Below are 57,671 nucleotides of genomic sequence, written 5' to 3' on the forward strand. Positions count from 1 at the left end.
GACAAGGCCCCCTTTTTTACATACTTCATCTATGATTTTCAGCGCAGGAGATTCCCGGGCATCATCGATGTTGGGTTTGTATGCTACGCCTAAAAACAGGATTTTACTACCGTTGATCGCCTTTTTATGGCGGTTGAGTGCTGAGGTAATCTTAATGGTCATACGGTGAGCCATCATGTTGTTGATGTGTCCTGCGGTATGAATCATGCTCAGGTCGAACCCGAATTTTTTAGCAATGTGTTCCAGGTAAAATGGATCCAGTGGAATACAGTGTCCCCCGATTCCCGGACCCGGATAAAAAGCCTGAAAACCATAGGGCTTAGTGCTTGCGGCTTCAATAACTTCCCAAATGTTGATGTCCATTTTTCCGCATAGAAGTGCCAGTTCGTTCACCAGGCTAATGTTCACCAGGCGATAAGTGTTTTCCAGAATTTTAACCATCTCGGCTACACGAGGAGAGCTTACCGTGTGGATGGAGTCGATGGCCTTTTTATAAATTGCTTTGCCTACTTCGAGTCCGTCGTCGGAAAGTGCTCCTAATACTTTTGGCGTATTTCTGGTTACAAATTGTTTATTTCCAGGATCGACTCGTTCTGGTGAGAAGGCTAGCCAAAAGTCCTTGCCATGTTCTAGTTTCGAGTGTTTTTCGAGAATTGGAAGAATGAAGCTTTCAGTTGTTGTAGGATAGGTCGTGCTTTCCAGGCAAATGAATGTTCCGGGACGCATATGACGCGCAATCTCAAGGCTTGATTCTTCAATATAACTCATGTCCGGCTTTTTGAAAATATCCAAGGGCGTTGGGACGCAAATTAAAATTGCATCACAATCAGCTAGCTGGGAGAAGTCCGTTGAAGCGGTTAGCGTGCCATTAGTCACGACTGTTTTTAAATCGTCGTCTTTGACATCGCCAATGTAATTGATGGCAGCGTTAACCTTTTTAGCTTTTTCCTCCGACTTTTCAAAGCCAATGACTTTGGTGTTTTCCAGTGCAAAACTAACGGCAAGAGGAAGTCCGACATAGCCAAGGCCAATGATGCCAATCTGAATTGTATTGTTTTTTATTTTTACCAGAGCGGATTCCTTTATCATGTTTTTTTGTTTTATATAACAATGATTCTAATGATAAGAAAATGGTGTTTAAATCTTGTTTAGGTTAAACGTATTTTCTCAATAAACATTTTATTCGAATATAGATGGTGAATTAATTCGGAGATGATTAAATTTTTCCATCATTTTTAATTCGAGTGCGTGTGGCATTCTTCTGTGTGCCTCTTTTTCTGGGTTTTGTAGTTTTTTGAGTGGCGGATTTTTCTTTAAGAGATTAATTGCATCTGTTAGCATGTCGATTTCTTTTTCATAAAGGCGTGATGCTAGATGGTAAAATGAATCTTCGAAATAGACAGGGATGATTTGTCTGTCAATGAGCCAGCCTTCATCAGCCTTGTCCGAGATAATATGGGTGCTTACTCCAATAGGTTGTTTTTCGAGAATTGCCCATTTTAGAGCATCAAGCCCTTTTACGGCTGGAAGATATCCTGGATGGGCATTTATGATTTGGAATTTTAGGGCCAAATCGGCAGGCAAAAGACCTGCCCCTCCAATTAGAATGTAATCAAAACTATTTTGTTGAAAGAAGAGTTCCAGATCATTAGTCCCAACTCGCGTTAATGATAATTCAAAGTTTTTAGCGAGTTGATCAACTGGGACGTTGATTGGAATGCTTGGTCTGTGTTTTATTATTGGTTTGAAGCTCTTACGTTCAACCCATGGAAGAACAACGAGGTGGATATCTTTATAACCTTTTGCTATTAGAGAGAATATAACATCTTGTGTTTTTTTATGTGGGGTGTCGTAAGTAATTAGTGCAATCATATTTTTAGTTGATTATTTTAGGGGATGATGGTTTTTATTGCGTTTGCAACTTTATCTATTTCATAATCAGTAATAAAAGCGTGCATGGGTAAAGATAGTACGGTATCTGCTAAGAGAGAGGCAACTTCAAATTTCTCATGAAAAACGATGTCAGCTTGAAACGCTTCTTGCTTAGGGAGAATGACCGGATAATGGACGGTCGTTGGTATGCCTTGTTGTGTTAATTGAGCTTTTACTTCATCTCGGTTTTCGAGAATGACGGTGTATTGGGCCCATACGCTTTGTTTGTCGGGCGTAATTTCCGGAAGAAGGACATGCCCTTTTAATTTCTCCGAATAGCGTTCAGCTGCTCGTTGGCGTTTTTGTATCTCGTCTTCAAAATGTTTCAGCTTTACCCGTAGGATGGCTGCTTGAAGCGTGTCGATTCGTCCGTTTATACCTATTTCCTGATGAACATAGCGAGCTTTTTGTCCATGGGAACGGAGCATTTTTATTCGCGAAGCCAGTTTGGGATCATTGGTAAATATCGCACCGCCATCGCCGTAGCATCCAAGGGGTTTCGCTGGGAAAAAACTGGTGGTTGCCAGATGTGTCAATGAGCAGGAGCGCTTTCCTTTGTAGGTTGCTCCAAAAGATTGAGCACCATCCTCAATGACCCATAGCCCGTGTTTGTGAGCAATGGCATTTATTTCGTCAAAATTGGCACACTGTCCAAAAAGTGAAACCGCAATAATTCCTTTTGTTTTGGGGCCAATTCGTTCTTCTATTTGTGTTATGTCCAAGTTGAAGTCAACCGGAGAAACATCAACGAATACCGGTTTGGCACGGTAGAAGCTAATCATACTTGCAGAAGCTATAAAGCTAAAGGCCGGGCAGATGATTTCGTCGTCAGGTTGAACATCTAAGGCCATTAGCGACAGGAGTAAGGCATCGGTGCCAGAGCTACAGCTAATCGCGTGCTTGACTCCTGTAAAAGTTGCCAGTTCTTCTTCCAGTTTACCAATTTCGGGGCCATTGATGAATGCGCTGTTGTCAATTGTTTGTTGGATCGCAGCGTCAATCTCACTTTGATAAGCTCGGTATTGTTTGTGAAGATCGTTGAAGTTCATGCTGGTTTCAATCATTCTACAAAAATAATGGAATTCCTATAAGATTATTACATTTGCTTAACAATGTCCGCAATGAAGAAAGTCCTCATTATTACTTATTATTGGCCACCAAGTGGAGGAGCAGGTGTGCAGCGTTGGCTCAAGTTTTCCAAATATCTTCCAGAGAATGGGTGGGAGCCATTGGTGTTGACGGTAGATCCGCAGAAGGCGAGTTATGCACAATGGGATAAGACCCTGGAAAAGGAGGTTGCTGAGCATGTTAAAGTATATACAACAACTACGTTTGAGTTGTATAACTTATATCGGTTGCTGATTGGGAAAGGTGAAATTCCGTATGGAGGTTTTTCCAATCAGCAGAACGACTCAATTATGCAGAAATTGGCCAAGTTTGTTCGAGGAAATCTCTTTATTCCTGATCCTCGGCGGGGGTGGAATCGGTATGCTTACAAAAAGGCCAAGCAACTGATTGAAAAATATAACATTCAAACGGTAATAACGACGAGTCCTCCGCATTCAACACAGTTGATAGGCTTGAAACTACACCGAAAACTAGGGATTCAATGGATCGCTGATTTACGAGATCCGTGGACTGATATTTACTATTATCGGGAGTTGGGACATACGCCAATCGCGAAGCATATTGATCGAAATTTGGAGCGAAAAGTATTGAACGAAGCAGACCAGGTTGTAACAGTTAGTGAAGATATGAAGAGGTTGTTCTCAGAAAAACTGAAGCAAGCAGATTGTTCGAAGATTTTGGTTATTCCGAATGGGTTTGATGAAGAAGATTTTAAGCTTGATGAAATTACAGCTGATGAAAAGTTCGTGATTACTTATACCGGGACGATCTCTGAAGCTTATGATATTGACGGTTTCTTAAAGGCAATCTCAGGGTTGGATTCTCGGTTGCAGTCAAGAATACGCTTACGTTTTGTTGGAAATATTCCAGAGTCCACGGTGCTGAAAATACAAGAACAGCTTCCTTTGGTGGATCTTGATTTGGTGGGGTATGTTGATCATCAGAAATCGGTTCGTTACCTGTTGATGTCTTCCATGCAGCTGCTGGTTATTCCTAAAATTGAGAATAATAAGGGGATTATTACTGGCAAGTTTTATGAGTACCTGGCTTCAGGAAAACCGGTTTTGGCTATCGGTCCAAAAGGAGGTGATTTGGAGTCATTGATTCACGAGACTCAGTGTGGTGAGTTGTTTGACTATGGTGACACGGACAACATTAAGCTAATGATTGAAGAGGAATTGAGTGGTCCCCGTAAAGCGAATAGAAGCTTGGGGGTGAAGTATTCAAGGAGAGAGTTGGCTAAAAAACTAGTTCAGGAGGTGGTTGTGTAAAGCTTTTATGTTTGACCAAAATCATGAACCCTTTTTCTACTATCATTAAAAATAAAATTTTTACGAATGAAGATATTGATGTTGTTGGAAAGTAATTTTCCTCCAGATACGCGGGTTGAAAACGAAATTAATGTACTACTTGAAAGAGGACACGAGGTGCACATGGCGTGCGTGAAAACAAAACGGGATAGCCAAGAAAAAAAGTTTGGAAAGACGATTATTCATCGAATGGGCTTGAATGAGCTTGCGCGTAAATCAAGTGTGGCTGCTTTGTCTTTTCCGCTCTATTTTCAAGTTTGGAGAAAGTTTGTTCAACAGCTAATGGATAGCCATCATTTCGATGCTATTCATGTTCATGATTTGCAGTTGGCAAGAATTGGCTACGAAATGAAGAAAAGATATGGCGTTCAGTTTGTTCTCGATTTGCATGAAAACTGGCCTGCTCTGTTAAAAATATCGGAGCATACGAAATCTTTTCTGGGGAGTTTTTTGTTTTCTGAGAAGCAATGGAAGAACTACGAGCGCAAGTATGTAAGACTCGCCGATAAGGTCATTGTGGTTGTGGAAGAAGCAAAGGAACGAATTCAATCGCTAGGTGTTGCTCCCGATAAGATCTATGTTGTTTCCAATACGCAAAATTTGGAGGAGTTTAATTTTGAAATTCCGGCTAAAGAACACGATAAAGTTGTATTCACCTATGCCGGGGGGATTACTTTTCACCGTGGACTGCAGTATGTATTGAAAGCGGCAGCGCAGTTAGATGCTCTCGATTTTGAGATTCGGATTGTTGGTGCTGGACGATTTTTGGACAAGTTGCAGGAGTTGGCTAAGGCGTTGAGTATCGAGCAAAAAGTGCATTTCTTGGGATGGCAAAACAGGGATGCGCTGCTGAAAATTGTTTTTGAGTCCGATGTTGCTTTAATCCCACATATAAAAAGTGCGCATACGGATTCTACAATTCCTCACAAGTTGTTTCAGTATTTGTATGCAGAGAAACCAATTTTGGCCTCGAACTGTTGTCCGATTGAACGAATTCTCAAGGAGACCGGAGGAGGCTGGACGTATTCGTTTGATGATGTCAATGAGTTGGCGATGATTATGCAACAAATAATTCAGAAAGAGTATCAGCTGAAGGACTTTGCAAATGGTAAAGAGGCTGTTTTGACAAAATATAATTGGAATGTAGATAAAGCTAACCTACTAGAAGTATATCAATGAATAAAGTAGATCGTTTTCGATTTGAGAACACCCATAAGTTTCTTTCTAAATACATAACAAACGAGGAGCAGATTTTGGATTTGGGAACTCCCAATCAATTGTCCGATTTTCTGATTAATAAAGGATTCAAACTACAAAATGCAGCTGGCTTTGATTTTGATTTGAATCCGGAGCAAGTCAATCAATATGGCTATGATGTGTTGACTGCTTTTGAGGTGCTGGAACATTTGGTTGCTCCTTTTGGTATTTTACAGCAAACGAAAGCCAGGAAGTTGGTGGTAACAGTTCCGTTAAGGCTGTGGTTTGCTCCGGCTTATCGGAATGTGAATGACCCTTATGATCAGCATTATCATGAGTTTGAAAGTTGGCAGTTGGATATGTTACTCGAAAAGGCGGGATGGACGGTTAAGGACAGCGAGCAATGGACGCCACCTTTTCAGTTTAATGGTGTGCGGTCAGTTTTGCGCGCGGTTACGCCAAGGTTTTATGCTGTTTATGCTGAGCGAAAAGCTTAGTTCTTCGATGGCTTGAGTACGGATTCAATCCTCTTCCATAGTTCTTTCTTTACGGTTTGAACCTCTTCAGATATTGGAATAAGACTAAAGAAGATTACACTGAGCGTGGTGATTACTGTTCCTCTGATGAAAATATCGAGTATCAGATTTTGCTGGGGGATAAAACGTTGAAGGAAGTAAACAGCGATAAAGAAACCAATAGCAAGTAAAAAGCGGTAGTTGAAGGGCTGCAGCTTGTATTTTCGGTACAGGAAAATGAAGCGCATTAAATTGTTTAAAAAGAGTGCCGAAGCAATTGCGATAGCTGCTCCTGTGATTCCCCATATCGGGATTAGTGCTAGCAAAAGCGCCAGAACAATTACAACCAACGACAGCATGAAATAAAGAGAAACCCGGTAATGGCGGGAAAAGGCAATAACTTGTGCATTGGCTCCTGTTAGCATATCAAACAGGTAGCCAATTCCAATAAAGAAAATAACCCATTTGGATTGCAGGTAATCGTCGCCTAAAATGCTTAAAATGTTGTCAATATTAGCCCAAATTCCTAAAAACAGGAAGCTTCCAATAATGAACTGGTTAATACAGCTTTTGTAATAGATTGACTTTATCTTATCGAGATCATCATCTTTCCATGCATCAGCAATTAAGGTTCCGGCGATTTTTAATAAGGGACGTGAGGGGATGACAACCAGTGTTCCAAAATAAAAAGCAATGGTGTAAACTCCAGTCTCGCTGAGGTCTAATAGTTGGTTGATAATGATTTTATCAATGTTGAAAACGAGCATGGAGCCGAGCCCGCCAAGTACAGAGAAAATGGCAACACTTACAATCTCTTTTTTTAAAGGCTTGGTTAAGAATTGAAAATCAGGTTTAAAAGTAAGTTCTTTTTTGTTGTACAGGTGAATCAGCATGATGATTCCTTTAGCGCTAACAACCAAGGCATAGCCAAGGACTAATTGATGAAGGGAGATCAGCTGAAAAGCAAACAATAGGGTGATTAGAAATAGGCCTACCCGTTGGGCAAATTCCTGCATAAACGTCCCAAAAACTGCATCGTACAGAAGCTTGTTGTAAGTATCTAGAAAGATAAACAACATGGTGAAGAAGGTTAACGGAACAAGCAGGTAGATGTAGTCTGCAAATAGCTTGGATTGCTCTTGATTGCTGGCTATTAAAGCTGGGGAGAAGATCAAGTAAGCAAGAAGGAACAAGGCAAAGCCAACGACAATAAAGATTGACGCAATGAACAGGAATCCGTGGTGACCTGTTTCTTTACTCCGGAAATGGGGAAAAAGACGCGATGCAACCCCATGAATTCCAAGCAGCGATAGCTGTCCGAACAGGGTGGAGTAGGCAATCAGCAAACCAAATAAACCAACCGTGTCTGTATCAAGGTAGTTGGGATAAAGGTAAGAGGTGGTTACAAATGCCACAAGTACCCCAATATAGGACCAGATACTACCTCGGATGGATTGTTTTATGATGATTCCCATTTGTGCCGGATTCAGTAATTATTTCCTTACTTTTGTTTCAGTTTAAAAAAACGGAGTAACTTTTAATTCATTATGACAAAGATAAAAGGCAATCGCAATATATGGATTGGTTTTGGAATTATCCTGTTCTTTATTTTAATCTCATTCATTTATTTTTCGCCCCAATTAGAAGGTAAACAGTTGGATACCCACGATATTAGCATGTATAAAGGTGGGGCCAAAGAATTGAATGATTTTCGGGATGAAACTGGAGAAGAGGCACTATGGACCAACAGCATGTTTGGTGGTATGCCGGGCTACCTGCTGTCAACAAAATATCCAGGGAACCTGGTTGCTAAGGTGCAGGCTTTTATCAATGTGATTCCGCGTCCGGCACGCTACCTAATCCTGATGTTGAGCTTGTTCTTTGCAATGTTGTGGGTGTTGAGGGTAAATCCGTGGGTAAGTGCGGTAGGAGCCTTGTCTTACGGAATGTTCACTTTTTTCTTTGTGATTATTGGAGCAGGGCATATGTCGAAAGCCCACACCTTAACTTATATGGCGCTTGTTGTTGGAGGCGTTTTGCTTGCGTATAAGCGGAACCGATGGCTTGGGAGCTTGTTGGCTTCGATTGGACTGGCTTTGATGTTGACTGCCGGTCATCCTCAAATGACCTACTACGCAGGAATAATGGTGGCCATTTTGGGTGTTGCCTATTTGGTTGACGCCGTTCGTGAGAAAGCAATTCCAGCCTTTTTAAAGACTTCATCACTCTTGGTGGTTGCAGCTTTGCTGGCTGTTGGAACTAACTTTGGCAATTTATATACCGTTTATGAATACGGAAAATATTCGATTCGTGGCGAGTCGGAGTTAACACCGGATGAAGACCAGACTTCAGGCTTGGATAAGAGTTATATTTTGGATTACAGCTACGACTTGGGTGAAGCAATGACAGCCTTCATCCCTCGGTTTAAAGGGGGCGGTATGGCAGAGCCTTTGGGCGAGGAGTCGCATGTCTACCAATTTTTTGAAGCCAACCAAGGAAAGGCACAAGCCAAGCGAATTAGTGAGAGTTTGCCTTTGTACTGGGGGAGCCAGCCTATTTCTTCTGCCCCTTTTTATTACGGAGCAGTACTTTGTTTTTTGTTTGTTCTGGGCTTGTTTGTGGTGAAAGGGAAAGACAAATGGTGGCTTGCAGGAGTTGTTGTCGCTGCGTTTTTGTTATCACTCGGGAAAAACTTTCCGGGCTTAAGTCATTTTATGATCGATTATTTTCCGGGTTATAACAAGTTCCGGGATGTGAAAAATATTATTGTCATTCAACAGTTTGCCATGGCATTTTTGGGCGTGTTGGCTGTTCGTGAGTTGTATTTAAAAAATTTGACGCCCAAAGAGCTGGAAAAAAGGCTGAAATATGCATGGATTGTTGTGGGTGGTTTGGCGTTGGTTTTCGCTCTATTGCCCGGCTTGGCAGGGAATTTTACTGCGCCTTCGGATGCCCGTTTGATGCAGGCTGGATGGCCAGAGCAATTGATGGATGCATTGCGTGCCGATCGTAAAATGGTTTTGCGGACGGATGCTTTTAAGGCCTTCCTTTTTGTGACCTTGGCAGCCGGAGTTATTTGGCTATACCTCAAGCAGAAAATAAAGGCAACTTATGCTTTGCTTGCCTGGGCTGTTCTTATTTTAGTTGATGTTTGGCCAGTCAATAAGCGCTATCTGAACAATGATGATTTTGTTTCTTCCCGTAAAGTTGAAACGCCGTTTGTGGCGAGTACTGCTGATCAAGAAATTTTGAAAGATACTGATCCGGATTATCGGGTGTTAAATATGGCTGTAAACCCATTTGCTGATGCAGCAACCTCATACTTTCATAAGTCCATTGGCGGTTATCACGGAGCAAAAATGCAACGTTACCAAGAGGTTATTGAGCACCATATTTCTCCAGAAATGCAACAACTCGGAACGCGCCTTCAAAGTGTGAAGACACAAGCCGATGTTGAGCAGGTTTTTGAAGGGCTGGGGGCGATCAATATGCTGAATACGCGATATGTCATTTACAATCCAGAAGCTGGGCCTCTGTATAATGAGCATGCTTTGGGAAATGCTTGGTTTGTTGAGGAAGTTGACTTTGTAGGTAGTGCCGATGAAGAGATTGCTGCTCTTGGTGAAATTGATCCGTCTGCTACAGCCGTTGTCGATGAGCGCTTTTCAGAAGCGCTAACAGCGGTGAGTTTTAATTCAGGAGAGCAACCGGTCATTAAGTTGGAAGAATATCAACCAAACTATTTGAAATACGAGGCGAATGTGTCCAGTGGAACGCCATTAGCTGTTTTTTCAGAGATCTATTATCCAAAGGGCTGGAATGCATACATTGATGGGAAGTTGGCTGAACATGTTCGCGTTGACTATATTTTGAGAGGGCTGCCAATTCCTTCGGGCAAACATACAGTTGAATTTAAGTTTGAACCAAAATCATATGCCATTGGGAATAAGGTGTCATTAGCCAGTTCATTGATCCTTATTTTGTCCGCTTTGGCGCTAGTGTTTTTCGAATTCAAAAAAAAGGCAAAACATGAAGAAGAAACGTCCGGCGAGGCTTAAACGCCGTTTGGTCCGATCTTACTTAACTTCCACCATTAGCATTGCGTTAGTTCTGTTTTTGGTGGGAATGCTTTCACTACTCTTGTTAAATGCTGATCGTCTGTCGGATTATGTCCGCGAGCATGTTGGTTTTACGCTAGTGCTGAATGAAAATGTTCGGGAAGCTGAAGTGTTGCGCTTGCAGAAAATACTGAGTGCGACCGACTATGTAAAAGCGACAAAATACGTGGATAAAGAAGAAGCTGCAGAGCAGTTAACCAAAGAGTTAGGGGAAGATTTTGTTGGCTTTTTGGGTTTTAATCCCCTGTTTTCATCGGTCGATGTAAAGCTGAATGCAGCCTATATGCAAGCTGATAGTCTCATCATTTTAGAGAATAATTTTTTAGCGCATTCCCAAGTGAAAGAGGTTTATTATCAGCGGGATTTAGTTCGTATTATCAATGAAAATGTGAAGCGAATCAGTTTATTTTTGCTTGTGTTTTCAGTGCTTTTGTTGGTTATCTTTTCAACCTTAATCAACAATACAATTCGGATTGCAATTTATTCGCAGCGGTTTATCATTCATACCATGAAACTGGTTGGAGCCACCCGCTCGTTTATCCGGCGCCCCTTTATCCTGAAAAATATTGGGTATGGAATTCTGGGGGCTTTCCTGGCTAACTTGGGCATTTTGGCTTTGGTATTTTCGTACCGGCAGGACTTTGAGGGTATTTTGGATATTCAGCAACTTCATACGGTCGGAATTGTTTTTGTGGTGGTGCTGGGTTTTGGTATTTTTATTTCTTGGGTTTCGACCTACTTGTCGGTTAATAAATATTTGCGGATCAGGTACGACGAGTTGTTTTACAGCTAATATTTCAATCATTGCCTTTCGGTGGAAAACTTAAGCTGTATGCAAATTGTTACATTTTGGCAATATTCAAAGGCAAGAAACAGTTATTAGAAATAGATTTTTTACTTTCGTAGAAGTTTAAAGAAAAGGTTATGTCAAAAAATAGTCAGGAAACACAGAAAGAAACGTTTGCCTTAGGCAAAGAAAACTATAAACTCCTGTTAATTGGCTTCGCAATTATTGTTATCGGTTTTATTTTGATGGTAGGTGGAAAAAGTGAAGATCCTACAGTTTTCAACCCGGAAATTTTCAGTTTCCGAAGAATTACCTTGGCTCCTTTGGTGGTTCTGTTTGGTTTTCTGTTTGAAATATATGCCATCATGAAACGTCCTAAAGATAACGTCTAGTCAATGACTGCATTACAAGCTTTTTTATTGGGAATTATTCAGGGGTTGACTGAATTTTTGCCCGTGAGTTCCAGTGGCCACCTCGAAATTGGTCACGAATTATTGGGTGTAGAAGGACACAATAACCTGTTGTTTGCAGTTGTGGTGCACGGAGCTACAGTCCTAAGTACGCTGGTTGTTTTCCGAAAAGATATTTTATCCTTGCTGAAAGGCCTGTTCGCTTTTCAATGGAATGAAGAAACCCGCTATGTATCTTACCTATTATTGTCGGCAATTCCTGTTGGCGTGCTGGGAGTTCTTTTTAAAGACCAGGTTGAAGCACTCTTTACTGGTAATCTTGTTTTTGTTGGAGCCATGTTATTGGTGACTGCCCTTTTGTTGTCTTTTACCTACTTTGCTAAATCGCGGGAGAAAAAGATTGGTTGGCTCGACGCTTTGATTATTGGTGTTGCTCAGGCCATGGCTGTTATGCCTGGTATTTCACGAAGTGGATCAACCATTGCAACCGGCCTGTTGCTCGGTAAAAAGCGTGAAGACATGGCCCGATTTTCATTCTTGATGGTGCTAATCCCTATTTTGGGTGCAAACTTTTTGGATATCGTAGGTGGCGAAATAAGTGCTGAAAGTTCAATTGGAGTCTTGCCCCTAGCAGTTGGCTTTGTCGCTGCTTTTGTGTCTGGCTTGCTGGCTTGTAGCTGGATGATTAAGATTGTGAAGAAGGGGAAACTTATTTATTTCGCAGCTTATTGTCTTCTTATCGGCTTAATTGCTATCTTTGCAGGCTGAAAAATAGACTTCCAGATTTCTGGTAAAACATTAATTTAAAAAGAGTTTAAATGGGCGAAGAACCCAAAACGTTTGACTTTGTCAAGGGAGAAGTGCTGCTTTTTGATAAAGAGTTGGATTGGACTTCCTTTGATTTGGTTCAAAAAGTACGCAATAAACTTTGTCGCGCACTTGGCATCAAAAAGCTGAAAGTTGGTCATGCCGGAACCTTGGATCCAAAGGCTACCGGGCTGATGATTCTGTGTACAGGGAAAGCAACAAAGCAGATTGAAACGTTTCAGGCAGGAGAGAAAGAGTACGTAGCGACGCTGAAACTGGGAGCGACAACGCCATCTTTTGATTTGGAGACCGAAGAAGATGGACAATATGAAACTGCCCATATTACTCAGGAAAAGGTGAATGAGGTACTGGAGCAGTTTTCCGGAGAAATTGAACAAGTTCCTCCGGTTTTTAGTGCTGTTAAAGTTGATGGGAAAAGAGCCTACACCCATGCCCGAAAAGGAGAAGATGTGAAGTTGAAGTCGCGCACGATTACAATTCGCGAATTGGAGTTGATTGCCTTCTCTCCCGAAGAGATCCAACTACGGGTGGTTTGCAGCAAGGGAACATACATTCGCTCGTTGGCTCGTGATATTGGGAAAGCACTGAATAGTGGCGCCTATCTTGTAGGCTTGAGACGAACTAAAATCGGCAGTTTTTGTGTTGAAGACGCATTCTCTGTCAATTATTTTTTAGAAAATATGGAGCAATTTGTAACAAATTGAAAAATACTCCGTAAAAGGTGACTTTGAATTATCAAAAAAAAATTCATATATGAAGCTATCCAAGTTCAAATACAAACTGCCAGAAAATCAGATTGCTCTGCATCCTGCCGACAATCGTGATGAGTCGAGAATGATGGTTTTGCATCGGGAGAGTCGAGAAATTGAACACAAACTATTTAAGGATATTACCGATTATTTTGATGACAAAGATGTCATGGTGTTTAACGATACCAAGGTATTTCCTGCACGTTTGTATGGGAACAAAGAAAAAACCGGAGCAGAGATTGAGGTTTTCCTACTTCGTGAATTGAACCGGGAACAACGTCTTTGGGATGTTTTGGTTGATCCAGCTCGGAAAATCAGGATTGGAAACAAACTTTATTTTGGCGAAGATGATATGTTGGTTGCTGAGGTAATCGATAACACAACCTCGCGCGGACGTACGCTGCGTTTCTTGTTTGACGGGCCTTACGATGAATTTAAGAAAACTCTTTATGGTTTGGGCGAAACTCCGCTACCCAAATTCATTCAACGCCCTGTTCAGCCAGAAGATAAAGATCGCTACCAAACCATCTTTGCAAAGCACGAAGGAGCAGTTGCTGCACCTACTGCTGGATTACACTTTAGTCGTGAGCTGTTGAAACGCTTGGAGATTATCGGTGTTGATTTTAGCTATGTTACCTTGCATGTTGGTTTAGGAAACTTCCGAAGTGTTGATGTTGAAGATTTGACAAAACACAAGATGGACTCAGAGCAAATCTGGATTAAGGAAGATGCTTGCAATGTTGTAAATGACGCCAAGACAAACAAGAAAAATGTTTGTGCGGTAGGAACAACGGTGATGCGGACTTTAGAAAGTTCAGTATCTACTCAGGGACACCTGAAGCCATTTGAAGGATGGACAAACAAATTTATTTTCCCTCCTTATGAGTTTAGTGTGGCCAACAGTATGGTGACCAACTTCCATTTGCCGATGTCGACTTTATTGATGATGGTTGCTGCTTTTGGAGGCTATGACTTTGTGATGGAAGCTTATCAAGAGGCAATTAAAGAAGGTTATCGCTTTGGAACGTATGGCGATGCGATGTTGATTTTATAAGAATCACTGATTAAGATATAGAAGAAGGCTGCCTGAATGGTAGCCTTTTTTATTGATCAATGACGACGAACGGTGTTATTTTTGTAACTTGAAAGGCGTGTTTCTTCCATTCAATTTTTTCTTGAATAGGAATTAGCCAGTTTATTTGATGTGAAATCGTTTAAAAATAAATGCATGAAAAAGCGGATTTTTCTAGTCGTACTAATTGCCGCATTGCTAGGCGGTGGCTATTATTTGAATTTGTTAATGCCAATTATTACCGGTTATGCGGCAAAGAACTTGGCATCCGGAGTTTTTGTTGCCGGAAGAAGCCAGGAAGCGATGGAGCAGGAGGATTTGAATTTTTCATTTATTGCCTTAACCAATAATACCGTTGCTTGGGAGAAGAAAGAAGTGGTTAGCCGTTTTTTATGGGGAAAGTCAGAGGCGATTTTTCTAGATGATTTTGGTTGTTCCTTGGTCAAAGAGTTTGCTCCCGAGACGATCCGAAATTACCCGTTTCAAGCAGTTGAGCCAGAGCCAAGCAAGCCGGATGAATTAGATTGGCCTATGGGGAACCGTTTGGCTGACACCATTCCGGAGGGTGTTAATTTGCCTAAGCTAAATCAGGCCGTAGCCATGGCTATGTCCGATAGTATTCCTTATAAGGGAACGTTTGCTTTGATGGTGGTTTACAAAGGCCAGCCTGTTGCGGAAGCTTATCGGGACGATTTTAACGCAGATAGCCGATTTTTGAGTTGGTCTATGGCAAAGAGTTTTACCAATACGCTTATCGGACTTCGTGTAAAAGAAGGTAAAATAGTAATCAATGAGGCATTGGGAATTCAGGAGTGGCAGCAGGATGAGCGTAAAAATATTACCTTGAATCACTTAATGCAGATGAACAGTGGCTTGGAGTGGAACGAGGGCTATGGAAATTTGTCTGATGTGACAGTCATGCTCCATAAGGAAGGCGACATGGGACTTTATACCCAGCAAAAGGAATTGGCTTATCCTGCCGGAACGCATTGGCTCTATTCCAGTGGATCAACAAACGTGGTTTGCCGCGAATTAAGAAAGTCCTTTTCTGACGAAGAGGCTTATTTTGCCTACCCTCGGAAAGCACTTTTCAACCCGATTGGAATGACCAGTGCTATTTTTGAGGTAGATGCTTCAGGGACTTTTGTCGGCTCTTCGTATTTGTACGCAACCATGCGTGACTATGCCCGTTATGGCCTGCTTTATTTAAATGATGGCCGTTGGATGGGAGAACAGCTGTTGCCCGAAGGTTGGGTGGACTATACCCGACAAGAGGCTCAAGGTTCTGATGGACGCTATGGATCGTGCTTTTGGTTGAACCTGTCGGGAGACTTTCCGGATGCCCCCAAGGACATGTACCTGTGTAAAGGACATGACGGACAGTTTATCTGTATCATTCCCTCACGTGATTTAGTGGTTGTTCGAACAGGCTATTCCAAGAAAGGGGAGTTTGACCTGAATGGCGTACTAAAAGCAATCTTGGAGAGCTTGGAATAGACCTTAGATCAAAGACATAAATAGTAAAAGTCAACCAGGGAGTCGCTCACTGATTGACCACTGAAATCTTCAAAATTGTCTGAAAATCTATTGTCTGATATCTATTAGTTGAAAATTACTCAACTTGGTAGTTGTAGAAGCTGTTGTCTTCATTTCCAACAACCAGGTTGAAATAAGGATTGCTGCGGTTAAAGTATCCAATCGAGAAATCAGTGTTTCCATGCAATGGGAAGCCATTGTAGAGATTGCCATCTGAGTTTAGCAAATACACCCTATTCTCGCTGCGGCAAACCACTCCTATTTTTTTGTCATTATTGCCAAATGTATAGCAATTGGGTTTATTCGAAATAGGGTAGTCAAACTCGCGGTCAAAGATTTTTTTGCCTTTGTCGGTGTATGCATATAACTGTTTTTCATCCGCAATAATAAAATCGGTTTTTCCATCACTATTCAGATCAGCTACTTCAAAATAGTGGTTTTTGCCAGCACCTTTTGTTTTTACAGTTTCGTGCTGTCCGTTAAAGTATTGCAGGTAGATGGTGCCATTAATGTCAGTTGTGGCAATGGCTTGCTGCTTCGCTTGCACCAGGTATAATTCATTGTTTGAATGCTCAAATCCAGCACTGGTTTTTACACGAATACTTCCTCTGCGGTCAAGGATGTAGGTTTTGTAGTGGTCAGCACAAACGATATAATCTTTTGAGCCCACCCGGAAATGCTTAACAGGAGTGGTGACGGTTCCGTCAGTACCTTTAAAATCCCATCCGTTGACAAGTTTCCCATCTTTGGTGTAAGCATACACTTTTTTGTTTTCGCAGGCAATGAAAAAGCGATAATTGCGGCTGTTGTCGTAATCAAAAACCGCAACTCCATTGGTTGCCGGAGACCGGAAGTTAATGGGGTATCGGGCTACATTATTCCCTTCTCGATCAATTAAATGCAATTGATTTTTAGTGTTGAACAGGTATTGTAACTTCCCATTGCGGTAATAATCGACCTGGTAAATCTCACTTATGATTTTTCCTGGAAGTTTTACTTTCCAAAGGGTAACCCCTTCCTTGTTAATTAGGTAGAGGTTGTTTTTATTATCCTGAATGATGACCTCTTTATTGGCTTTGTCGTTGTGATTGATAACCAGCTGCGGTTTTACAGCTACGGTAGAGTCTAATTTACTTTGCCATACCGTTTGAGGTTCTTCTTTCAGTACCGGATCATATTTGAGGTAAACGCTATTTAAGAAGTTGCCAGAGTTGCTCGAGAATTGCCAACCCAATGCGTGAAATTTCCGCATAGCCTGCTCATTTTCTTCCAGGCCTTTAGCAATGTTTTCATTTAAATAGTATGGCGCTAAGTAAAAGGCTTTTGAAAAGTTCAGGTAGAAGTAAAAGCTCGACCGGTTAACCTGCTGCTCGTTGAATCGCTGAAACTGAATGTCATTTTCCAGGGTTTCGGATAGCACCAAGTCATGAATGTAACTCTTTAAAGCAGCACTGTTATCGGCAAAAATCAAATAATTGTCGTAAAAGCACAAGAAGTGACTTTCAATGCCTGAAAAAGCTTGGCCAAAAAGTAACTCGGGTAAATCGATAAATGGAAATTGGTAAATGGTAAACGAACGATCATTTAAAATCTGATAATTGCTTTGCCTTTCCTGAAGCGTGGTTTTCTTGGCTTTAGCGTACCTTTCCAAAATGGGGATTAACTTCTCCTTAGCCAAGGATTGTCCTTTCACTTCTGCAATAAAAAAGCGATTGGCAGTGGGCGTATTTTGTGTTACCGTTCCAAATGCAATGGCAAACTCATTTTGAGCAATTTCTGCAAAAAGTTTGGTAAACGGAACCTTGCTGTAGCGCTCAATGTTTTTAAGTTTGGTTTCACGATTATAATAAAGTCCTTGCTTTTTAAGGTAGTCTTCGTAATCAGTATTGAAAAGCTCTAAATTTTCCAGAGCCAGATTGATAAACAGACTGGTGTTAGCCGATAAAACTTCCGTTAATTCAGTCCGTTCTGCTTTTTGACGGCGAAAGATATTCAAGTAGTTGTTGTTCGAGTCGTTAGAAAAGCTAAATCCATTCAGAAGCAATTCAGATTCCTTGATGGTTACATCCAGTTCAGACCAATCGGCAAAGCTGGCAAACAGTTGAACCTGTTTTCTGAAAGCACGAGGAACAGCTTTGTTGACAAAAGCAGGGAAACGCTCATGGTTGAGGTAAATGTTGAAATCTGAACTCGTACTCACGGTTTTATAAAGCTCCGTTAGTTGTTGGTCATCCATTAGATTTTCAGCACTGATCTGCCGAATGGCTTCTTCAACAAATAAGGCATAGCGGCTAAAAAGAAGAATGCCTTCTTTAAATGCAAAGTGAAAAGTAGCTTCTCCTGTTTTTAGCTGGTAGATTTTTTCATCATCGTAATTACGCTCAGACAGTTTCCCGCTTTGTCCAGCCAACTGGTTGAAGTAATTTAATAGGCTGGCTTTTTCTTTTTTATCATTCAGGCTTGATGCAAACAAGCACCCGATATTGTTTTTGCCTTCAGAGTTAAAGGCAATTAAGGCCGATTTGCCAGCAAGTGTTTTACGCAGAATGTCACTGGTCTCAAATTGTCCTTTCAAACTGCGAATATCAGTATAAAAAGACTTGAGATCTTCAACTTGTTTTAGCTCTGTCGTTAGCGGGCTGTCTGCATCCACCTGTTCCAAAAACGATTTTAATTTTGGAACCTCTACAATGAGCGGAGTACGGACAGGAATGGCCCGAAAAGCTGAATTCTCAGTATAACTTTGTGATTGCGTGCCTAAAAAGAAATAGGCAGCACCCAAAATCACAACTAAAACAAGAATGGCAGGTACTAGTAACTTGCGCATAATATGATTTTTTTTATCAAAAGTAACAAGAAAGTCAAGCAGCTGCTAAAAAAATGGAACCCTAATTTAAAATGATTTATTAACGTCCTATTCTTAATTTCTCCGGATCGGATCTTTTATTTTCGTTGATGAACCTCGTTGGAATTGACAATTTTATAAAGCTTGTCTGATCGCCGGATGGTTTGATCCAATTTGATTGAGAACCGTTCGCCCTTTTGAGTTTGGTCAACAGGCTTCAAATCAACGCGAATCTCTTCAACCTTGGCTTCTACCACTCCGGTTGTTGGTCCTGTAACCAAAATTTGGTCACCCACCTGGAGTTTACCGGTTTCCATTTTAAACTCAGCCACACCGAGCTTCGAGAAATAGTTCATTCCTTTTCCCAGGTAAAGCTTTCGCTTGGTAGCAACTGATCCGTAGTTCTTGCTCCACTCGCCCAAGCGCTGCCCTAAATAGTAACCATCCCAGAAACCTCGGTTGAAAACCGTGGTTAACCGTTCGTCCCAAGCGGCTATTTTTTCATCGGTAAAACTTTGGTCAAAATAAGCATCAGCGGCTTCGCGATAACATTCGACAACTGTTTTGACATATTCCGGAGACCGTGCCCGGCCTTCAATTTTAAGAACTGATACACCCGCATCCAGCACTTTGTTCAAAAAATGGATGGTTTTTAAATCTTTTGGCGACATGATGTACTCGTTGTCGATCTCAAGCTCTGCACCCGTTTCCTGGTCGGTTACGGTGTAAGCGCGGCGACAGGTTTGCATGCAGCTTCCGCGGTTGGCCGATGAGTTCATCTCGTGCAAACTCAGGTAGCATTTCCCGGATACAGCCATGCACAACGCACCATGAACAAACATTTCAAGTTGAATAAGTTTCCCGGCTGGGCCAGTAATCTGTTGTTCCTTGATTTGTTTGCTGATCTCCCAAACTCGTCCAAGATTCATCTCGCGGGCAAGAACGATCACATCTGCAAACTGAGCATAAAATTTAACGCCTTCGATGTTGGTGATATTCAATTGGGTTGAAATGTGTACTTCAACACCAATATTGCGGGCATAGGAAATTGCAGCAATATCGCTGGCAATAATGGCTGAAATACCTGCCTCTTTCGCCGCATCAATCACTTGGTGGAGTTTGTCCAGTTCATTATCAAAAATGATGGTGTTTACTGTCAAGTAAGTCTTAACGCCATGCTTCGATGCTTTTTCCGCGATCTTTCTCAAATCGTCCAGCGTAAAGTTGTTGGACGAGCGAGCTCGCATGTTAAGCTGCTCAACACCAAAGTAAACTGATCCGGCCCCACCTTGGATTGCTGCAGCCAGCGATTCATATGAACCAACTGGTGCCATAATTTCAACTGCTTGTCTTTCCATCCCGTTTTCTGTTTTGAGCAGGCAAAAGTACTAAAAATTACACCAATTTGAATGAGGACAGAAACTTAAGTCAGGGGATTGAAAAAACCATATGAAAACTGCCTATCCAATGAGCTAAACTTTGGTCTGTTCATCTTCGAAAGAGGTTCTTTTTCTTTCAATATTTGCTATTTTTGCTTGATCTACAAGTAAAAAGGTGTTAGATGGGAGTCAAGGTCGAAATAAACCGAGCATTGAAAAAGGGTTCCAGAGAGGTCTTTCAGCAAGTGTTTGATGAATACTACGAAATGCTTTTGCACATCAGTATGCAATACTTGTCAGAAGAAGATGCCAAAGAAGCTGTTCAGGAAGCCTTCCTGAAGCTGTGGGAGAATCGGAAACAAGTAAAAGAGGACGCCAATATCCGGAACTTTCTTTTTACCATCGTTAAAAACAACTGTTTGAATATGATCAAACGACAGCAGGTTGCGTTGAAAAACAAAGCCCCTTTGATGTGGATTGAGATGCATTATGAATACGAAGCAATCGCTAAACTTGATTATACGAATTTAGAGTTTGAGGAATTGAAGGAGCGGGTTGAAAATGCAGTGGAGCGTTTGCCGGGACAATGTAAAACGGTTTTTATGCTGAGTCGTTATCGTCACTTGAAAAATAGTGAGATTGCCTTGGAACTTGGTGTTACAGAGAAAACAGTTGAAGCACATATTACCAAAGCGCTAAAGATCTTGCGCCACGATTTGAAAGATTACTTGCCTATTTTAATTGCCCTCAACTTCTTGTCGTAGAGGAAGATTACTTTCAGTCTTTTTCGTAAGACCTAACTTTTCTAAAAAAAAACGATGATTTTCTTTTAGGGGTAGCCCTCCTTGTGTTGTATAGTAAATGTGAATCGGAATGAAGATGATAAGAAAGGGCAAAGAAATAACTATTCAAAAAGTACTGAGCAAAGAAGCTTCGCCTGAAGAGCGTATGCAGTTCTTTAAACAGCTGGAGCAAGATGAGGAACTCAAGAGGGAATATCTGGAGTTGCGAAACTTGTGGGCTAAAACGGCACCAGTTTATAAGCTGTCATCAAAAGAAAAAGAACGTGCTTTTGACCAAGTGTGGCGTCGAACGAAAGCGCAAAGCGGAAAATCAACGATTCTGTTGCGAATGAGTCGCTATGCAGCTTTGTTTATTTTGGCCTTTTTGCTGGGAGGCTTGGCTGTGTTTTTTGTTGGGCAGCAGTCGCCTGAAGTCAGTATCGAGGCCCGAAAACAGCAGTTTTCCGCTGGCCCCAATAGCTTGGCTGAGCTCGTTTTATCAGACGGAAGTCGGGTTGTGTTGAATGCTGGATCTGAATTGATTTTTCAAGAAGATATGGGGACTGGAGAGCGTCTGGCAGAACTAAAAGGGGAAGCTTACTTTGATGTTGTTCATAAAGAAGGACAACCTTTTATCGTTAATGTTGGCGGGCTTAAAATTAAGGATCTCGGAACTTCTTTCAACATTAATGCCTATCCGGATGCCCCTAAAATTGAAACGACTTTGGTGGATGGAGCACTTGAAATTGGCATTAAAAGGAAAACTTTAATTGAGCTAAAACCGGGCGAGAGCGCATCGTTTGATAAAGACAAGAAGACTTTGCAAGTACGAGAAGTAAATACGGGCTTAATAATCGCTTGGACAGAGAACAAATTTGTTTTTCGAAACATGACTTTAGAAGCAATAGCTAGCGAATTGGAGGCATGGTATGATGTTGAGATTGACTTGTCGAAGAGTAAGATGAAAGACAAATATTTTAACCTGTCAATGAAACGAACGGCGACGATTAATTCGGTATTGAAAATGCTTCGGATTAATACCGGAATTCATTACGAGATTGAAGAACAGGAGATTGGAAAAGATCAAATTACAATATGGTAGTAACTAACAACTGACTAAGCCTATGGGGAAAAATCGGCGAGAATAAAACAACGGGTGCAGGATTGCAGCCTAACACCCGTTTTAAAGCACATTTATAAGTACATGCTATAATCAATAAACACAAATTTATGAAGAAAATTTTTTTTTCCCCAGATTCTTATGAGTCTGGGATTAGGCAAATTATGCGTATTATGAAACTTACTACTCTTTGTTTACTACTGACTGTGTTAAGTTTGTCTGCTGCGAATAGCTATTCGCAGCAGCTCAAGCTTAATCTTAACTTGAGAGACGCATCAATTATTGAGGTGTTCAATGAAATCGAGGAACAGTCAGAACTGGGCTTTTTATTTAATAATGACCAGCTGGATTTAAAGCAAAAGCATACCATTAAGGTGAGTAATGCCAGTATTTCAGAAGTAATGGGAATGTTGCTTGGAGGCTCTCCGCTTTCTTACAAGATGATTGAGCGAAATATTATCATTACTCAGGATAATGGCGTTTTGAATCAGCAAGAAGGTCGAAATGTTACGGGTGTTGTTACTGATGAAGAAGGCTTTCCTTTACCGGGAGTATCAATTATTGTAAAAGGAACAACGACTGGTACAATTTCAGATGTGAATGGTAAATTTTCGTTGGATGTTCCTGCAAACTCAAAAGCCTTGGTCTTCTCGTTTATCGGGATGGAAACTCAGGAGGTTAAGTGGGACGGACGTGGAGTTATGAACATCGAGTTGCGAACTTCCACCATTGGGCTGGATGAGGTGGTAGCCATCGGTTACGGGGTGAAGAAGAAAGTAAACCTCACCGGATCGGTTGCAACAGTGGATACCAAAATCATTGAAGACCGGCCTACAGAAAACCTGTTGAAATCATTGCAAGGAACAATTCCGGGGGTAACCATTATTTCTCGTCCGGGAAGTACCTCAATTAACATTCGCGGACGTGGTAACCTGAAAGCTTCAGAGCCTCTGTACATTGTCGATGGAATTGAAGTTAGTTCAGACTTCTTTCAAAACATTGAGCCAGGAGCTATTAAGGATATCTCGTTCTTGAAAGATGCTTCATCTGCAGCTATTTATGGTTCAAAGGCCGCCTATGGTGTGGTGTTGGTGACAACGAAAGAAGGAGAAAAGGGACAGTTGAAAATTGATTACAACGGAACCTTTGGATTTCAGAAACCAACCTATATTCCCGATGTGTTAAACTCTTGGGAATATGCGGAGATGTATCGGACTTCGGAGTTGAACTCCGGAAGTACGGAAGATGGACTGCGGTTTAGCTCTGATGATGTGGAGCAATACCGCTTAGGCAGTAACCCAGACTTATACCCAAATACCAATTGGTTTGATGAGGTATTGGATGAGCAGGCTGCTTTTACGAAGCACAGCTTATACCTTTCCGGAGGTGGTGAAAAAGTAAACTACATTTTTGGGTTGGGATACATGAATGATGAGTCTTTGACTCCGGGAGAAAACAACGAACGTTTCAACTTTTCTTCAAAAACGAAAGCAGACTTAAAAGATTGGTTGGAGGTAACTTCCAATATTAATTTCATTTATAAAAAATACAAGCGGGAGCAGGGAGCTGCCGCGCTGGTTGAATTTTTGAGGGTACCTCCAACGCAAGTCGCCAGACACACGAATGGAGAATGGGGATCTGTTCGAAATGCACGTGAAGCAACAACTGCCGAAATCAATGCGAACCCATTACGTACACTGGAAGAAGATGGAAGAGCAAACACGGATACCAAGCACTTTTTGGGAACAATGAATGCGGTTATTAAGCCGTTCAAAAATGTTCGAATCAACAACCAGGTTGGTTATCGCTACTGGGATTATCGTCATTTTTCTTTCAAAAGTAAAAAGGATGGTGTGCCAAACCATTTGAATCCTTCAGCTGGAATCGTTTCGGGAACAGCTTCCGAGGTCAACCAAATGAATATGGATTGGCGCTATTCTGAAAAACTGATTTATGACGGATGGATCAATTACGACAATACTTTTGATGGCGTGCATGGTGTTGGTTTAATGGCTGGTATGCATGCTGATACCTACACCAGTAAACGGTTGAAGGTAGGACGTAAGAATTTTGGTAGCAACGATATGAATGCGATTTCAGGAGGTTCTACCGATCCGGATGATCAGATTACGACCAATAAGGTTGATGGTAACTTTGCATTGGGCGATGACTTCCTGGAAGAAAGCACTTTGTCGTACTTTGGTCGTGCTACCTACGATTACAAACAACGCTACCTGTTTGAGGTCAACTTTAGAGCTGATGCTTCTTCTCGTTTTGCAAAAGAAGGACGCTGGGGATTCTTCCCTTCTTCTTCAGTTGGATGGCGCGTTAATGAGGAGCAATTCCTGTCGCATGTTAATTGGATTGACAACTTGAAATTGCGGGCTTCTTGGGGACAAAACGGAAACATTAACAACATTGGCTTGTACGATACTTATTCAACTTTTGCATCAGGAGGCACCGGCTATATTGGTGGTGGGGTAGTTCCTGTTTTAGTTGAAGACCGCATTGCAAATGAGAACCTGACTTGGGAAACTACAAGCACTACAGATGTTGGTGTCGATTTCATGGTTTTAAATGGGATGTTCTCAGTAACGGCTGATTATTACAATCGATTAACTGAAGATATTTTGATTCGGGCCAATGATATTGCCGTTGAAACTGGAATTGGCAAGGAGAGTATTCCAGCTCGTAATGTTGGCGAGGTTCGCAATAGGGGTTTCGAGTTTGCCGTGAACCACAACAACCAGGTTGGCGAAGTAAGTTACTCTGTCGGATTTAACGCTTCGAAGAACAAGAATGAGATTGTTAATTTGGGAGACAACGTCAATCAGTTACCTCCTGACGGTTATTTTGTTCTTCGGAAAGGTGAATCAATTGGTAGCTTCTTTATGTATGAAGCTGATGGATTGTACTCAACTGATGATGTGGCTAATGGGAATGTTGTTCCTTACGGCAAGCAGGTGCCTGAAGCAGGAATGGTGAAGTTTGTTGACCAACTGACTGAAGATACAGATGGCGATGGCGTTCCTGATGCAGCTGATGGCGTGATCAATGAGAAAGACCGCACCATTGTGGCAAACGATGTTCCTGATTTCACTTATGGAGTGAACCTTGATGTATCTTATAAAAACTTTACCCTGTCGGCTATTGGTCAGGGAATTACCGGTGTTAAAGTATATATGGATAATGAAGCATCTCAGGCATTCTTTAACAGCTCTGTGCCACGTGAATGGCAGTTAAATAACTGGACTGAAGAGAATCAGGGCGCACACTATCCCAAGCTGTTTAAAGAAACCGATGATCGTTATAAATACAACAGTATTGCTTCATCTTACTGGTTGTTTAACGCTTCTTATTTTAGGGTGAAAAACATTACGCTGAGCTATAAAATCCCTCAGCAATTGGTTACAAGAGCTGGACTACAAAAAGCGAAAGTTTACATTTCAGGAGACAACCTGTTTACGATTCGTGGTGATCAACGAATGAAAGATTTTGATCCGGAGCGTAGCTCAGGACGTGGTGCTCAAATTGGAATGAAAACATTCACTGCAGGTGTTTCAATCACTTTCTAAACAACGAGAAATTGGTAAACTCAAATTAAAAGCAAGAACAATGATAAGACGTAATATTATATTTTCAATTATTGGCTGCTTCAGTTTGCTTATGATGGTAAGCTGTTCCGATGATTTTATGGATAAAACTCCGCAGGGATCTTTGGATCCTTCAAAGATTGATGCTTCGAAGGTTGAAGAACTTAGGAACTCAATTTATACAACAATATCAGGCTCTGATGTGGTCTTTTTTGCCGGTTATGCCGATAATGGCTACTCCCGAAACTATTGGGATAGCAACGGTGCTTTGGTTCAGTCCAACACCGTGTCTGGCTCTGAGAACTTTGGTTATGGCGAGTGGGGACATTATGGTGACCGTGGAAACGATTATTCATCCATTCGTTTTTGTAACCTGTTCATCGAGAAATTGAGATCTTTTGATGAGATGGATGCAACGCAAAAGAAGAAGTACATTGCTGAAGCGCGGGTGATGAGAGCCTGGACTTACATGGATTTGACCTTGTTTTATGGCGATGTTGCTTTGGTTGACTCTGTTTATAATAATTTCGAAGACGGACTTAAACGCGATCCAGCCAATGAAGTACGCTCTTGGATTTTGGATGAATATGATGCGGCCTTCCAGGATCTTCCGGAAGAAAATGACCCAGCACGTTTCAACAAGGCCATGGCTATGGCTTTGAAAGCTAGAGCTGCTTATTATTTTGGCAACTATGCCGAAGCAGAAGAAGCTGCTAAGTATGTGATTGACAATGGCGGTTATTCGCTGTTTGAAGTCGGTGAGCTATCTGATCAAATGCAGAAAGATGCTGACTTCTTCAAGCAACTGATTGATTTTGATGCTTACGGCATTGATGAAGAGGCTTTTTTGAAAGGAATTTTCAACTACCAGAATATTTGGAACGTTGACTACAACAGCGAAGCGATTATTTCAAAAGAGTACGATGCAACTGAAGAATACGGTGATTTCAACCGGGTAACTTCTTTCCTGTCGCCTAATCTTACTTCAAAACATGGCTGGGCAACGATTGCTCCAATTCAGGATTTGGTTGATTCCTATTGGGAAGTTAATGGGCAAGATGCTCCATCTTTGGGATCGGTTGATAGTCGAATTGAAGCTTACAAAGCTTTGCGCGAAGAGATTAGTGCACTTCAAGCTGGTCCGGACAATGACCCAGAGCAGGTTGAGGACAACATTTCGTTTAGTGATGCAGTGGCTCAAGTGATCGATCAACTTCCAGAGAAAGACTACATGCAGCAGTTTAAAAACCGCGATAGCCGGCTTTATGCCTCTATTGTCTTTCCTTATTCTGCTGTCAATACCTTGGTTGAGGATAAATACTTCGAGTACATTCATAGTATCAATAACTACGGACAAACAGGCTTTGTATTCCGGAAAATGAGCGGTGGCGATGATCTTGTCTCCGTTTGGGGTGACGCTTACTACATGAGTGGCTCGGACTTCCACGTGGTTCGTTTGGCTGAAATGCTATTGATTTATGCCGAAGCTCACACCCAAACAACAGGTTATGACGGCAGTGTGACTGCGGAATTGAATAAATTGAGAGCTCGTTGTGGAATGCCCAATGTTCCTGCTGGTTTAGCGAAAGATGAAGCCATCAACTTTATTCGTAGAGAGCGTCGCATTGAGTTGGCCGGTGAGGGCCTTCGTTATTTCGACATTCGTTTGTACGAAGATCCTTCACGAAATGGGGGCGTAAAAGGTACTGAAGCTGCCAGCGTTGTTATGCAGGGACAGAGCTATGACCCTGTAGGAAACAAGAGTGCTAACAAAGTTTGGGATGATCGGTTAATGTTAATGCCAATCCCAACAACCTCTAGAGATAAAAACCCACAACTGGATCAAAATCCAGGCTATTAAACAGCATTTAGTTCCGGGGAGAAATGAGCATTTCTCCCCGGTTTGTTTTACCTTCCTTCCGATCGAGAAAGCTATCGTCGTTGTCAGCCATTCATGTCATATAGCAGCATGTCTCATGCTATATTTCCTTCCCAAAAAATAGATCTTTGAAATTCGCTGTATTGGTTTTCGATATGCTCGAATCAAATTACGACTCTCCGCCAACGAATACTGGTTATAGCAAAACTTTTATTAATTTTTGTTGAATAAGAAAATGCTTAAAATGAAACTGGTTGAAAATATTTGCCTGACAGGAGCCTTGCTATTGCCAGGGATTGCTGTTGCTCAGCAGTCAATGACTGAAACTCCGAATATCTTGTGGGTAACAATCGAGGATACGTCTCCTCAATTTATTGGATGCTATGGAAATGCAGATGCAAAAACACCGGCCATTGATCAGTTGGCAAAGGATGGGGTGCGATTTACCAACGCCTTTTCAACTGGGACGGTTTGTTCTCCTAGTCGATCATGTATTATTACCGGGGTAAAAACATATAAAACAGGAACGGGAAACCATCGTAGCGAATACCCACTTCCGAATTCAATTAAAGGGTTTCCGTATTATTTGAAACAGGCTGGCTACTATACAAGCAATAATAGAAAGACGGATTACAATATTGCAAATGCTGGAGAATTCACAAAGGAAGCTTGGGATGAAAGCTCGGAAAATGCAGGCTGGTGGAATCGTGAGCCTGGCCAGCCATTTTTTGCTGTTTTCAATTTTGTGGATTCTCACCAATCAAGAACCATGACTTTTCCTTTTTCCTGGTATCAGGAAAAGGTGTTGGATCAACTTGACGAAGAGGACCAAATTGGCGATCGTGAGTTTGAGATGCCTCCGTTTTATCGGGATAGCCCAGCGATGCGTAAGCAAGTTGCCCGGGTTTATAATTCATTGAAACTAACCGATAATAAGATCGATCAACTGCTTGATCGGCTGGAGCAGGATCATCTGCGAGACAGTACAATAATCTTCTTTTATGCTGACCATGGAGAAGGGATACCTCGGGGGAAGACCAATGGAATTAATTTGGGCTACCGGGTTCCGTTTATCATTTGGTTTCCTGAAATGTATAAACATTTGTCTCCATGGGGGACAGGAGGTGTGGTTAGTAGCGAGTTGGTTGATTTTGAAGATCTGGCTCCAACGCTGATCAGTCTTGCCGGTGGCGAAATTCCCGATCATTTGGATGGCCGGATTTTGATGGGCGAGCGTCGATCGAAGCCTGCGGATCACTTGGTTTTATCAGCTGACCGCTCCGATAACGGAATTGACTTGGTGCGAACAGTAACGGATGGGAAGTATGTTTATTCGCGCAATTTCATGCCTTTTATGCCTGAGCTTCGCTATATCCGTTATATGGAAATAGGAGAGATCAAGCAGCAGATGCGCAAAGACCTGGCTGAGGATAAACTGAATGTTTTGCAAAAGAGCTTATTTTTAGAAAGGCCAGCCGAATATCTTTATAATGTGGAGAATGATCCTTGGGAAACAAAAAATCTGGTGAATGATCCAAATTCAAAAGAGATCCTGGAAAAAATGAGAGCTCAGCTCCAAAAAGAAATTCTTGGAGCACGTGATGTGTTGCTGCTCCCGGAGTATGAATTAGCACTCGTGTCGAAAACAACAAGCCCTTATGAGTTCCGCTTGGATGATCAGAACTATCCAATCTTTAATGTGTATGAAGCAGCTTCCTTATCAGGCTTTAGAGGTCCTAAAATTACCGAAAAGCAGGTCGGCTTACTTTCAGAGCAGAATAAGCTTGTGCGTTATTGGGGAATTGTCGGCTTATGCAGCCAACATGCCAATGATTTAAGTCCGTTTAAAACATCAATCGAAAAGGCAATGGATGATCCATATCCTCCGGTTTCGGTGACTGCTTCGGCAATTGCTTTTGAGGAGTTTGGAAATAAGGATGCCGAGGAGAAGCTGAAACGATTTTGTGCTGATGAGAACTTGGATATTTCCCTGATGGCGATAAATTATTTGCTTTATGCAACAAATAAAGATCCTTTTGTTGAGACGATCCGGGCTGTCCATGAAATGTCGGGGCGAACGTATAATGTAAAAGCTGCCTGCATGGATTTTTTGGGTAGTATGGGGCTTGTGCCGAATAATATGAAGTATAGCGAGTAGCATTAAGTTGAGCTCGAAAAAGGGTAAGTGTCGTATAGCAGTTAGCTTAATGTGTTATTTGTTTATGAAAAAATTAGATATTTGAAGATCCAATGGTTTGGATTGTTCTATTTACAATGAAGTAATGAACGCCATTTACGAGACAAATTACTTTAACACTATCGATTAAAAACCAAAAACTCAATGAGAACAAAACGTTTACTTACAATCTCAATTGCACTGATTCTTTCGTTGTCAACCAGCTTGATTTTTGCAGGTCCCAAGCAATTATTGAGGTTGAACCTACAGCAGGGTGAAGCATACACCATGGCTATGCGTATGGAAAATAACATTCAGCAGTCGGTGATGGGACAGCAGAATGAAATGAAACAGGTGATGGATATGACCATGGTCATGAAAGTGGATGAACTAACGGACGATGGAAATTTTATTGTCAGCTACAATTATTCCAGTTTTAAAATGGATATGGATGCGATGGGCCAATCAATGAGTTATGACTCTGAATCACCAGATGACTCCAGTCCTTTTCACAGTGTTTTTAAAGGGATTACCGATGCCCGCTTTCAGATGGAGCTCACCCCCACAGGGAAAATCGTTGATGTAGAAGGGATTGAAGAATATTTGAACACCTTGACTGGCGGAGATCAGCAGGTGAAAAACATCTTACCCATGTTTACTGATGATAAGGCGTTTAAACAAACCATGGAATCGAATTTCAGTTATTTGCCAGAAGAAGCAGTTAGCAAAGGAGATAAATGGAATAATGTGATTAGTGTGCCGGCATTGATGAATATGAATATGGAGTTAGAGTATGAGTTAATTGATGTGGAAGGAAAACAAGCCGAAATTAAGCTCGATGCCGTTTTAGACATGAACCAGGATATTGATCAACAAGGGATGACGATGAACATGACTACAAAGGGAACTCAGCAAGGAACCATTTTGGTGAATACAGATGATGGAATGGCCCGGGAGAACACAATGGTTCAGGATTTGGATATGTTGATGAAAATGACGAATCCTCAAACTGGAGATCCAATGGAGATGCCGATGAAGATTGTTTCAGAAGTTAGCTATAAAGTAACCAAGAAATAGCCGATTAACACAGGCAAAAAAAGACGCTTTCGAATAAACTCGAAAGCGTCTTTTTTATACCTTACGGCATGTGTCTTGTAACGCTACTTGGGGCAAATAGTGGCTCGCTTCCCTAGAGCATCCTAATAACATCAATGATTGTTTTTGCGGTATAAGTATCAGGAACTTCCTTTGTTTGAAAAACCATAAAGTATTTATATTTATCTCCTGCTTTTTCAGCCCATCGTTTCCCTAAGGTATTTTTAGCACGGCTTTCCTCATTATCTAAATGGTCACCCTTTGTTTCAATTAAGATCAAATTGCCATTTTGCGTATAAACAATAAAATCGGGATAATGCTTGCTGTCGAACCCATTCAGGGCAAATCCTTTACCCTTTTCGAGGTTACGATGCCAGAACAACACGTTATCAAGTGCAGCAATATTCATAATTACTTCCTGCTCATAATTATTAATGAAGCCTTCACGCTCATACAATGATTTACTGATTGGAGAACTTGGCGAGACATGGGTAAGTTCTTTTCTAAATTTAAAGCCAGGTTTGACAAAGATGTGGTTAGTATCCAGCAATTTTAAAAATTGTTCTTTGGCATACTCAGCTTCTAGTTCTCGAACTTTTGATTTGATCTTGGAGATATAGATGTATTCGTTACTGATAATATCTCGCACTTGATCGTTACTCAGGTTGTCAAAGACACGGTTTACATATTTGGTAATGTCCTCGTGCGAGATAGGAGTCATATCGCCTAGTTTTCCAACAATCAATTTTGTAATTTCCCTAATTTGCTTATCCTTAGGTTTAGATAGAATTGTTTCAACAAGAACTTTTTTTGCCCGACTGGAAACCTTATCTTTTGTAGCTGTTTGTTTTTGTTCATTATAATCAACTTGGTATACTTCTGTAGAGGTATCGTCAAAATCGATATCCGTGCTCTTGGTCGAAAGTTTAAACCCATCCAACAAACTATTTCGAGTAAGTAGTTGATCTTCCTGAGCTAATTCTTCAAATAGAATGGTATCGTGCAGTTCTTCCTTCGGAACCTTGCGATAGAATTGTGGGATTTGAATGCTTTCAGCTAATGATTGAAATTGAGTTTCAATCTTGTATGGTTTAGGTTGTTTTCCCATTTCGCGTTGTAGATAGTCTGCATTATCTTCCGAGTACTCGTTTGCTTTTTTCTCAAACGAGCTCCCTTCTGTTTCTGCCTTTTTGGTAATTTCTTTGACTGCAGAATTGGTGTTGCCAATCTCATCCGTTGTTAATTCAACTCCGGGGTCGAAATCAATGGCCTTAATATCAATTTCCTCCTGGTTTTTTCCTTCGTTATTTTCTTTTGGCTCGTCAAAAAGTTCTTGCTGTAGGATTTCATCATCCGTCAGTTTTTCTTCGGGAGCTTCTTCTGCCACATAATCATCGCGGCTGAAACCTGAATTTTGTAAAGCTTTTACAATATTGTCCAATGTAGCCTGAAATTTGGCTGAAGCTGACAGTACAAACGATAAGTTTAGCATCTGCTTTTGATGACGGCTAACATAGGGTTGGCGTAGTACTCTGCCCAAAATTTGCTCCACATCAACTGCCGACGACTTATCAGCCAATGAGGCCAGGATATAGGCAAATGGACAGTCCCAGCCTTCTTTAAGAGCATTGACAGTAATAATATAACGAACGGGGCAGTCTTTTGTCATCAGGTCAATCCCTTTTAGCTCATCTAAACCACTTACTTTGATTTTGATTTGTTCTTCCGGGATTTTTAATTGCACCAATTGTTCTTTGATTCGTTGAAAGGTGGTGTTATTTTTTCCTCTGATATTGGATTGCGCTTGAAACAAGACAATTGGACGGATGTATTTGCCCGTTATTTTCTCTTCTTCCATAGCCTGTAGTTCGAGCTGCCGTTGAAGGTGAAGGGCGCTCGTAATCACTTCTTCCTTTTTGTGGTGGTTATAGACAATAACAGGTAGTTTGACCATACTTTCCTTTTTCAGAGCCATGGCATTGACAAAGCTGATGATGTTGCTGTTTTTCTTGGGTGTAGCCGTTAAATCCAGAATAAATGAGGGATTTAAGTTTTTGAGCATTTCTACACTTAGGTCACTTTCGGCATTGTGGCTTTCGTCAACAATCACAATGGGGTTGAGAGAGCGAATCACGTTAATCAAAGCGGTCTCATCAGTATCTGGCAGAACCAGTTCGGGGTCAACCAAATTCCGGAATGGCCCAAGGGCACCGTTTTGCTGATAGATTTTCCGGTCGTCTTGCTTGCGCGAGTTGATGCGCAAGCTGCTAAAGTTGAATACGAAAATATTGAGTTGTTCCTGCACTGAGCTGGGGTTGAAGCCTGCTCCCTGCAGCAGTTGGCTTTTCTCATAAACTTCGACCCGGTTGCCAAATAAGGAATTGAGCTTTTCGCGGTAAGGATGGATAGGATTGGACAAATTACCTGCGGTTTGTTGCAACAGGTTTGACCAAGGGACTAACCAAACGACGGCTTTGGGTTTCGAAGCATCAAATGATTTGCTAATGGCGTGGACTGCCTGACAAGCCAAAAAGGTTTTTCCTCCGGCTGTGGGCACTTTCATAGCAATGTGGGTAGCCCCCGGAATATTGTCTTTGTATGGTCGCATCCCGACTGTGGAACCGTCAAGCATAACCTGATAGTTGCCTACCTGGTCTTCCCAGTATTGGTTAAAGGCTTTGGCCGGGCTTCTGAATTGGTTTAGATATTCCAGGAATGTTTCCAGGTGTTGAATGACTTGCTGTTGGTAAGGTTTTAATTCCAAGGTATGTTATATTTAGAGTATGATTATAAGATTATCAGGCTAAAATTTGCATCGTGTGTATCAAATATGATATATTTGCAACGAGTTCATCCTACCGTTCGGAGGAAGGAAATCGAAAAACGCAGGCCACGAAGCTTTGCGTTTTTTGCTTTTATAAGAGTTCATCTAGCCTCCTTTTATATTTTTTTTCAATTTTAAATCGGTCTCTGCCTTTTAAATGATAAGCGGTGAGAAGATAATATTCATCTGTTTTTCTTAATGGTTCTAGTACAATCACGTAAAATTCTCTTCTGTCATAAATGTATGTTCTTCCTCCTGCTTTGTCCTTACTACTGAATATCAACATATCATTCTTCTTTTTCTCATCAATATGGTGTTTGATCCAGTGTAAGCGAACTGACCGGTCATGATCATACTCCCGTTTCTTGGTTTGCTTATCTGTTGTTATCGTAGTTAAATGGGTGAAAAGTGTTTCCATTGGGATTTCGCCATCTTTAGGAGTCGGGTTAATTGGTTTCTCCCGAAAATGGAAGTGTGGGTTGTTTGCAATATCCCGGTTAAAAACACCTTTTAATGATGATCTGCGTTGTGTCGGATTAAAGCCGCCGAAATCCAATAGAGTATTATATTGTTTAAGTAAGTTAAGTGGCATTTTATTGAAGTTCAATAAAGAATAGGTTCAACTTTGATGAATTATAGTCGGAAGAACATTTCAAATTTTGTTGCGCGTGATTCTTGATGCGCTCAATCAGTTGCCGTTTGGCAATAACTTTTTGATTTTCATCATTCAAGTTATAGGAGAGTGCGCCCATAATAAAATCAGTTAATTGCAATAAAATACTTTCATGTGAACGGATATTTTGAATATTCCGAAAGACTCCAAATTTGGTATTCAGGATTTTTTTTAGTTTTTGTACTTTGATGGCACTCAAGTCGTCTTTTATATCCAAATAAACATTGTAGGCATATTGACTATTTTTATTGTGATTAAGCAGATAATAATACATTTTGTAGTAAAACGTATCAAAGTCTTGTTGGAAGTCTTCATTATTAACTTTTGACTTATCGATAACAACTGCCCTGAATCGTAAATCGGTATCAAAAAAATAATCGACCAGCTCTTTATAAAACTGGAGCTGCGAATTGGAAACATTTGACCATTTGATTTCACCAAAATAGTGATGCTTTCGCTTCAGGTTGTTGATTCGTTCAGTATGCCGTTTTACCTGATTATAGGCTGAGCTAATACTGCCAAGGAGCATATACCGTTTGTGATCATTCTCTAAATGACAACTTTCATCACAATAAATATTGAAGGTTTTTAGTGCCATGCTTTAAAATTGTGTAATATCCCGTGGTATTTTTTTAAAGACGATTTGGTGTTTCTGCATCAGCTTTTTGTCGAGCAGGCAGTTGTCGGCATAAATAATGTACTGCCCGGCGTTGGTTCTTAGCGTGCGCAGAAAGCGGTCGTCCAAGGTTGTTAAACGGTCTTTAAAATAATAAAAATAGTAGGCCGTTTCGTTATGTAGCCCTAAAAAGTGCTCATTCTCCTCACTTTTTGCGGGCTGTGGCTCGTAACTCATCCGGGTTTCGGAGTACCATACATATTCGCGTATTTTTTCAAGGGGAACGGCTTCGTTCAGTACTTCGGGCTCCAAAAACAGGGGCTGCCCCAGGGTGTAATAGTCGAAACGGCCACCGGTGCCTTCGGTTGCTTTTTTGCCTTCGCCATAGCCTTTCATTACCCGGCGTACCCGCTCGGCGGTAATGCTTTCGGCATAGTCTTCCATCTCCACCAAAATAAATTGACGGTTTCCCCCATCCTGCTTGTTCAGGTTTAATACCGCATGGGCCGTGGTGCCCGAACCGGCGAAAGAGTCGAGGATGATGGAATCTTGTGTAGTAGCTAATTCAATAAAGGTTCTAATTAAATTAGTAGGTTTGGGGAAGTTGAATGTTTTTTCACCAAAGATTGACGTCAATTCATTTGTTCCATGCTGAGTATAGTAATCCTCAATTATCGAATAAATTTTCCTGCCTCTTGCTTCTCCTTCTTCATTTTTCAGGTATTGCTTATAATTAATAGTCCACTTACCGGATTTTTCATTTTTTTCAATTGAAAGCTCATTATTTTCCAGTGATTTATAGGCTCTATCTTTACTCCATTGCCATTGCTTATCTGGCCAAATCTCTTCGCCATTATAAATAATCGGATATCGTAGATTCGGTCTTTCATCCATGCTATTTGTGGCTAGCGGTTGCAATCTATATGGACCTCTTTCTTCGAATTTTTCATCTTTAAATTTGTAATACTTCAAAATTGAATCGTCTGGGGGGAGTTCTAAAGTTTCAATCTTAGAAATATCTTTAGCATAAAACAAAACATATTCATGCAGATTTACAGCATGTTTACTTTTAGCTCCTCCACCGTAGGTTTTTTTCCAAATAAAAGTTTGAATTCTATTGTTTCTTCCAAATATCTCATCAGTTATAAGATGTAGATAATCATGTTCAAATTCATCAATGGAAATAAATATAGCTCCATCATCTGCTAATAATTTATGGAGTAATTTAAGTCTAGGATACATCATGCAAAGCCATTTGTCATGGCGGGTTAAATCATCATTTTCCTTGCCCACCACATCGCCCAGCCACTTGCGTATTTTGGGGTCGTTTACATTGTCGTTGTACACCCAGCCTTCGTTTCCGGTGTTGTAGGGTGGGTCAATGTATATGCATTTAATGCGGCCTTCGTATTCGGGCAGCAGGGCTTTCAGCGCTTCCAGGTTATCGCCGTGAATAATGGCACCGCTGCTTCCTGCTTTCAGTAATCCGGTGGTTTCCTTAGGTTCATTATCGGTAGCGGAGTTAAAGCTGTATTGGTGTTCCAGTATTTTATAGGGGACCTCCAGGTGGTGGTTAATCACCTTTTCTTTCCCGATCCAATGTAAGGTTGGCATGTGTGTATCGTTTGGGTGTCTGTTTCTTTATTTTGATGTTCAAAGATAACTAAAAGTTTTGGGCTGTTCCCTCGGATTTTCCCCGGATAAATCCGGGGGTTAGTGATGGTGTTGTTGTACTGCTGGTTATGTTTCAAGGGCCTTGTTCTTGTTGTGGGCTAAAGCCCGATTTTCATATCTTGAGTTGCATTCCCCCGGATAAATCCGGGGGTTAATGATGATGTTGTTGTGCTGCTGGTTATGTTTGAAGTGTTTTGTTCTTGTTGTGGGCTAAAGCCCGGTTGGTGTATGGTGTTCTGTGTTCCCCCGGATAAATCCGGGGGTTAATGATGGTGTTGTTGTACTGTTGGTTATGTTTCAAGGGCCTTGTTCTTGTTGTGGGCTAAAGCCCGGTTGGTTTATGGTGTCCTGTGTTCACCCGGATAAATCCGGGGGTTAATGATGGAGTCTTTTGATTCCCGTTAGATGAATCCGGGGGACAGGGAACGTGGGATTCAGTAACCCTGCCCTTTAGGGCAGGGCGCTTGCAGTAATACGTATAATGGGCTTTAGCCCAAACTTTTTGTAAAACCATACTTCTGCATAAATTCACCACATTCCTCCTCCCATGAACGTTTGCGGTGATGTTCTTCCTGGTTTCTGATGTAAAGTCTGACTTTCTCAATCTGTGATTCGCTCACACTGACAGCATAAAAATCATCTGCCCACCGAAATTTTCCTTGAACCAGTTTATTTCTATTAATCCAAAATGAAGATTCTCCTTTGATTAATTGCATTACAGCAGATATACTTTGGTCTCCATTTAAAGATATTAAACAGTGCAAATGCTCGTTGCCTCCATGAATGTGGTCAATGAAAATGTTCTTCTCAATGGCATTGGATTTTATGTGATTTATGATTTCCCATTTATTACTTTGGTTGAAGTAGGGAAATCGGTTTTTGGTGGCAAAAACGACGTGGAGCCAGACTCTTATAAATGACATAATTGTGGGGTTTGTGGGCTAAAGCCCGATTGGTCTATGGTGTCTTGTGTCCCCCGGATAAATCCGGGGGATAGTGATGGTGTTATTCTGCAGTTGGGTATGTTTCAAGGGTCTTGTTCTTGTTGTGGGCTAAAGCCCGATTGGTCTATGGTGTCCTGTGTTCCCCCGGATAAATCCGGGGGTTAATGATGGAGTCTTTTGATTCCCGTCAGATGAACCCCGGGTTAGTGATGGTGCTTTTGTTACATGTCAGATGAATCCGGGGGTTAATGATGATGTCTTTTGATTCCCGTTAGATGAGTCCGAGGGACAGGGAACGCTGGATTCAGTAAACCTGCCCTTCAGGGCAGGGCGTTTGCAGTAATACGCCTAATGGGCTTTAGCCCAAACCTCTGTTCTGATGACACTGTTCCTCGCCAAATTAGTTATCAACCACGACCCGGGCGGCCAGGTACCCATTATAAAAGTTTGCATCACGACGTTTAAACAAGCTCATAACTTTGTCCAGTTTGTTGCTTAATAGTCCGCTGGCTTCGGCAAATAGTTGCTCCAGGTCTTGGGTGGCTTGTACCGAAGCAATGCGGTAAGCACGGGGTTGTCCGTTTAGCGCTAAAAACTGGTCAACATCTTGTTTCAGGCTTTCCATTTGCTGTGGGCTCACGCCATATTCAGTGGTTAGTACTTCCTGGTGGTTCTCGGCTTCGGTTACAATTTCCATAATTCGGGGAACAAACCGGGCATTTACGGTTTCATACAGGTCGGTATAACTGGCAGCCATACGGCTTTGCAGTTTGCTGTCGCCTTCTACAAGAGCAAAGGCTTCCAAAGCATCGTTCAGTATATCGGCTTTGGTGGCAATTCCTTTCTTTAATTGGGTTTTGTTTTTGCCAACAAAAACCTGGGCCGATTGCTGGGCTTCCTGAGCCTGATCGATAGCAACATTAAGTTGGGTAAACTCGTTGATAAACTCGCCCACTTTAGGGATGGATGACCACTGGGATGGATGATCATTGAAAAACTGGAGTACTGCCTCGTACATTTCTTTGCGATTGATTTGACTTCTGTTCATAAGGGATTGATTTTAACGTTATTGAATATACTAGTTACGGAAATTGTTATTAAAATACAATTTTTTAAAGCTTTATTTTCAAATAGATAGTTATGTAATGACGTGCTTTACGTGCTGTATGATAGGGGAGTAGTGCTTTCCCTTTGTGTGAGGTAGCTTTCTTGAGGGGTGCTCTCGAATTTATCTATTAAACATCGTTGATTGATGTTGTATGCTGGATTGCCAGCTACCTCCGTGTTAATCGTTGGGTTGGATCGGGCATTGGTTAAGCCCAAACAGGTATTCGCTTTTTTCGAGAACCTATTCGCTTTTGGAAAGCCGGTTTTCGTTAAGTTTAAGTGGACATTCGTTTGGCTAAAGCGGGTATTCGTTAAAGTCAATTACGATTTCGGAAAGTTAAATTTGTCATTCGTAAGTTTAAAGCACTCATTGGTATAAGCTTAGGCTGGTCTGGTTCGGTTTGGTGCTAAGCTTCCTTAACGAAACAGAACAGGCAGCTTGGAAGAACACGACAAGTGCACCATCAAACTGGCTGTTTTTTTATGTTATTGTGCCAAGGTAAACCGGAAACTTACACCAAAGTTGGTGTTCGATGTTGGGAATGAGAGTGAGGTAAATGGTTTGTTAATGACTTTGTCATAGTAAACCCGCAATTGGAATCGGTCACTCAACATGTAATCCGCAGTTGTTTTAATGGTAATGGCATTTTGTCCGGCCGTAAGCTGCTCGGTTTCTTCAACCAGCTTCCGGATCAAGGTTTTGTTTTTCCGGAACGATACATCAGCACGAATATTCAGATCGTTTGAGTAGGCTTTTTGCGACCGCTTGGTTTTAATGATCAAGTCCATGCGTTCAAATCGGTAACCCATTCCAAAGGTATATTCATTGGTCAGCACCTCGGTTAACTGGTTGTTGGCAAAGTTCAGCGTCAGGTTTCTGCTTCGGCTAAAGTCGGCACTGGTGGTCAGGTCATTCAGCCAGGTAACATCTAGGTTAATCAGCGGGCTAAATTGCTCGGTGATGCTGACGGCATTAATATCGTAACGGCTGATAAAGTTGCCATTCAATTCATTCATCACGTAGCTAAAACCATCGTCATAGGCACCGTTGTCATAGTCGAGATTGGTAATGTAAGAACCAACGTTGTAGCTCGAGCGATAAGCATGGTTGATGTTGAGTGTTTTTACCAGTTTATTCAATCCTTCAATTTTTGAAACGATACCATCATAAGTGATTCGCCAGTTCGGGCGCATGAACTTAATTGAAGGGAAAGGCTCCAGCGATACTTTTTCAGGCGACTGTCCGGTATAAGCTGAAATGAATGCCGGGATAAGTACTTCTTGTGATGTTGGACCATAACCTGCCGGATAGCCTTCTGCTACAGCATGATCATCTGTTGGGTTATACCCTGCCTTTGGGTTGGCTACCCGCTCGTTTGCCAGTCGCCACGCAATGGTTCTTCGGTTGTCCATCATTGTTTTGAATGCTGATGACTCAGGTATTTCGGCTCCACCCATTTTGGTGAATGCCGTACTCCATGTGTTGATCGACATGGTGAAGTTCCCTTGGAAGGTCTTGTTAGCAGCTTCAAAATTTCCTGATTCATGGTTGTAATTGTAATACTCCTGCATGTTTTCAGAAAAGGATCGGTTAGCTGTCAGGTCGATTCGTAAAAATGGTAGCGGCTCCACATTAGCGCGGATGCTAAAGGTTTCGTTATGGTTCATCCGGAAAGGAGCATTCAAGGTGGTGTCGTTGGTGTACCATCCTTTGCTGATTGCTCGCTGTGCGAAATCTTCATCTTGCCATCCGAATAGGAATGGGAATCCAGGTGCATTGCTGCTGGCGATATTGCCAAACATAGCAGGGTCCGGATTATAGCTTCCTGACCCGAATAAGGTTGGTTCAGGAAGGAAGCCTGGTAAAACGGTTCCGTCTGATGTTGACCAGGAAACCGAAATATTCTTAACACTCATTAGTGTCCGTGCAGTGTATTGCGCAATCTTCAGCATGATTCCGTCGCCAACTTCACGTCGCCCGGTTATGGTAACTTGTGCCTGACGAACATCCTCTGGAACGGTCACCATCACCCGGTTTTCATTGACAACTGCTACTTCAGCCTCAACTTCTGCTCCGGTGGAACTAACGATTTTGACCTTCACATCCTCTGTTTTCAGACGGTGGTTGATGGCTTTACTGGTAGCTCCTTTCAGGTTTGTCGATCCACTTTCGTAGGTAACAGTCTTGTACTTTGGTTCTGCTTCTTTGGTCCGTCTTGAAGCAGCTTGTGCCCGGCTTCTTGAGCTTCTTGCAGAACGGGTGCTCGATCCAAACTTCTTGTTAACCTCTTTTAAGAAAGGCACCTTGTTGTAGAGGTTTAGCATATTCACTTGTCCGTTTAATTGGGCTACGCGGGCATTTTCAGCGGTATTTCCCAATTTAATCGACTCATCGGTCAGTGGACCTGCATACCAGTCGTATTGCGCCTGATAGCGTCCTGTAGCACTTACCCAGTTCAGTAACGGAATTTTGTTGATTGGCGCTACATAGGAAGCGTTGAAGGTATGATGATAAAGAACCGGACGTCCAAGATTCAGAATGTTGGTGATGATGGAGTCGCGTTTCATTTCATAGTCATCATCCGAACGGTTGATCCGTCCTGCCGGCTCATCAATCCGGGATGTTCCCTGAGAGGAGAAATCGAGTTTTAAAGAGCGGGTCAGGTTGTAGTTGATGTCAAAATACTTATTCCATAAGAACTCTTTGTCGAATGTTCGTGGAATGATCATATTCGGATTGGTCAGGTTACGAGCCTGTACTTCTTTATAATGCCGGTACAAATCAGTTCTGTACGAGATTTGAGTTGGCATGGGATAGAAATTGAAGTCTTTGATTAAGCGGAATGCTTTTCCTTTCAAGAAGTTCGACTTTTTGAAAGGCTCAACCAGTTTTGGACGGTTGTTGTAGTTGTAGCTAAACATCCCTCGATAATTCTTTTCAATACTGTATTCGGTGTTGACATTGCGCTTCTTCATCTCGTTGTATGAATAGGTAACCGAGAAGTTGGTCGGGTCGTACAAGCGCGGTTTTCCCGACTTGTTCATCTTGTCGACTTTCACATTGGTGAAGTTGATGCTTTTCCGACTAACGTAATCCTGAGCAACATGCTTAAGAGAGTCTTTTTCCGATTTTGATTCCAACTGGTCTAAAGCATCGTTCATCTCGATATCTGGATCCAGCGGATTGTATTTCGGGTTGCTTACGCTTTTTGAAATTCCAACATACATCGGAATACGCACATTGGCTTTTTCCGGGAAGAACTTGCCCAGTTCAAAGTTGGAGGAGATGTCATACTCTTGCAAGTCATCCAACGCGCGTTCGTTCATGGTTTGGTCGATTGCTCCAAAGCCAGACGAACGGGTACGTCCGGCAATAACAACTGATCCTAAGTCGGCCAAACGGGCTGAAACCCGAGCGTTGGCAGCCCAGCCACCTTTCTCGTCAAAATCGGTTAAGCGAAGTTCGTTGGCCCATACCTCGACTGATTTTGGCCCCGGATTTAGGTTGCCTTGTTGTTTGTGACGAATCCCCATCAAAACAATGTCTACTTCTGCCAGGTTTGGTGTTCCTTTTACTTTAACCAGGTTTTTATTGCTGTTCCATCCTTGGTGTGGTGCTTCGTAAACATCCTGAATGTTAATGGTTGCTCCAGCTTGGCGGACCAAGGCATTACGAGCCATCTTGGCATCGGTGAATAAATCGAGCGGAATGTCAATTCGGTTTTCATCAGGCCAAACAGCCAAGCGGATACCGGCCTCTGTATTGTTGTTATAGGTTAACGGATCGGTCAGCGAAAGCGGAACTTCATATTCGTAATAGTTGTTGTCATCGCTTCCTAAACGAATGAAGAAATGAAGCTGGTCATTTTTCAAGGGGTAACCATCAATTTCCTCAGCATGCACTTCCAACTTCAGTCGCTTGTAACGTCTGAAATCCATACCCAGCGTTTTGTAAGCGGCACGGGCATCTCCTTGTTGAAGGTCGATGGCTTTCATCACCAGTGACTGTTCATTCAATTGAAGTAATTGTGGGTTGGCAGGGTCAATCACCCGGTCGATTCCCGGAGGAAGAACATAGTTGATTGGTTCTTTACCACTGTTTTCTTCAATGTTGACGGCTGACAGTTCAAACTCTGTTTGTTCGCTAGGAGCAACAGTGCTTTCATCAATCTCGTTGTTGTATTTCCGCCAGTCAGAACGAACCAGATCAAGTGTTGCAAAGCGTAGAACGGTTGTGTCCTGGAAGTCCTTCAAGAACATCCGCATAAAACGAATTGATCGGAAGTCGTCAATATCAAAACGATCCTCAAAATCTCGTACCGGAATCTTAAATTGGTACCATTTAACCTCCTGAACGCCGCCGCCTGCAGCCTTGCTTTGTCCGGTTCGAATGTCGGCAATGTAGTTTTGCCCCAGTTGCATATCTTCCGGACGTAAGCTAACCCGGTACTGGTAGTAGCGTTCGTATTCGTTGAGGGTATTGTCGTTGTTGATATCTTCAATATCTGGAATTGTGGTGGCTGAAGTCGTGATATTTTGAGCTTCAGCAGAGTTTCCCTCCGGTCCGTTGTAGTTTTTATAGCGTTCTAAAATGCTGGTTTGTTGTTCATCGAGCTGTTGCCCACGGTAATATTGGTAGTTATCACCAGAAGGGTCGTTAATAAATTGCGTTAAGACATCCTGGTTTGAGATAATATTCTGAATGGCCTGCACATAGCTGGCGTGGAACGTGCTTTCATCGGCGTCGGCCAAACCATCAAAACCAATATCCTGGAATTGTCTTGAGTTCGGATCAGTCGCAAAGGTATTAACAATGGATTGCTTTGTTGAAACGCGTCCCCAAATCGTGGTATCTACATCTACCACCAAAGCTGATTCGGGAAGTCCGTTCTCAAATGATTTTCTGGAGTCTTTCAAAACATCTTCTGAAATATCTCCAAGGTTGAAATAAAGGTCACCACCTTCGCTGACCGTTCCTTTTTCCTCATCGTAGGCAAAGGGGTCCATCATCCAGAATTCAATGTATTCGATGTTGGCAGCTTCAAAGTCCGTTGTTTCAACTTTACGCATGATTCCTGCCCAGCGTGATTTAGGATCATTTAGCTTTCCCTCAGCGTTGATACCGGCTGAGTATGCGCTGGCATAGGTGTCGTAGTTGTAAGGGCCTCTTTCTTCCGGATAGTAAGCCAAGTCAAGCATTGGAATATTGGTTGGCTGACCTGTGGCTGTTTCTTTATCCGGGAAAAGCTCTTGTTGGAAAACCTCACGAACATAATGGTTTCGTTGTTGTGCCGGGTCTGCTTTTAAGTGAGCCGGAGTTTGTGAGGTATTTCTCAAAAATAGTGGATCGATGATGTACCAAGCTAATTTGGCACGGTTGTATCCATAGGCTAAATCGTTCACCAGGTTTCCTTCGGGGAACAGGTCTTGTTTTTGTGGCGTACTGGCCAACACCCATGCTTGTCGGGCTTTTAGGCTGATCGCTGTTTTTGTTGCTTCAAAGTCGTCAATATAAACGGTTCCGGCATCATCAATTACCTTGGAGTGCCCGGGCACCAATTGAGCGAATTCCGCTTCCATCGAAATTGAAGAGCGCTCTTTCGTTTCAATAAAGGGAAGCTTATCGACGAGAGTTGTTAGCAAGTTTGACTCGGTGCTGTAATTGGCATCAAGTCCCCATATTGTGTTTGAAATTGGGTCCTCGCCGTAGTTTACTTTCTGGGTAAGCGGACGCTCACTCATGTGTAATACGGTTGCTCCCAAGTTGAAATTGTCGGAGAATGCGTAGTTGGCATGGGTTCCAACCAGTGTTTTTCGCTGTACGCTAAACAGGTCTTCACTCTCGGTGCTGATTTGGATTGGCGTACCCGATTGGAGGTAACTTTCATTAATAATTTTCACGCGTCCCAAGGTGTAGTCAACAGTGTAGTCGATATACTCTTGCAGGGTGCGTCCCCCGGCTGTTACTTTTACCGATCCCTGAGCAATATTGAGTGTCCCCAAGGAAATTTCAGAAGTCGAAGAACCTTCGTAGCTTCCTTTTAGAATGAACTTGTTGTGTTTGGTATCTTGCTCAGCGTAGGTCTTGGTTGAGTCGTACAAGGATTGAAAAGCATATTTCTCAGCCAATCCCGGGTCTGAAATGGAGTCGGTCAGGTTGCCGCCAAAAGGCTCAAGCACCGGAAAGATGATTCGTCCGCTGGAGGCCTGGACTGTGATTCCTTCAATGAAGTCGAATACCCCATCGCGGCCTGGATCAAGTTGAGAGTTCAGGTTGTCGGCGTTTAAAACGCTCAGTAAAATGTGACCTTCAATGTTACTCTCTGGGAGGTAGTTGATATCAGTTCCTGAGTCGTTTTTATACAAGACATCGAGGATAAAGTTTTTGTTGGAAAGCTGATAAGCGTTTAAGCTGTAAACGTTTTTCATCATCAAATCCCAGGTTGGAAGCCGAGGCGAGAGGTTGGTTCCTTTCAATAGCTTCAATACCAATGTTTGAGGCGCCTCAATTCCATCGGTTGAGAATTCACCAACCTGATAAGTTCGTCCGTTGGCGGTGTAATTGTAGGCCACCATCAGTACCTCATCGGTGTTGAGCGATGAATTCAGGGAGATGTATCCCAGCGTTTCGTGTACTGTATATTCTGAGGGACTCAACTTCCGCGCTTGTTCTACTTTCTCAAAATCTTGTCCTCCTCGGAAGTTTCGGTTATAAAATCCTTGTAGTTCCTGGTTGATTTGAGATGCCTCGCGGATACCGCCATAATTTTGAGTGATTTGCTCATAGAGCGGGTTGGCATTGTTGTAGGGATAAATATTGTCGGGGTAAGGTTTATTTCCTGTTTCCTGAAATTCCTGAATTTGGTTGTAAATATTGGGCTGGTGTTCCCCCAAGTCCATAAAGGCAAGGATGTTTCTTGACTGGTCCGTGACGTTTGACTTGTTAGTTATCCATACCTCTATTTTATTGATGTTGATCGAGGAATTGATAATTGGCAAGTTCGCCAAAGCTTGGTTATATGAGTCGCGAAAGTAATGAGCCAGGAAAAAGTGGCGATTGGCATCGTAGTCAATGGCCTCAATTTCAAAGTTTGATTTTTGAGCCCCTCCTTCTGTTTCAATAACCTGTGTTTCCCCTTTATTTTGAGAGAAGACGGTGGTCAGGTTCAGTTTCCCAAATTGCATTTCAGTTTTTACCCCAAACAGATTGGTTCCTCCGGTAATCAGCGAACCATTGAGAGGAAGCGATACATTTCCGGCTTCAACTTTTTTGAGAATCTCATCTTCATCTCCGGTGTAGTCGATGTTCATCTTATTCTCGTAGTCAAAAGTTGCTTCGGTGTTGTAGTTGACCCGCATCTTCATTTTTTCACCAATATTACCCATGACATTCATCTGGATCTTTTGGTCAAAATCGAAGGTTGGGGTTTTTCGCAGTCGCTCTGGAATTGATGGGTTTTCAGTCGCATTCATTTGGTAACCGAAGCTAACTTCAACATAGCCCTGTGGACGAATGTCGATGGTGTTACCGCCAAAAATCCGGCTGAATGCTTCTCCTCCAACTGTTAGGCTAGGGATGAGCGAGCCTTGGGTTTCCATATCCAGCTGGTTGCCACGCACTCGCCAGTAATTCTGCACAGACTTTTTAAAGTCGTAGTCGACAAATTCTGTGAGCGACATGGTTTTGGGCAACCGGTAGTTGAGCGAACCTATTTTCTCGTAAAAAACATATTCTCCGGTTACCGGATCATATTCAACTTGTGTATTGATATTTGAAGGACGCCCGAGAAATAGTTCCGAACTGTCTTTTTTGTCCGGGTATTCAAAGTCGGCTTCGTCTTTGAATGGGTATGGTAAAGTGCCGGTAGTGTCAATTTCCAGGGTATCGTTCGCGAATGATATATTTGTCTCGGAGGGAGTCTTTTGCTGTGGTGCGGGTTTACCGATCCACCCCATACTTAGTACTCCCGGAAAAACAACTGCTAGAAGGATATTTTTCACGCTTTTTTTCAATGCCAGTCTTTTTCAAAGTTATAGCCCCTTTAAGGCCATCTTAATGGTTTCTTCTACGGTTAGGTCAGGATTAGCTTTCAGAAGTTTGTCCAATTCTTTTTCAATATTCTTTTTGGCAAATCCCAGCATTACTAATGCTGATAACGCTTCATCTCGAATTGTATTGTCTGCCGGAGTCATTAAAATTTGATCACTGGCGGTTGTTTTTCCAATTTTGTCTTTCAGATCGATGATAACACGCTGAGCAGTCTTTGCTCCAATGCCTTTGATGCTCTTCAAAAGGGTTACGTTTTCTTCCAAAATAGCTTTCCTGATTTCTTCGGGAGATAGGGACGAGAGCATCATTAAGGCCGTATTCGATCCGATACCATTAACGGAAACAAGCAGGCGAAATAATTCTCGTTCTCCTGATTCGGCAAAGCCATAGAGCAGGTGAGCATCTTCGCGAACAACTTGGTGTAAAAACAGCTTGCACTGTTCTTTTCCGTTAACTAAGGAATAGGTATTGAGCGAAATGTTGATGAAGTAGCCAATGGAACCGGCTTCGATAATTGCATTAGTCGGAGTTAATCCGGTTATTTTACCCTGGATGTATTCGTACATGATGGCGTGTTGTTAAATTTCCGGCTCGTCGGTTGCTTCAATGTCAATGGTTTCATCAACCTGGTTGGGGTTGATTTCAAATTTTTTCAGCGGATTTTTACTAATTTCTTTATGTAGCTCTCGGTTTTTGTGTACGTCAATAGCCAAGTATAGCGCCTGGCGGAATGAATCCGGAGATGCTTTATCTTCACCTGCAATGTCGAAGGCTGTTCCATGAGCCGGTGATGTGCGGATAAATGGTAATCCGGCGGTGTAGTTAACGCCTTTGTCAAACGAAGCCAGTTTGAAAGGTGTTAAGCCTTGATCGTGATACATCGCCAAAATAGCATCAAACTTGACATAGTCACCTGAACCAAAGAACCCGTCGCTAGGGTATGGTCCTAAAGCCAAGATTCCTTCTTTTTTGGCTTGTTCAATCGCTGGAATAATAATGTCTTTTTCTTCTCTTCCCAGTAAGCCTCCATCGCCAGCGTGTGGGTTTAGCCCCAATACGGCGATGCGTGCTTTTTTGATGCTGAAATCTTCTTCCAAAGAGGTTGCCATGATGCGAAGTTTGTTTAAAATCGCTTCCTTGGTGATAAGTGAGGGCACTTTTGAGAGAGGCACGTGAGTGGAAACCACCCCGATCTTCATCATCTCGCTCACCATCAACATCAGGTAGTTATTGGTTTCAAACTGTTCTGCAAGAAACTCGGTGTGTCCCGGGAAATGAAATTTATCTGATTGAATGTTGTCTTTATTGATCGGTGCCGTCACTAAAGCATCAATCTCTCCTTTTCTGAGGTCGCTTACGGCACGCTCCAGAGCCATGAATGAGGCTTCTCCTGCAATTCCAGACAATTTTCCCAATTCAACCCGAATGTTATCATCAATGCAGTTGATGATATTTGCCCGGCGAGGATCTGCTTCGCGGGCATTTTGGATATTGTTGAAGTTGAAATTATTAATATTTAGAGCTTTTCGGTGGTAGGCAGCAACTTTGGGCGATCCGTAAACCACGGGAGTGCACATTTCGAGAATGCGTGCGTCCATCAGTGTTTTCATGATTACTTCGTAGCCAATACCGTTAATATCACCATGCGAAATTCCTATTCTTATTTTGTGTTTTGTCATCTTGTTCGTCAGTTTTATGAAGTTGAGAAAATCTTGAAAATCTGTTGATCACATTTATTTTCTGCGATGGGCAAAGTTAATTCTTTATCTGAACTTTATCAAAACAGATTAGCTGTCTGTTAAGTTGAATTGATTGTGGTGGATTTTTTCTGTTTGAAGCTCTTCAACAGGCTTTCCCGTGCGGGATTGAGCAGGGTGTCCAACGGCAATAACACTTAGCACTCGGTAGTTTTCGGGGAGCTGAAAAAGCTGACGAATATATTGTTCGGCAGACTGTTCTGCATCATGAGGACGTTTTCGTATTTGAACCCAACAACTTCCAAGTCCCAATGATTGTGCTGTTAGTTGTAGTAGAATACTGGCGATGGAGCAATCTTCAACCCACACATCTCCTTTGTTTTCATCAGCTAAAACAACAATAGCCAGGGGGGCTTTTGCTAAAAAAGCGGCACCATGCGGTTTGGCATGACTTAACTTTTCGATGCACTCGGGCTCATCAACAAAGATGAATTCCCAAGGGTTTCCATTTTTAGAAGAGGGGGAACGAAGGGCTGCTTCTTTGAGTGTTTCAAGCAGGTTATTTTCAATGGGGGCATTGGTAAACTTGCGAATACTTCTGCGCGAGCGTAGTAAGTCAATCATTGGTCGTTTGTTTTTGATTAAAAATCAATTTGTTCAATTCGGGAACTGACAGCCAGGAATTTTTGCACACACGAGATACCATCAAATGGCAATGACAAGAATGATAAATAGAATGAGCAACATGAATAAAATCAACTGATTCCGGACAAATAAACCAAGCAGAACAAGCACTTCTAGTTCTTCCGTGTCGCCGGAGTAAATTTCAATTTGTCCTTTGTCTTTCGACAACAATTCGTTGCTTTGGAAAATAATAACTTCTTGTCCATTGAACTTCCATGCCCAACGCGATTGCCAAAAGTTTTTGATTTCCAATTCAAACCTTTTTCCGTTGATAATCAGGTCACTTTTAGGATTGAATAAGTTAATCATAATTTGGCCGAGAGGAGCTTGATTGTTAGCATCCGCTATTTCGAGTTTTGATAAAAAGAAGTCACGATTAAGTATAAAACGTCGGCCTTTGAGGGTTGCTAAAGCTTGAGAGCTGAACATATTTTTCCACTCAATGGAGCCAATGATTTCGTTATTTCGCGTAATCTGTAGTTGGTTTTTGAAGATTCCTTTTGTCCAAAACAGCTTTTCCATAGTGTCAATAAAATTGCACATGCAAGTTAGAAAATTTGCGTCAAAAACGGAGCTGCTTTAAGAATCTTATAAAAGAAAATGGGGAAGGAGGGAGGAAAGGACGCTTGGAGATATTTTTATTGAAGCTGGTATCAAGAAGCCAATTGTCCTAACCCCTCGTAACAATTGGCTTCGTATTTCCCCAAGCGTCCTTCTAACTTAATTTTTTTATTTAATGAGATGTTTGTTTTTTTAAGCCGGGATGGCTAAGCTGTTTTTAAAAGAACATGCCTAAGTTCAATGACAAGTTCTTGTTTTTGATCTCGTCTCCGTTTTTGTAAACGTCACTTAATCCCATGTCGTAATTCAAGCTAAGCTGAAGTTTTTGTTTGGCTACCGGAAATTGAAAGCCCAACTCAAAAGCCCATCCGAGATCCATAGCATGAACGTCGTCTTTGATATCCGTTTTGTTTCCTGCATGCTCGTACTCAGCATCGAGGCGAGTTGCTAGGTACGGTCCTGTAGCAAAGAGAATGCGAGCTGGTTTGTCTTGTTGAAGGGCTGCCGAGAATTCAGCTTTAACTGGCAGTTGAAGATAGTCCAAACGATAGGTTTGGTCCAACTCATCAATCTCAGCACCTTTACGTTTGTAAAAAACGCCGGATTTAAATGCCAACCAATCGTTGGTTTGATAGCGAGCTAGTACTCCCGCATTTAAGCCGCAGCATAAATTGTTATTCTTCCAGAGGTTACCGACTTCGGCTTGTGTTGAAGCGCTCAAACCTAGTTGTGCGCCAAATTCAACTTGGCTAAATGCCTGCATTGAAGCTACTAAAAGCACAAAAAGCAGGCTTAATTGTTTGGTTGTTTTCATACGATTAAATTTTTTGTTTTTAAAGGCATCGTATCGAACTCACACTGAATTTAATCATTCTCTTGATTGTATTTAGAATACTAAAATTCATGGTCGTTTCATTGCTTTTTCTGTCTTTGTTTCGACGTTTTTCGTCTAAAAGTCGAAAGTGTGATAAAAAAATTTTAGTTACTGATCCCATGGAATAGAATATGTACCAAATCTTTTAAATGTTTCTCAATATCAATGTCTTCTCCGCTCAGGAAATAAGGCTCTTCCAATCCGCGTAACGCAATGACTACAGTCCGTGCTGTTAGTTGAATATTCAGCTGGCGGAATTCGCCATTCTGAATACCTTCCTCCAGAATTTGGGCAATGGATGCCTGTTCTTTCTGATCGTGTTTTTCCCTGATCTTTTCAATGAACTCAATGCGACTTAAAAAGTCATTTTTTAAAGCGTCGTAGTAGTTCACAAAGTCCCGAAAGCTTTTCATCCGAAGTAGAACGTAGGCTGTGAGTTTGTCGCGAGCAGTTTCCTTTTGCTTAACCGCTTCTCCTATTTGTGCAAATAAGAACTTGGCCTCTTGCTCAACAACCGCCTGGAAAACTTCTTCCTTACTTTTGAAATAATAGTAAAGTGAGCTTTTGCCTTTGCGAGCAGCTACCGCAATTTCGTCCATCGTAGTTTTGCGGAAGCCATAGCGCGCGAAAGTTTCCCGTGCTACCTCAATGATGTTATCTCTTACTTTTTCGTTCAATGAATTACTTTTCGACTATTTTGGTTCAAAAGTACAAATAATTCTTAAAACGAGTGAGTTCTGGATGTGAAAACTCGAATTTGGCTGAAGAAAATTGATTAATTTTAGCCAAACTTAACAAAGCCGAACAATGGAACTTAATTCTCCTCGATTATCCTTGCAAGAAGTGTCAATGGATGATTTGTCTTTGGTGCATGCGTTACATCTCATTCCGGAGCTGGACGAATACAATACGCTTGGAATTCCATCAGATGAAGAAGAAACCCGAACGGTTATACAGCCAGCAGTTGACGATCAACAGCAAGAAACTCGATCACAGTTTTGTTGGAAAATTGAATTGAAAGAGCTTGGTCAATGCATCGGGCTGGCTGGAATGTTTTTATCGAATGACCGCTTTCGTTTAGGCGAAATTTATTACAAAATTCATCCGGAATTTTGGGGAAATGGTTATGCTACAGAGGTTGCTCAGCTTTTAGTAAGCTTTGGCTTTGAAGATCTGAAGTTGCACAAAGTTGAGGCGGGTGTTGCAACCGAAAATGTTCGCTCCGTTCGCGTGTTGGAAAAGATCGGGATGGTGCGTGAAGGTTTACGCCGTAAGATTCTACCAATTCGCGGAGAGTGGAAAGATAATTTCCACTACGCCATTGTCGAGGATGATCCACGAAATTATTGAGACTTACTGCGTGTTAAATGCGGTTTTAGTTTATTTCACTAATGCTTTTGTGGATAAGAGTCCACAGGCAGCGTAAATATCTTGTCCGCGTGAAGCCCGGATAGTTGTGGTAATGCCTTTCTTTTCCAATCCCTCTTTAAATTCCACTAAGGTTGCTTCATCTGTTCCTTTTAAAGGAGTGTTGGGAATGGGATGAAAACGAATCAGGTTGATTCGGCACTTGATGCCATCCAAGATGCGAGCCATTTCTCTCACATGCGCTGGCGTGTCGTTCAATCCGTGGAAGACAATGTACTCGAAAGAGACACGTCGCTGGCGTCCAAAATCCCATTCACGAATTTCGTTTAAAACTTCCTCCAAAGGATAGGCTATTTCAACAGGCATTAGCTTTTGGCGTTCGTCATGAAAAGGGGTGTGCAAACTAATGGCCAAATGTGCTTCACTTTCGTTTAGAAAACGAACCAGCCCGGGAACAATGCCGATGGACGAAACAGTTATTCGGCGTGGACTCATGGCAAATCCCCATTCCGATGTTAAAATCTGGGTACTTTTCAGGACTTCGTCCAGGTTGTCAAACGGTTCGCCCATGCCCATGTATACGATGTTGGTAACCTCTTGCCATTCTGGTATGTTCCGAATTTGGTTGACAATTTCGCCAGCGGAGAGCTGTCCTTGAAAACCTTGTTTCCCAGTCATGCAGAATAAGCAGCCCATTTTACAGCCAACCTGCGATGAGACACAAACCGTTTTGCGGTCTCTGTCAGGAATCATCGCTGTTTCAATGAATTTTCCTTGGTTGGTGGGAAACAGGTACTTTTTGGTTCCGTCAACACTTTCCTGAATTTTGGTGGCATTGGTCAGCCCAAAGGAATAGTTGTCAGTTAGTAACTGACGCGCTTTCTTTGAAAGGTTGGTCATTTCCTCAATCGAAGACACTTCTTTTTTATACAGCCAATCTGCCAGTTGTTTGGCAGTGAATTTGGGCAATCCCATGTTTAAGACAAGTTCCTGTAACTCATCCAGTGTTTTTCCAAAAAGTGCTTCTTTGACCATTGTTTTAATTTTCTGCAAAGTTATAAAAGTGTGTCGGATGCAAAAACCATTCGTAAGTTGGCTACTAATCGTTCACCTAAAAATAAATTTCAGCAATAATGTTTTCGTAGGGGACCCCTTTTTCGATCAGTAAATCACGTACTTCAACGACCATTAATGCCTTTCCACATAAATAGTATTGTTGATCTTTAGGCAAATCGTTTTGTGTTTGCAAGTAGTCGGTTACCCGGCCTGGAAATACATCGCACGATTGTTCTTGCGAGCAGCAGCGAATATAGTTTTTGCCAAGCGACCAATCCAGGTCATCCTCAAAATAAAACTGATTTAAATGCCTTGCTCCATGAACCAGCGTTTTATTTTCAAACTGTCCCGACTGGAACATGCTGTAAAATGGGGCAATACCGGTTCCTGTGGCAATCCACCAAGCCGGTTTGTCAGTCCCTAAAAAGCTGCCATAAGGTTGCGATACCCAAATTTTGTCTCCCGGTATTGAGGCGGCCAATTTAGGGGTGAGGTAGCCGTCTTCCTTAATATTAAAGAGGATGCGTACTTCTTGTTCGTGGTTCCCACTACAAATGCTATAGATACGTGGGGGAATCTCTGGATCCAGTGTAATTTTTACCACCTGTCCTGGAATGAAATCCTGTTTTTGTTGATAGGAAATCAGGAAAACACCAGGCGAAATCTCTTGATTTTGAGTGATTATTTCCGGATGAAGTTGATGTTCTTTCTTTTGATATTCTTCTGCTTTGGGCATAGTTTCTTGACTTGTTTCACCCCATAAACGCAAATGCCGGCTTTTGGTTTGGATTTCTGTTTGAAAAGTTGAATTAGACAATCAAACTAATCTTTTCGAATGCCAAGTTTGTTGATGGATGTTAAGTTTAGATGGCTGGTTCAAAATATGAAGGAAACGGATGTATCCGGACAGTCCGTTGATATTCTTTGTTTTTCATTAATTTTGTAGTTCTAAAGGAGGAATGGATTATGCAATGTGTTGCTAAAATGATTTTGAAAGTGTTGGGCTGGTTGCTTCTGCTTCCGGTTTACTTTTATAAGTATGCCATTTCTCCACTCACTCCGGCATCGTGTCGTCACGTGCCCACCTGTTCGCAATATGCCGTCGAGGCTGTTAAAATTCATGGCCCTTTTAAAGGCTTCTGGTTGGCCACCAAACGAATTTCAAAATGTCATCCTTGGGGAACGCATGGCTACGATCCGGTTCCAGATAAAGACCAAATCAAAGTTAAGAAGTTGAAATTAAAGTGATTTTGCCATTGTAGGCAAAGTCGGCTTGTTCTGCATGAATTAGTGTGGACTGGATCCTTACGTCCCATTTTTCGCGATTTGGTCAGATTTAATAGTAAAAACTTAACATCGGTTAATCTTTTTGGGAATGCTATTTGTATAAGTATTTATACTTAGTGAGTCGCCCTTAAAAATAAATCTATGGAATGGATAATTAGTATTGTTGTTGTGCTGATGGCCGCTTTCCTCAAGGGAATGACAGGTTTTGGCTTTGCCTTACTGGCTGTTCCGCTGCTATCATTGCTTTTTCCTATTCAGTCGCTTATTCCGGCGATGACTTTGTTTAATTTGATTACTTCAGTTTATATTCTTGCTTCAATCCGGTTGAAGCTGAAAGCAAAATACTTTTTGCCAATGTTGTTGGCCAGTTTTGTGGGAATTCCAATTGGGGTGTATGTTTTGACTTATTTCCCGGAGCAGATGCTTGAATTGGCTGCTGGAATCTCCATCTTTTCTATTTCCATCGTATTTTTGCTGGGGAGTAACCAAGCGATTTCAGAGAAGCGACGTAAGAAACCCATTGTTTTTGCCGGATTTTTAAGTGGTTTGCTCACTTCCAGTATGTCCATCGGAGGTCCTCCCATTGCTTTGGCTATGAACCGGAAAGGGTACTCCAAAGAATCGTTCCGAAAAATTTTTGCACTGATCAGTGTGATCAATGCGGCTATCAGCTCAATACTGTATGTGGTGCATGGTATTTTTGTCGCTTTTTCATTGAAGTTTGCTTTATTTCTTTTTCCTGTGATTTTGATTGGAACAAAGTTGGGGGACAACTTTTCGCAAAAGGTGAATCAGCTGTTTTTTAAGAAGATTATTTTATATGTGAATTTGTTGTTGGGCTTGTTTATTATCGTTCGAACTTTAGTCTCTTAGAACGATTTTCGGTTTTGTGGTCAACAAAAAAACGCTTGTGTGGTTACTTCTCAAGTTATAGTGAAGTTTAATTATCTTTGACAAAAGAAAACAGTAATCATATGAAGCAATTGTTCGTTTTGGTATTCATTCTTGCAGTGGCTTGTACTGCTCAAAAAACGAGTGAAAAAGACCTGGTAACGGTTAGTATATTACCTCAAAAATACATTGTTGAAAAAATAGCTGGCGACTTGGTGGACGTGCAGGTGCTGGTTCCGCCAGGTGCAAGTCCCTCAACCTATTCGTTGGTACCTTCTCAAATGAAGGATTTATCGCGATCAAAAGTTTGGTTGCGTATCGGAAAAATTGGTTTTGAAGATGCCTGGCATGAAAAGATTGAGCAGGGCAATCCGGACCTGAAAGTTTTTGATACTTCGCGAATGGCTGAGTGGATTGCCGCCGAGGAAGAAGTGCATGGAGATCACGTACACTTACACGGAATCGATCCTCATATTTGGATGTCACCAGAGGAAGTGGAACAGATTGCTGAGCTAACTTACCAGGCTTTGGCTGATTTGTATCCAGACAAAAGTGCCGCATTCAACGCTAACTTTGAAGCTTTTCGCTCTGAGATTGATGTGTTGGATGAGGATTTGATTCGTCAGTTTGATGGTTTGGAAAACCGGAAGTTTATCATTTTCCATCCAGCTTTGACCTATTTAGCCCGGGATTATGGGTTGGAGCAGGTTTCCTTGGAAATTGACGGGAAGGAACCTTCAGCAAAACACATGAGTCAACTGGTTAAAACAGCGAAAGATGAAGGAATTCGGGTTGTTTTTATTCAAAAGGAATTTGATCAGGAAAATGCTCGTCAGTTAGCGGAAGAACTGGATGGCGAAGTGGTTCAGATTGATCCTTTGAATGAAAATTGGGAAGAACAAATCCGAGAAATTGCAGATAAACTGGTAGAAGCGGCCAATTAATAATCAATGATAGATCGATGAAAGAGAAGCTGGTTGAAATATCAAATCTGTCGGTAAGCTACGACCAGAAAACGGTTTTGGAAGGAGCTGAACTGATCGTTAATGAGCATGATTTTTTAGGGGTCATTGGCCCAAATGGAGGAGGAAAAACCACGCTGATCAAAGCGATGTTGGGCTTGGTTAAGCCAGATTTGGGAAGTATTAAGTTTCATGTCCCGCTTTCAAAAGTTGGTTACTTGCCGCAAATCAACCAGGTCGATCGGCGATTCCCGATTACCGTGCTGGATGTTGTTCGTTCCGGGAGAACCGGAGGGCATTTGCTTAATCCTTTTCGCAAGGATAAGTCGGAGACTTTATATGCGGAGGAACTGCTGGAGAAAATGGGAATCGCAGCCATTCGGGATAAGGCAATTGGAGAGTTATCCGGAGGACAGATGCAACGGGTTTTTCTATGCCGGTCGCTCATGAACAAGCCCAAGCTGTTGATTCTGGATGAGCCTGATACTTTCGTAGATAACCAATTCGAGAGCGAATTGTATGAAAAACTGAAGGAGCTGAATGAGCGCATGGCCATCGTTTTGGTATCGCATGATGTGGGAACTATTTCTTATTATGTGAAGACCATTGCCTGTGTCAATCGCCAGGTTCATTATCATCCGAGCAATATTATTAGTACGGAACAGCTGGCTTCCTACAATTGTCCACTTCAAATTATCACTCACGGAGATATTCCGCACACCGTGCTGAGTATGCACGAAAATCATGATCATCATGGGCACCATCATTGAATTATTTTCATACGACTTTTTTATCCATGCCTTTTGGGCGTCGCTTTTTGCAGCCATTAGTTGTGGCATTGTTGGAACTTACATTGTGTCGCGACGCATTGTTTTTGTTAGTGGAGGAATTACGCACGCTTCGTTTGGAGGTATTGGTATTGGCTATTTCCTGGGGTGGAACCCGTTGCTAGGTGCTGCAATTTTTGCAATCCTGTCAGGCCTGGGCATTCAGCTTTTTACTGAAAAAGCCAAGGTGCGTGAAGATTCTTCGATTGCCATCTGGTGGTCGTTAGGGATGGCTATTGGGATCATTTTTGTGTACTTAACGCCGGGTTATGCGCCCAACCTGATGAGCTACCTGTTTGGGAGTGTGCTTACGGTTTCGGTCACCGAGCTGTGGTTGATGGGAGCTTTGTCGGTTATTTTGATCCTGTTCTTTGTGCTATTCTATCGCTTGATTCTTTATGTCGCTTTTGATGAGGAATTTGCTAGAACTACAGGATTGCCTGTGAGTGTGATCAATTATTTGCTGATTAGTTTGATTGCGATAACCATTGTGCTTAATATCCGAGTGGTGGGGATTATTCTGATTTTATCCTTATTAACTTTGCCACAGGCAACTGCCAACCTGTTCACCAAAGACTTTAAACGCATGCTGCCTCTTTCTGTGCTGTTTGCTTTTATCGGTTCTTTTGTTGGTTTGTTGTTCTCCTTTTTTGTTGATATTCCTTCGGGAGCTTCAATCATTTTCACGCTGGTTCTTTTGTTTGGACTGGTGAAGCTGGCTGTTTCAACAAAGCAAAAACTGGCTTCTCGTGCATGATTCGTCTAAACAAGTTCGTTGTGAGCATTGTGGGGAAGTTTATGCCAAAGAGGATCTGCAGCGCGACTGTGGAAACTGTTTCGCCTGCACTGGTTGTGAAATCTATAGCTGTCCCAATTGCCGTGAAGAAATTGTGGTAAAGCCAGTCCGAAAAATGAAGGGTACTAATTAAGCGACCTTAAATCAGATTATTCTTAGAATACGGACTTTTAAATAGATAAAAAAAGCTATCAAGTGTTTGATAGCTTTTCGTGGTTTTATAAAGTTTCTATTTTAATTCATCGCATCCATAACCAAAGATGAAGCTCCAAGAACAGCGCTGTTGTCCAAATCGGACACTTCTATTTTCAGTGACTGGTAAAGACGTT

General features: G+C 41.9%; 45 protein-coding genes (2 of these 45 only partly in view). 22 read left to right on the forward strand and 23 right to left on the reverse strand.

Going from position 1 to position 57,671, the window contains the following annotated elements:
* The 3 genes from BM156_RS03515 to BM156_RS03525 all read right to left on the reverse strand — a co-directional run.
* Nucleotides 1-1,089, reverse strand: partial view of a nucleotide sugar dehydrogenase gene (locus BM156_RS03515; RefSeq protein ID WP_093918424.1) — the 5' portion only. 219 nt of this gene lie to the left of the window's left edge; the window shows 1,089 of its 1,308 coding nt (coding positions 1-1,089); its start codon is at nucleotides 1,087-1,089; its stop codon lies off the left edge, out of view.
* Between the two features lie 90 nt (nucleotides 1,090-1,179).
* On the reverse strand, nucleotides 1,180-1,872 hold the full coding sequence (locus BM156_RS03520; RefSeq protein ID WP_093918425.1) for a formyltransferase family protein: 693 nt from the start codon (nucleotides 1,870-1,872) through the stop codon (nucleotides 1,180-1,182).
* Nucleotides 1,873-1,889: 17 nt separating this feature from the next.
* Entirely contained in the window at nucleotides 1,890-2,996 is a 1,107-nt protein-coding gene (locus BM156_RS03525) for a DegT/DnrJ/EryC1/StrS family aminotransferase (protein WP_212733397.1), read from the reverse strand.
* 57 nt (nucleotides 2,997-3,053) lie between these two features.
* Between BM156_RS03525 and BM156_RS03530 the strand changes: the two genes are divergently transcribed.
* The 3 genes from BM156_RS03530 to BM156_RS03540 all read left to right on the forward strand — a co-directional run bounded on the left by BM156_RS03530 (nucleotide 3,054) and on the right by BM156_RS03540 (nucleotide 6,064).
* Nucleotides 3,054-4,331, forward strand: a complete 1,278-nt coding sequence (locus BM156_RS03530) for a glycosyltransferase family 4 protein (RefSeq protein WP_170846847.1) — start codon at nucleotides 3,054-3,056, stop codon at nucleotides 4,329-4,331.
* A 66-nt stretch (nucleotides 4,332-4,397) separates the two neighbouring features.
* A complete protein-coding gene (locus BM156_RS03535; RefSeq protein WP_093918428.1) occupies nucleotides 4,398-5,549 on the forward strand; it encodes a glycosyltransferase family 4 protein in 1,152 nt (383 codons plus the stop codon).
* Complete coding sequence (locus BM156_RS03540) at nucleotides 5,546-6,064, forward strand: methyltransferase domain-containing protein (RefSeq protein WP_093918429.1); 519 nt, start codon at nucleotides 5,546-5,548, stop codon at nucleotides 6,062-6,064. Before BM156_RS03535 ends, BM156_RS03540 begins: the two co-directional genes overlap by 4 nt.
* On the opposite strand, the gene BM156_RS03545 is transcribed toward BM156_RS03540, so the two are convergent.
* Nucleotides 6,061-7,557, reverse strand: coding sequence for a lipopolysaccharide biosynthesis protein (locus tag BM156_RS03545; protein WP_093918430.1), 1,497 nt, complete (start codon nucleotides 7,555-7,557; stop codon nucleotides 6,061-6,063). The genes BM156_RS03540 and BM156_RS03545 overlap by 4 nt on opposite strands.
* A 72-nt stretch (nucleotides 7,558-7,629) precedes the next feature.
* Here BM156_RS03545 and BM156_RS03550 point away from each other — a divergent pair, with 72 nt between their 5' ends.
* The 7 genes from BM156_RS03550 to BM156_RS03580 all read left to right on the forward strand — a co-directional run bounded on the left by BM156_RS03550 (nucleotide 7,630) and on the right by BM156_RS03580 (nucleotide 15,543).
* Nucleotides 7,630-10,140, forward strand: a complete 2,511-nt coding sequence (locus BM156_RS03550) for a YfhO family protein (protein WP_093918431.1) — start codon at nucleotides 7,630-7,632, stop codon at nucleotides 10,138-10,140.
* Entirely contained in the window at nucleotides 10,112-10,993 is an 882-nt protein-coding gene (locus BM156_RS03555) for a cell division protein FtsX (RefSeq protein WP_093918432.1), read from the forward strand. Before BM156_RS03550 ends, BM156_RS03555 begins: the two co-directional genes overlap by 29 nt.
* Nucleotides 10,994-11,124: 131 nt before the next feature.
* Entirely contained in the window at nucleotides 11,125-11,379 is a 255-nt protein-coding gene (locus BM156_RS03560) for a DUF3098 domain-containing protein (protein WP_093918433.1), read from the forward strand.
* Nucleotides 11,380-11,382: 3 nt separating this feature from the next.
* On the forward strand, nucleotides 11,383-12,165 hold the full coding sequence (locus BM156_RS03565; protein WP_093918434.1) for an undecaprenyl-diphosphate phosphatase: 783 nt from the start codon (nucleotides 11,383-11,385) through the stop codon (nucleotides 12,163-12,165).
* Nucleotides 12,166-12,215: 50 nt separating this feature from the next.
* Nucleotides 12,216-12,929 carry a tRNA pseudouridine(55) synthase TruB gene (gene truB, locus BM156_RS03570; protein ID WP_093918435.1) on the forward strand — a complete coding sequence of 238 codons (714 nt, stop codon included), beginning with the start codon at nucleotides 12,216-12,218 and terminating at the stop codon, nucleotides 12,927-12,929.
* Between the two features lie 49 nt (nucleotides 12,930-12,978).
* A complete protein-coding gene (gene queA, locus BM156_RS03575) occupies nucleotides 12,979-14,028 on the forward strand; it encodes a tRNA preQ1(34) S-adenosylmethionine ribosyltransferase-isomerase QueA (RefSeq protein WP_093918436.1) in 1,050 nt (349 codons plus the stop codon).
* 174 nt (nucleotides 14,029-14,202) lie between these two features.
* Nucleotides 14,203-15,543, forward strand: coding sequence for a serine hydrolase domain-containing protein (locus BM156_RS03580; protein WP_093918437.1), 1,341 nt, complete (start codon nucleotides 14,203-14,205; stop codon nucleotides 15,541-15,543).
* 115 nt (nucleotides 15,544-15,658) lie between these two features.
* On the opposite strand, the gene BM156_RS03585 is transcribed toward BM156_RS03580, so the two are convergent.
* Together BM156_RS03585 and BM156_RS03590 are read right to left on the reverse strand one after the other, a co-directional pair.
* Nucleotides 15,659-18,409, reverse strand: a complete 2,751-nt coding sequence (locus tag BM156_RS03585; RefSeq protein ID WP_093918438.1) for a hypothetical protein — start codon at nucleotides 18,407-18,409, stop codon at nucleotides 15,659-15,661.
* Between the two features lie 116 nt (nucleotides 18,410-18,525).
* On the reverse strand, nucleotides 18,526-19,785 hold the full coding sequence (locus BM156_RS03590) for a peptidase U32 family protein (protein ID WP_212733398.1): 1,260 nt from the start codon (nucleotides 19,783-19,785) through the stop codon (nucleotides 18,526-18,528).
* Nucleotides 19,786-19,988: 203 nt separating this feature from the next.
* Here BM156_RS03590 and BM156_RS03595 point away from each other — a divergent pair, with 203 nt between their 5' ends.
* The 6 genes from BM156_RS03595 (at nucleotide 19,989) to BM156_RS03620 (ending at nucleotide 30,433) form a co-directional block, all read left to right on the forward strand.
* On the forward strand, nucleotides 19,989-20,570 hold the full coding sequence (locus BM156_RS03595) for an RNA polymerase sigma-70 factor (protein ID WP_093918439.1): 582 nt from the start codon (nucleotides 19,989-19,991) through the stop codon (nucleotides 20,568-20,570).
* 109 nt (nucleotides 20,571-20,679) lie between these two features.
* Nucleotides 20,680-21,690 (forward strand): FecR family protein, encoded by a 1,011-nt coding sequence (locus tag BM156_RS03600; protein WP_093918440.1) that lies wholly within the window; start codon nucleotides 20,680-20,682, stop codon nucleotides 21,688-21,690.
* Between the two features lie 191 nt (nucleotides 21,691-21,881).
* On the forward strand, nucleotides 21,882-25,283 hold the full coding sequence (locus BM156_RS03605; RefSeq protein WP_170846848.1) for a TonB-dependent receptor: 3,402 nt from the start codon (nucleotides 21,882-21,884) through the stop codon (nucleotides 25,281-25,283).
* 40 nt (nucleotides 25,284-25,323) lie between these two features.
* On the forward strand, nucleotides 25,324-27,162 hold the full coding sequence (locus tag BM156_RS03610) for a RagB/SusD family nutrient uptake outer membrane protein (RefSeq protein WP_093918442.1): 1,839 nt from the start codon (nucleotides 25,324-25,326) through the stop codon (nucleotides 27,160-27,162).
* A gap of 262 nt (nucleotides 27,163-27,424) precedes the next feature.
* The gene (locus BM156_RS03615; protein WP_212733399.1) at nucleotides 27,425-29,338 is read left to right on the forward strand and encodes a sulfatase family protein; all 1,914 of its coding nucleotides are present in this window, start codon (nucleotides 27,425-27,427) and stop codon (nucleotides 29,336-29,338) included.
* 183 nt (nucleotides 29,339-29,521) lie between these two features.
* A complete protein-coding gene (locus tag BM156_RS03620) occupies nucleotides 29,522-30,433 on the forward strand; it encodes a DUF6263 family protein (RefSeq protein ID WP_093918444.1) in 912 nt (303 codons plus the stop codon).
* A gap of 112 nt (nucleotides 30,434-30,545) precedes the next feature.
* Here the strand turns inward: BM156_RS03620 and BM156_RS03625 are convergent, their stop codons facing one another.
* From BM156_RS03625 to BM156_RS03690, 14 genes are all read right to left on the reverse strand, one after another.
* On the reverse strand, nucleotides 30,546-33,215 hold the full coding sequence (locus BM156_RS03625; RefSeq protein ID WP_093918445.1) for a DEAD/DEAH box helicase: 2,670 nt from the start codon (nucleotides 33,213-33,215) through the stop codon (nucleotides 30,546-30,548).
* A gap of 151 nt (nucleotides 33,216-33,366) precedes the next feature.
* Complete coding sequence (locus tag BM156_RS03630; protein WP_093918446.1) at nucleotides 33,367-33,867, reverse strand: hypothetical protein; 501 nt, start codon at nucleotides 33,865-33,867, stop codon at nucleotides 33,367-33,369.
* A 1-nt stretch (nucleotide 33,868) separates the two neighbouring features.
* Complete coding sequence (locus tag BM156_RS03635; protein WP_093918447.1) at nucleotides 33,869-34,546, reverse strand: DUF3800 domain-containing protein; 678 nt, start codon at nucleotides 34,544-34,546, stop codon at nucleotides 33,869-33,871.
* Between the two features lie 3 nt (nucleotides 34,547-34,549).
* On the reverse strand, nucleotides 34,550-36,178 hold the full coding sequence (locus tag BM156_RS03640) for a site-specific DNA-methyltransferase (RefSeq protein ID WP_093918448.1): 1,629 nt from the start codon (nucleotides 36,176-36,178) through the stop codon (nucleotides 34,550-34,552).
* A gap of 238 nt (nucleotides 36,179-36,416) precedes the next feature.
* Nucleotides 36,417-36,539, reverse strand: coding sequence for a hypothetical protein (locus tag BM156_RS20860; RefSeq protein WP_262987302.1), 123 nt, complete (start codon nucleotides 36,537-36,539; stop codon nucleotides 36,417-36,419).
* 187 nt (nucleotides 36,540-36,726) lie between these two features.
* Nucleotides 36,727-37,161 carry an IS200/IS605 family transposase gene (tnpA, locus tag BM156_RS03645; RefSeq protein WP_093918449.1) on the reverse strand — a complete coding sequence of 145 codons (435 nt, stop codon included), beginning with the start codon at nucleotides 37,159-37,161 and terminating at the stop codon, nucleotides 36,727-36,729.
* Between the two features lie 421 nt (nucleotides 37,162-37,582).
* A complete protein-coding gene (locus tag BM156_RS03650; RefSeq protein ID WP_093918450.1) occupies nucleotides 37,583-38,230 on the reverse strand; it encodes a hypothetical protein in 648 nt (215 codons plus the stop codon).
* Between the two features lie 545 nt (nucleotides 38,231-38,775).
* Nucleotides 38,776-46,290, reverse strand: a complete 7,515-nt coding sequence (sov, locus tag BM156_RS03660; protein WP_139218204.1) for a T9SS outer membrane translocon Sov/SprA — start codon at nucleotides 46,288-46,290, stop codon at nucleotides 38,776-38,778.
* A 30-nt stretch (nucleotides 46,291-46,320) separates the two neighbouring features.
* Nucleotides 46,321-46,905, reverse strand: a complete 585-nt coding sequence (gene ruvA, locus BM156_RS03665; protein ID WP_093918453.1) for a Holliday junction branch migration protein RuvA — start codon at nucleotides 46,903-46,905, stop codon at nucleotides 46,321-46,323.
* 12 nt (nucleotides 46,906-46,917) lie between these two features.
* Complete coding sequence (pdxA, locus tag BM156_RS03670) at nucleotides 46,918-48,018, reverse strand: 4-hydroxythreonine-4-phosphate dehydrogenase PdxA (RefSeq protein WP_093918454.1); 1,101 nt, start codon at nucleotides 48,016-48,018, stop codon at nucleotides 46,918-46,920.
* Between the two features lie 108 nt (nucleotides 48,019-48,126).
* Entirely contained in the window at nucleotides 48,127-48,660 is a 534-nt protein-coding gene (locus BM156_RS03675; RefSeq protein ID WP_093918455.1) for a nitroreductase family protein, read from the reverse strand.
* An 81-nt stretch (nucleotides 48,661-48,741) separates the two neighbouring features.
* Nucleotides 48,742-49,242 carry a hypothetical protein gene (locus BM156_RS03680; RefSeq protein ID WP_093918456.1) on the reverse strand — a complete coding sequence of 167 codons (501 nt, stop codon included), beginning with the start codon at nucleotides 49,240-49,242 and terminating at the stop codon, nucleotides 48,742-48,744.
* 256 nt (nucleotides 49,243-49,498) lie between these two features.
* The gene (locus BM156_RS03685) at nucleotides 49,499-50,095 is read right to left on the reverse strand and encodes a porin family protein (RefSeq protein ID WP_093918457.1); all 597 of its coding nucleotides are present in this window, start codon (nucleotides 50,093-50,095) and stop codon (nucleotides 49,499-49,501) included.
* A gap of 164 nt (nucleotides 50,096-50,259) precedes the next feature.
* Nucleotides 50,260-50,832 carry a TetR/AcrR family transcriptional regulator gene (locus BM156_RS03690; RefSeq protein ID WP_093918458.1) on the reverse strand — a complete coding sequence of 191 codons (573 nt, stop codon included), beginning with the start codon at nucleotides 50,830-50,832 and terminating at the stop codon, nucleotides 50,260-50,262.
* A gap of 130 nt (nucleotides 50,833-50,962) precedes the next feature.
* On the opposite strand from BM156_RS03690, the gene BM156_RS03695 reads away from it, so the two are divergent.
* Entirely contained in the window at nucleotides 50,963-51,505 is a 543-nt protein-coding gene (locus BM156_RS03695; RefSeq protein ID WP_093918459.1) for a GNAT family N-acetyltransferase, read from the forward strand.
* A 30-nt stretch (nucleotides 51,506-51,535) separates the two neighbouring features.
* Here the strand turns inward: BM156_RS03695 and rlmN are convergent, their stop codons facing one another.
* Both rlmN and BM156_RS03705 read right to left on the reverse strand, forming a co-directional pair.
* Nucleotides 51,536-52,558: a dual-specificity RNA methyltransferase RlmN gene (gene rlmN / locus BM156_RS03700; protein ID WP_093918460.1), complete on the reverse strand. Its 1,023-nt coding sequence runs from the start codon at nucleotides 52,556-52,558 to the stop codon at nucleotides 51,536-51,538.
* A 76-nt stretch (nucleotides 52,559-52,634) separates the two neighbouring features.
* Nucleotides 52,635-53,315 carry a ferredoxin--NADP reductase gene (locus tag BM156_RS03705; RefSeq protein ID WP_093918685.1) on the reverse strand — a complete coding sequence of 227 codons (681 nt, stop codon included), beginning with the start codon at nucleotides 53,313-53,315 and terminating at the stop codon, nucleotides 52,635-52,637.
* Nucleotides 53,316-53,563: 248 nt separating this feature from the next.
* Here BM156_RS03705 and yidD point away from each other — a divergent pair, with 248 nt between their 5' ends.
* The 5 genes from yidD to BM156_RS03730 all read left to right on the forward strand — a co-directional run bounded on the left by yidD (nucleotide 53,564) and on the right by BM156_RS03730 (nucleotide 57,303).
* Nucleotides 53,564-53,827, forward strand: a complete 264-nt coding sequence (gene yidD / locus BM156_RS03710) for a membrane protein insertion efficiency factor YidD (RefSeq protein ID WP_093918686.1) — start codon at nucleotides 53,564-53,566, stop codon at nucleotides 53,825-53,827.
* A gap of 180 nt (nucleotides 53,828-54,007) precedes the next feature.
* Complete coding sequence (locus BM156_RS03715) at nucleotides 54,008-54,739, forward strand: sulfite exporter TauE/SafE family protein (RefSeq protein ID WP_093918461.1); 732 nt, start codon at nucleotides 54,008-54,010, stop codon at nucleotides 54,737-54,739.
* A gap of 101 nt (nucleotides 54,740-54,840) precedes the next feature.
* A complete protein-coding gene (locus tag BM156_RS03720; protein ID WP_093918462.1) occupies nucleotides 54,841-55,701 on the forward strand; it encodes a metal ABC transporter solute-binding protein, Zn/Mn family in 861 nt (286 codons plus the stop codon).
* 17 nt (nucleotides 55,702-55,718) lie between these two features.
* Nucleotides 55,719-56,489, forward strand: coding sequence for a metal ABC transporter ATP-binding protein (locus BM156_RS03725; protein ID WP_093918463.1), 771 nt, complete (start codon nucleotides 55,719-55,721; stop codon nucleotides 56,487-56,489).
* The gene (locus BM156_RS03730) at nucleotides 56,473-57,303 is read left to right on the forward strand and encodes a metal ABC transporter permease (protein ID WP_212733400.1); all 831 of its coding nucleotides are present in this window, start codon (nucleotides 56,473-56,475) and stop codon (nucleotides 57,301-57,303) included. The genes BM156_RS03725 and BM156_RS03730 overlap by 17 nt, the downstream gene beginning before the upstream one ends.
* A gap of 273 nt (nucleotides 57,304-57,576) precedes the next feature.
* Here the strand turns inward: BM156_RS03730 and BM156_RS03735 are convergent, their stop codons facing one another.
* Nucleotides 57,577-57,671 carry the 3' portion of an ROK family protein gene (locus BM156_RS03735; protein ID WP_093918464.1) on the reverse strand. It continues 748 nt past the right edge of the window, so 95 of the gene's 843 nt are visible here — the last part of the coding sequence; the start codon falls outside the window, past its right edge; its stop codon occupies nucleotides 57,577-57,579.

This window comes from Sunxiuqinia elliptica (assembly GCF_900113005.1).
Lineage (GTDB): Bacteria > Bacteroidota > Bacteroidia > Bacteroidales > Prolixibacteraceae > Sunxiuqinia > Sunxiuqinia elliptica.

Bases quoted from the DNA above. Each gene is read 5' to 3' on its own strand.
- BM156_RS03520 (WP_093918425.1), bottom strand. From the start codon at position 1,872: ATGATTGCACTAATTACTTACGACACCCCACATAAAAAAACACAAGAT.
- BM156_RS03525 (WP_212733397.1), bottom strand. From the start codon at position 2,996: ATGATTGAAACCAGCATGAACTTCAACGATCTTCACAAACAATACCGA.
- BM156_RS03530 (WP_170846847.1), top strand. From the start codon at position 3,054: ATGAAGAAAGTCCTCATTATTACTTATTATTGGCCACCAAGTGGAGGA.
- BM156_RS03535 (WP_093918428.1), top strand. From the start codon at position 4,398: ATGAAGATATTGATGTTGTTGGAAAGTAATTTTCCTCCAGATACGCGG.
- BM156_RS03540 (WP_093918429.1), top strand. From the start codon at position 5,546: ATGAATAAAGTAGATCGTTTTCGATTTGAGAACACCCATAAGTTTCTT.
- BM156_RS03545 (WP_093918430.1), bottom strand. From the start codon at position 7,557: ATGGGAATCATCATAAAACAATCCATCCGAGGTAGTATCTGGTCCTAT.
- BM156_RS03550 (WP_093918431.1), top strand. From the start codon at position 7,630: ATGACAAAGATAAAAGGCAATCGCAATATATGGATTGGTTTTGGAATT.
- BM156_RS03555 (WP_093918432.1), top strand. From the start codon at position 10,112: ATGAAGAAGAAACGTCCGGCGAGGCTTAAACGCCGTTTGGTCCGATCT.
- BM156_RS03560 (WP_093918433.1), top strand. From the start codon at position 11,125: ATGTCAAAAAATAGTCAGGAAACACAGAAAGAAACGTTTGCCTTAGGC.
- BM156_RS03565 (WP_093918434.1), top strand. From the start codon at position 11,383: ATGACTGCATTACAAGCTTTTTTATTGGGAATTATTCAGGGGTTGACT.
- truB (WP_093918435.1), top strand. From the start codon at position 12,216: ATGGGCGAAGAACCCAAAACGTTTGACTTTGTCAAGGGAGAAGTGCTG.
- queA (WP_093918436.1), top strand. From the start codon at position 12,979: ATGAAGCTATCCAAGTTCAAATACAAACTGCCAGAAAATCAGATTGCT.
- BM156_RS03580 (WP_093918437.1), top strand. From the start codon at position 14,203: ATGAAAAAGCGGATTTTTCTAGTCGTACTAATTGCCGCATTGCTAGGC.
- BM156_RS03585 (WP_093918438.1), bottom strand. From the start codon at position 18,409: ATGCGCAAGTTACTAGTACCTGCCATTCTTGTTTTAGTTGTGATTTTG.
- BM156_RS03590 (WP_212733398.1), bottom strand. From the start codon at position 19,785: ATGGAAAGACAAGCAGTTGAAATTATGGCACCAGTTGGTTCATATGAA.
- BM156_RS03595 (WP_093918439.1), top strand. From the start codon at position 19,989: ATGGGAGTCAAGGTCGAAATAAACCGAGCATTGAAAAAGGGTTCCAGA.
- BM156_RS03600 (WP_093918440.1), top strand. From the start codon at position 20,680: ATGAAGATGATAAGAAAGGGCAAAGAAATAACTATTCAAAAAGTACTG.
- BM156_RS03605 (WP_170846848.1), top strand. From the start codon at position 21,882: ATGAAACTTACTACTCTTTGTTTACTACTGACTGTGTTAAGTTTGTCT.
- BM156_RS03610 (WP_093918442.1), top strand. From the start codon at position 25,324: ATGATAAGACGTAATATTATATTTTCAATTATTGGCTGCTTCAGTTTG.
- BM156_RS03615 (WP_212733399.1), top strand. From the start codon at position 27,425: ATGAAACTGGTTGAAAATATTTGCCTGACAGGAGCCTTGCTATTGCCA.
- BM156_RS03620 (WP_093918444.1), top strand. From the start codon at position 29,522: ATGAGAACAAAACGTTTACTTACAATCTCAATTGCACTGATTCTTTCG.
- BM156_RS03630 (WP_093918446.1), bottom strand. From the start codon at position 33,867: ATGCCACTTAACTTACTTAAACAATATAATACTCTATTGGATTTCGGC.
- BM156_RS03635 (WP_093918447.1), bottom strand. From the start codon at position 34,546: ATGGCACTAAAAACCTTCAATATTTATTGTGATGAAAGTTGTCATTTA.
- BM156_RS03640 (WP_093918448.1), bottom strand. From the start codon at position 36,178: ATGCCAACCTTACATTGGATCGGGAAAGAAAAGGTGATTAACCACCAC.
- tnpA (WP_093918449.1), bottom strand. From the start codon at position 37,161: ATGTCATTTATAAGAGTCTGGCTCCACGTCGTTTTTGCCACCAAAAAC.
- BM156_RS03650 (WP_093918450.1), bottom strand. From the start codon at position 38,230: ATGAACAGAAGTCAAATCAATCGCAAAGAAATGTACGAGGCAGTACTC.
- ruvA (WP_093918453.1), bottom strand. From the start codon at position 46,905: ATGTACGAATACATCCAGGGTAAAATAACCGGATTAACTCCGACTAAT.
- pdxA (WP_093918454.1), bottom strand. From the start codon at position 48,018: ATGACAAAACACAAAATAAGAATAGGAATTTCGCATGGTGATATTAAC.
- BM156_RS03675 (WP_093918455.1), bottom strand. From the start codon at position 48,660: ATGATTGACTTACTACGCTCGCGCAGAAGTATTCGCAAGTTTACCAAT.
- BM156_RS03680 (WP_093918456.1), bottom strand. From the start codon at position 49,242: ATGGAAAAGCTGTTTTGGACAAAAGGAATCTTCAAAAACCAACTACAG.
- BM156_RS03685 (WP_093918457.1), bottom strand. From the start codon at position 50,095: ATGAAAACAACCAAACAATTAAGCCTGCTTTTTGTGCTTTTAGTAGCT.
- BM156_RS03695 (WP_093918459.1), top strand. From the start codon at position 50,963: ATGGAACTTAATTCTCCTCGATTATCCTTGCAAGAAGTGTCAATGGAT.
- rlmN (WP_093918460.1), bottom strand. From the start codon at position 52,558: ATGGTCAAAGAAGCACTTTTTGGAAAAACACTGGATGAGTTACAGGAA.
- BM156_RS03705 (WP_093918685.1), bottom strand. From the start codon at position 53,315: ATGCCCAAAGCAGAAGAATATCAAAAGAAAGAACATCAACTTCATCCG.
- yidD (WP_093918686.1), top strand. From the start codon at position 53,564: ATGATTTTGAAAGTGTTGGGCTGGTTGCTTCTGCTTCCGGTTTACTTT.
- BM156_RS03715 (WP_093918461.1), top strand. From the start codon at position 54,008: ATGGAATGGATAATTAGTATTGTTGTTGTGCTGATGGCCGCTTTCCTC.
- BM156_RS03720 (WP_093918462.1), top strand. From the start codon at position 54,841: ATGAAGCAATTGTTCGTTTTGGTATTCATTCTTGCAGTGGCTTGTACT.
- BM156_RS03725 (WP_093918463.1), top strand. From the start codon at position 55,719: ATGAAAGAGAAGCTGGTTGAAATATCAAATCTGTCGGTAAGCTACGAC.
- BM156_RS03730 (WP_212733400.1), top strand. From the start codon at position 56,473: ATGGGCACCATCATTGAATTATTTTCATACGACTTTTTTATCCATGCC.